The organism is Crenobacter oryzisoli (assembly GCF_030385785.1).
Lineage (GTDB): Bacteria > Pseudomonadota > Gammaproteobacteria > Burkholderiales > Chromobacteriaceae > Crenobacter_A > Crenobacter_A oryzisoli.
On record NZ_JAUEDK010000030.1, the window covers coordinates 1 to 57500 of the forward strand.

44 protein-coding genes and 6 pseudogenes (1 of these 50 running past the window's edge) are annotated in these 57500 nt (G+C 60.0%); 33 read left to right on the top strand and 17 right to left on the bottom strand.

Features of this window, described 5'->3' with window-relative positions; all coding sequences use genetic code 11:
• Positions 1-728: pseudogene (locus QU481_RS15495) on the bottom strand (IS6 family transposase); the annotation flags it as partial.
• 676 nt (positions 729-1404) lie between these two features.
• Between QU481_RS15495 and QU481_RS15500 the strand changes: the two are divergent.
• The 24 genes and pseudogenes from QU481_RS15500 (at position 1405) to QU481_RS15615 (ending at position 30417) form a co-directional block, all read left to right on the top strand.
• Complete coding sequence (locus tag QU481_RS15500; RefSeq protein ID WP_289829695.1) at positions 1405-1797, top strand: hypothetical protein; 393 nt, start codon at positions 1405-1407, stop codon at positions 1795-1797.
• A gap of 26 nt (positions 1798-1823) precedes the next feature.
• A complete protein-coding gene (locus QU481_RS15505; protein ID WP_289829694.1) occupies positions 1824-3380 on the top strand; it encodes a phage tail sheath family protein in 1557 nt (518 codons plus the stop codon).
• 12 nt (positions 3381-3392) lie between these two features.
• Entirely contained in the window at positions 3393-3917 is a 525-nt protein-coding gene (locus QU481_RS15510) for a phage tail protein (protein ID WP_289829693.1), read from the top strand.
• A gap of 141 nt (positions 3918-4058) precedes the next feature.
• On the top strand, positions 4059-4685 hold the full coding sequence (locus tag QU481_RS15515; RefSeq protein ID WP_289829692.1) for a hypothetical protein: 627 nt from the start codon (positions 4059-4061) through the stop codon (positions 4683-4685).
• Between the two features lie 620 nt (positions 4686-5305).
• Entirely contained in the window at positions 5306-5452 is a 147-nt protein-coding gene (locus tag QU481_RS15520) for a hypothetical protein (RefSeq protein ID WP_289829691.1), read from the top strand.
• Complete coding sequence (locus tag QU481_RS15525) at positions 5449-6759, top strand: Pvc16 family protein (RefSeq protein WP_289829690.1); 1311 nt, start codon at positions 5449-5451, stop codon at positions 6757-6759. Before QU481_RS15520 ends, QU481_RS15525 begins: the two co-directional genes overlap by 4 nt.
• On the top strand, positions 6756-8744 hold the full coding sequence (locus tag QU481_RS15530) for an ATP-binding protein (RefSeq protein WP_289829689.1): 1989 nt from the start codon (positions 6756-6758) through the stop codon (positions 8742-8744). Before QU481_RS15525 ends, QU481_RS15530 begins: the two co-directional genes overlap by 4 nt.
• The gene (locus tag QU481_RS15535; RefSeq protein WP_289829688.1) at positions 8741-8995 is read left to right on the top strand and encodes a hypothetical protein; all 255 of its coding nucleotides are present in this window, start codon (positions 8741-8743) and stop codon (positions 8993-8995) included. The genes QU481_RS15530 and QU481_RS15535 overlap by 4 nt, the downstream gene beginning before the upstream one ends.
• Positions 8992-10680 carry an eCIS core domain-containing protein gene (locus QU481_RS15540; protein ID WP_289829687.1) on the top strand — a complete coding sequence of 563 codons (1689 nt, stop codon included), beginning with the start codon at positions 8992-8994 and terminating at the stop codon, positions 10678-10680. Before QU481_RS15535 ends, QU481_RS15540 begins: the two co-directional genes overlap by 4 nt.
• A gap of 192 nt (positions 10681-10872) precedes the next feature.
• Positions 10873-13659 (top strand): eCIS core domain-containing protein, encoded by a 2787-nt coding sequence (locus QU481_RS15545; RefSeq protein ID WP_289829686.1) that lies wholly within the window; start codon positions 10873-10875, stop codon positions 13657-13659.
• A gap of 214 nt (positions 13660-13873) precedes the next feature.
• Entirely contained in the window at positions 13874-14632 is a 759-nt protein-coding gene (locus QU481_RS15550; RefSeq protein ID WP_289829685.1) for a CHAP domain-containing protein, read from the top strand.
• Between the two features lie 19 nt (positions 14633-14651).
• Positions 14652-15311, top strand: coding sequence for a hypothetical protein (locus QU481_RS15555; RefSeq protein ID WP_289829684.1), 660 nt, complete (start codon positions 14652-14654; stop codon positions 15309-15311).
• Positions 15308-15670, top strand: coding sequence for a LysM peptidoglycan-binding domain-containing protein (locus QU481_RS15560; protein ID WP_289829683.1), 363 nt, complete (start codon positions 15308-15310; stop codon positions 15668-15670). The genes QU481_RS15555 and QU481_RS15560 overlap by 4 nt, the downstream gene beginning before the upstream one ends.
• Positions 15663-16802, top strand: a complete 1140-nt coding sequence (locus QU481_RS15565; RefSeq protein ID WP_289829682.1) for a hypothetical protein — start codon at positions 15663-15665, stop codon at positions 16800-16802. The genes QU481_RS15560 and QU481_RS15565 overlap by 8 nt, the downstream gene beginning before the upstream one ends.
• Positions 16799-17314, top strand: coding sequence for a phage baseplate assembly protein V (locus tag QU481_RS15570; RefSeq protein ID WP_289829681.1), 516 nt, complete (start codon positions 16799-16801; stop codon positions 17312-17314). The genes QU481_RS15565 and QU481_RS15570 overlap by 4 nt, the downstream gene beginning before the upstream one ends.
• A 14-nt stretch (positions 17315-17328) precedes the next feature.
• On the top strand, positions 17329-17649 hold the full coding sequence (locus tag QU481_RS15575; RefSeq protein WP_289829680.1) for a hypothetical protein: 321 nt from the start codon (positions 17329-17331) through the stop codon (positions 17647-17649).
• 7 nt (positions 17650-17656) lie between these two features.
• The gene (locus QU481_RS15580; protein ID WP_289829679.1) at positions 17657-18022 is read left to right on the top strand and encodes a GPW/gp25 family protein; all 366 of its coding nucleotides are present in this window, start codon (positions 17657-17659) and stop codon (positions 18020-18022) included.
• Entirely contained in the window at positions 18019-20664 is a 2646-nt protein-coding gene (locus tag QU481_RS15585; RefSeq protein ID WP_289829678.1) for a putative baseplate assembly protein, read from the top strand. The genes QU481_RS15580 and QU481_RS15585 overlap by 4 nt, the downstream gene beginning before the upstream one ends.
• A 15-nt stretch (positions 20665-20679) precedes the next feature.
• On the top strand, positions 20680-23457 hold the full coding sequence (locus tag QU481_RS15590; protein ID WP_289829677.1) for a putative baseplate assembly protein: 2778 nt from the start codon (positions 20680-20682) through the stop codon (positions 23455-23457).
• A complete protein-coding gene (locus QU481_RS15595; RefSeq protein ID WP_289829676.1) occupies positions 23454-25502 on the top strand; it encodes a PDZ domain-containing protein in 2049 nt (682 codons plus the stop codon). The genes QU481_RS15590 and QU481_RS15595 overlap by 4 nt, the downstream gene beginning before the upstream one ends.
• Before the next feature lie 13 nt (positions 25503-25515).
• The gene (locus tag QU481_RS15600; protein ID WP_289829675.1) at positions 25516-28785 is read left to right on the top strand and encodes a DUF6519 domain-containing protein; all 3270 of its coding nucleotides are present in this window, start codon (positions 25516-25518) and stop codon (positions 28783-28785) included.
• Positions 28786-28801: 16 nt separating this feature from the next.
• Positions 28802-29305 (top strand): hypothetical protein, encoded by a 504-nt coding sequence (locus QU481_RS15605; protein ID WP_289829674.1) that lies wholly within the window; start codon positions 28802-28804, stop codon positions 29303-29305.
• Between the two features lie 174 nt (positions 29306-29479).
• A pseudogene (locus tag QU481_RS15610) lies at positions 29480-29662 on the top strand (hypothetical protein); the annotation flags it as partial.
• 63 nt (positions 29663-29725) lie between these two features.
• A protein-coding gene (locus QU481_RS15615) for an IS6 family transposase (protein ID WP_289830989.1) occupies positions 29726-30417 on the top strand; the annotation gives its coding sequence in 2 pieces (ribosomal slippage) (positions 29726-29813 and positions 29813-30417; 693 coding nt in all).
• 245 nt (positions 30418-30662) lie between these two features.
• On the opposite strand, the gene QU481_RS15620 is transcribed toward QU481_RS15615, so the two are convergent.
• Positions 30663-32150: a basic amino acid/polyamine antiporter gene (locus tag QU481_RS15620; RefSeq protein ID WP_289830970.1), complete on the bottom strand. Its 1488-nt coding sequence runs from the start codon at positions 32148-32150 to the stop codon at positions 30663-30665.
• A gap of 39 nt (positions 32151-32189) precedes the next feature.
• Positions 32190-32384 (bottom strand): hypothetical protein, encoded by a 195-nt coding sequence (locus QU481_RS15625; protein ID WP_346432445.1) that lies wholly within the window; start codon positions 32382-32384, stop codon positions 32190-32192.
• 326 nt (positions 32385-32710) lie between these two features.
• Here QU481_RS15625 and QU481_RS15630 point away from each other — a divergent pair, with 326 nt between their 5' ends.
• Positions 32711-33022 carry a hypothetical protein gene (locus QU481_RS15630; protein ID WP_289830971.1) on the top strand — a complete coding sequence of 104 codons (312 nt, stop codon included), beginning with the start codon at positions 32711-32713 and terminating at the stop codon, positions 33020-33022.
• 382 nt (positions 33023-33404) lie between these two features.
• Positions 33405-34835: a Fic family protein gene (locus QU481_RS15635; protein ID WP_289830972.1), complete on the top strand. Its 1431-nt coding sequence runs from the start codon at positions 33405-33407 to the stop codon at positions 34833-34835.
• A gap of 101 nt (positions 34836-34936) precedes the next feature.
• Here the strand turns inward: QU481_RS15635 and QU481_RS15640 are convergent.
• Both QU481_RS15640 and QU481_RS15645 read right to left on the bottom strand, forming a co-directional pair.
• Positions 34937-35113, bottom strand: a pseudogene (locus QU481_RS15640) (transposase); the annotation flags it as partial.
• Between the two features lie 189 nt (positions 35114-35302).
• On the bottom strand, positions 35303-35548 hold the full coding sequence (locus QU481_RS15645; RefSeq protein WP_435382740.1) for a transposase: 246 nt from the start codon (positions 35546-35548) through the stop codon (positions 35303-35305).
• Between the two features lie 239 nt (positions 35549-35787).
• On the opposite strand from QU481_RS15645, the gene QU481_RS15650 reads away from it, so the two are divergent.
• The gene (locus QU481_RS15650) at positions 35788-36912 is read left to right on the top strand and encodes a Fic family protein (protein WP_289830973.1); all 1125 of its coding nucleotides are present in this window, start codon (positions 35788-35790) and stop codon (positions 36910-36912) included.
• Between the two features lie 205 nt (positions 36913-37117).
• Here QU481_RS15650 and QU481_RS15655 read toward each other — a convergent pair whose 3' ends face one another.
• From QU481_RS15655 to QU481_RS15670, 4 genes are all read right to left on the bottom strand, one after another.
• Complete coding sequence (locus QU481_RS15655) at positions 37118-38149, bottom strand: patatin-like phospholipase family protein (protein ID WP_289830974.1); 1032 nt, start codon at positions 38147-38149, stop codon at positions 37118-37120.
• A 102-nt stretch (positions 38150-38251) separates the two neighbouring features.
• Positions 38252-38857, bottom strand: a complete 606-nt coding sequence (locus QU481_RS15660) for an HD domain-containing protein (RefSeq protein ID WP_289830975.1) — start codon at positions 38855-38857, stop codon at positions 38252-38254.
• Between the two features lie 177 nt (positions 38858-39034).
• Positions 39035-42436, bottom strand: coding sequence for an adenylate/guanylate cyclase domain-containing protein (locus QU481_RS15665; protein ID WP_289830976.1), 3402 nt, complete (start codon positions 42434-42436; stop codon positions 39035-39037).
• A gap of 288 nt (positions 42437-42724) precedes the next feature.
• A complete protein-coding gene (locus QU481_RS15670) occupies positions 42725-43774 on the bottom strand; it encodes a patatin-like phospholipase family protein (RefSeq protein ID WP_289830977.1) in 1050 nt (349 codons plus the stop codon).
• Between the two features lie 284 nt (positions 43775-44058).
• Here QU481_RS15670 and QU481_RS15675 point away from each other — a divergent pair.
• The 5 genes and pseudogenes from QU481_RS15675 to QU481_RS15695 form a co-directional block, all read left to right on the top strand.
• Positions 44059-44756, top strand: a pseudogene (locus tag QU481_RS15675) (IS3 family transposase); the annotation flags it as partial.
• 512 nt (positions 44757-45268) lie between these two features.
• The gene (ltrA, locus tag QU481_RS15680) at positions 45269-46510 is read left to right on the top strand and encodes a group II intron reverse transcriptase/maturase (protein WP_289830978.1); all 1242 of its coding nucleotides are present in this window, start codon (positions 45269-45271) and stop codon (positions 46508-46510) included.
• 79 nt (positions 46511-46589) lie between these two features.
• Positions 46590-46854, top strand: a pseudogene (locus QU481_RS15685) (DDE-type integrase/transposase/recombinase); the annotation flags it as partial.
• Positions 46855-47068: 214 nt separating this feature from the next.
• A complete protein-coding gene (locus QU481_RS15690) occupies positions 47069-47980 on the top strand; it encodes an IS110 family RNA-guided transposase (protein WP_289830979.1) in 912 nt (303 codons plus the stop codon).
• Between the two features lie 150 nt (positions 47981-48130).
• Positions 48131-48337 (top strand): annotated as a pseudogene (locus QU481_RS15695) (IS3 family transposase); the annotation flags it as partial.
• 500 nt (positions 48338-48837) lie between these two features.
• Here the strand turns inward: QU481_RS15695 and QU481_RS15705 are convergent.
• From QU481_RS15705 to speB, 8 genes are all read right to left on the bottom strand, one after another.
• Positions 48838-50256: an APC family permease gene (locus tag QU481_RS15705; protein ID WP_289830980.1), complete on the bottom strand. Its 1419-nt coding sequence runs from the start codon at positions 50254-50256 to the stop codon at positions 48838-48840.
• 125 nt (positions 50257-50381) lie between these two features.
• Positions 50382-51284: a polysaccharide deacetylase family protein gene (locus QU481_RS15710; RefSeq protein WP_289830981.1), complete on the bottom strand. Its 903-nt coding sequence runs from the start codon at positions 51282-51284 to the stop codon at positions 50382-50384.
• Between the two features lie 56 nt (positions 51285-51340).
• Positions 51341-52153 carry an SDR family NAD(P)-dependent oxidoreductase gene (locus QU481_RS15715; RefSeq protein WP_289830982.1) on the bottom strand — a complete coding sequence of 271 codons (813 nt, stop codon included), beginning with the start codon at positions 52151-52153 and terminating at the stop codon, positions 51341-51343.
• Between the two features lie 231 nt (positions 52154-52384).
• Positions 52385-53281, bottom strand: coding sequence for an NAD-dependent epimerase/dehydratase family protein (locus QU481_RS15720; RefSeq protein WP_289830983.1), 897 nt, complete (start codon positions 53279-53281; stop codon positions 52385-52387).
• Between the two features lie 344 nt (positions 53282-53625).
• Positions 53626-54402, bottom strand: a complete 777-nt coding sequence (locus tag QU481_RS15725) for a hypothetical protein (protein WP_289830984.1) — start codon at positions 54400-54402, stop codon at positions 53626-53628.
• Positions 54403-55164 (bottom strand): creatininase, encoded by a 762-nt coding sequence (locus QU481_RS15730; RefSeq protein WP_289830985.1) that lies wholly within the window; start codon positions 55162-55164, stop codon positions 54403-54405.
• A 120-nt stretch (positions 55165-55284) separates the two neighbouring features.
• A complete protein-coding gene (locus QU481_RS15735) occupies positions 55285-55482 on the bottom strand; it encodes an NAD-dependent epimerase/dehydratase family protein (protein ID WP_289830986.1) in 198 nt (65 codons plus the stop codon).
• 518 nt (positions 55483-56000) lie between these two features.
• Positions 56001-56978, bottom strand: coding sequence for an agmatinase (gene speB, locus QU481_RS15740; protein ID WP_289830987.1), 978 nt, complete (start codon positions 56976-56978; stop codon positions 56001-56003).
• Between the two features lie 162 nt (positions 56979-57140).
• Between speB and QU481_RS15745 the strand changes: the two genes are divergently transcribed.
• On the top strand, positions 57141-57500 hold the 5' end (the start) of the coding sequence (locus tag QU481_RS15745; protein WP_289830988.1) for a LysR family transcriptional regulator. Its footprint extends 549 nt past the window's final position; only the first 360 of its 909 coding nucleotides appear in the window; it begins with the start codon at positions 57141-57143; the stop codon falls past the right edge of the window.

Genomic DNA, 57500 nt, shown 5'->3' on the forward strand with positions numbered 1-57500 from the left:
GGGCGCATGAAGCCCTTACCCAAGCCAGTATGGCTTGGGTGTAAGTCTGTCGTCGGCACGAAGCCTCGCGATGGTAACGGCATCCCATGAATAGGTTCGAAACCTGCCCGTGCACCGAGGCGAAGCGCTGCAGCTGGCGCGCAGACTTGAAGCGGCGCATGACCTTCCCTCGCACTCGCGTGGGCTGATAGCGGTTCTCTGCCAGGTTACTCAGTCCCTTGTGCTGTCGGTGCTCCACCTTCAAGCCCAACTCGTCGTTGGCCGCCGCGTAACTGCGCAGCTTGTCGGTGACGATCACGCGCGGACGCCCATGGCGTTTGAGCAGCTTGCGCATCAGTCGTTTGGCCGCTGCCTTGTCACGCCGGCTCTGCACCAGCACATCGAGCGCGGCGCCGTGCCGATCCACCGCGCGCCACAGCCAGCGCTTCTTGTCGTTGATCGTTACCACGACTTCATCGAGGTGCCACTTGTCGTCCAGGCTCAGCGTCGTGTTGCGAATGCGTTTGGCAATCGCCAGGCCAAAGGTTACCGACCAGCGCCTCACGGTTTCATACGTCGCCTCGCTGCCGCGGGCGGGCCAGCATTTCCTCGACCATGCGCAGGCGCAGCGGAAAGCGGTAATACAGCCACACCGCGTAGCTGATCGCCTCCGCTGGAAAACGGTAGCCCTTGTATGAGATCGGGTTGGCGGTTTCAGGCCAGCAGCAACGGGAAGTTTTCTTCTTCATCTCTCCTCTTACGCCACCAACCCTGCTGCCAACGTGACAGTACCCTGGGTCAGAGGGGACATTCAATAATGTTGCATCAGGCTGGCTCTGGATGCTTTCACGTTCTTGCCGGGTAACAACGGTGCAGTAACGCCAAACTATCAACCCATGCAAAATCCACTAAAACCATGTCACAAATAATGCCATATGAGTAATAAGGTCCTGCGCCAGTAGTGAATTGCCTCTGCTTTACTAGGCATACATGGACGCCCCCGGCACACGCCGAAAACTAATGCTGAACCCTGTCTAGAAAGTCAAAGCAGATCAACAGCACACCGTATTGACTATTGAAGCGTACTAAAACGACCAAGCCACCAACTGGTTACGAGCCAGATCTGGCTTGAGCATGAGACCGAATAGTATCTGGTCAAAATTCGATACTGTCAGGTGATCATATTAAGGCGCTGTTTAACAATAGGAATGGCTATCTTTTTTTAACGTTATGTTAAAGGTTGATTAATAAAACCATCTAAGGTTACATGAGGTGCAAAATGCATTTCATAAAATTGACGTAGATCAAACCTTGCAATAACGCTGGCTATCTACTTAGATTCGTAGGGCAGACATTTGTTTGCTCATTTCTAGTGCATAAACACTCGTTACTATTAGAAATAATTATCAATATGGGAGCCTGCCCATGGCACTCGTGAACTGGTCTTTGTCGATTCAGGTGACTGGCGGGCCAACCGTATCGGTTACGACCAATCCAAACGAAGTACAAGCGACGGATCGTATCGAGGTGACAATCAAGGCCGGCGACAAGGACAAGATCGTCATGCTGCAGCCCGAGCCGGCCAGCGGTATTCATCTTTTACTGATTAAGTCCAGTTACTACGGTGCCGATCTGACCTTCAAGGTGAGCGATGGGCAAAAGGATGGGAATACCCAAGTCAAGCTGCTTGGTCCGCAGTTCTTTTCCGGTGGCGCGGTTGGCCTGTTCGATGTGAGCCCGAACCAGTTGAAAATCACCAATAACAGCGCCAAGGATAGCCTGATCGAAATTTTCATCGCTCGTGACGCGACCCCCTGATCGTCTTTGCAACGGGAGAATATTAGATGCCATCAGCATTGAGTTATCCTGGGGTCTATATCGAAGAAATATCGAGCGGTGTGCGCACCATCACTGGTGTGGCAACTTCCATCACCGCTTTCATTGGAGCGACGCTGCGTGGTCCCTTGGACACGCCGGTGCGCGTGCAGAGTTTTGCCGAGTTCGAACGCAACTTCGGCAGCCTTTGGCGCAACAGTCCGCTCTCGTATGCGGTTAACCAATTCTTTCAGAATGGGGGCTCCGACGCGCTGATCGTACGTGTGGCCAACGGTGGAAAACCAGCAACGGGGGCCGCCGACACATTGCAGCTGGTGGCCGCGTCACTCGGCGAATGGGGCGCGAAGCTCAGGGTGCGGGTGGATCTCAACACTCGGCCCGAGGTCCCGAAAGACTCAGAGCAACTCTTCAACCTGACGGTGCGTGATGCTGATACCGGAGCGGTCGAACGCTTTCTCAATGTATCGGTGTTGCCCGCACATCCCCGCTTTGTCGGCCAAGTGCTGGAGCAGGAGTCGAACCTCGTTCGCCTAGTTGCACCGGCACCCGCGGCGCGGCCCGCCGCCACATCCGATGCGACGAAAGATGACCCGCTAATCCCCGGTTTCTTTGCATTCAATTCCGACGGAGACAATGGCGCGACCATCACGGATGCGCAGGTGTCTGCCCCCGCCCTGACGTTGGCCAAGTCTGGTATCTGGGCGCTGGAAAAGGTCGATCTGTTCAATCTGTTGTGTATCCCGCCGTTCTCGTTCGATACGGACATCGGCGCCCAGACCCGTACTGCGGCAGCCGAGTATTGCGGTACCCGCCGCGCACTCTATATCGCTGACCCGCTGCTTGCTTGGAATGCGCCCTCAGATATCACTGACCAGAGTAAAGGTCCCGACGGCCTGTCGTGGGGGCTGGATCGCAACAAGAATGTGGCGCTCTATTTTCCGCGCCTGCGCTGCCCCGATCCATTGCAGGAGGGGCGCTTGGCCGAATTTGCGCCTTGCGGTGCGGTGGCCGGCCTCTATGCGCGCACCGACAGTCAGCGCGGTGTCTGGAAAGCGCCCGCCGGCATCGAGGCCACGCTCAGCGGTGTATCCGAATTGACGGTCAAGCTGACCGACGGCGAAAACGGTCAGCTCAACCCCCTGGGCGTGAACTGTCTGCGCGCTTTCTCGGTAATCGGTCGTGTCGTGTGGGGGGCGCGCACGCTACGCGGCGCGGATTCCCTGCAGGACGAATGGAAGTATGTGCCGGTCCGGCGGCTGGCCCTGTTCATTGAGGAAAGCCTGTTCCGCGGCACACAATGGGTGGTGTTCGAGCCCAACGACGAGCCGCTGTGGGCGCAAATCCGCCTCAACCTCGGTGCGTTCATGCAGAACTTGTTCCGCCAGGGAGCATTTCAGGGGAGGTCGCCACGCGAAGCCTATTTCGTGAAGTGCGACCGCGAGACCACGACGCAAAACGACATTAACCAGGGCATCGTCAATATTGTCGTCGGCTTCGCCCCACTCAAACCCGCCGAATTCGTGGTCATCAAGTTACAGCAGATGGCGGGACAAATCGAAGTTTAAGGAGCGTTCATCATGGCCATGTTCAGCGTCAATGCAACGCGTTTCGACCCATACAAGAATTTCAAGTTTCGAGTCAAATGGGATGGCCGCTACGTCGCTGGCATCAGCAAGGTGGGGGCGCTCAAGCGAACGACCGAACCGGTCGAGCATCGTGAAGGTGGCGATCCGTCCACTTCGCGCAAGTCACCTGGCCGTACCAAGTTCGAGGCCATCACGCTAGAGCGTGGAGTCACACACGACATCGAGTTCGAGCGCTGGGCCAACAAGGTATGGAACTACGGCGCCGGTCTCGGTGCGGAAGTTTCGCTGAAGGACTTTCGCAAGGACATCATCATCGAAATCTACAACGAGGCGGGGCAGCTTGTGTTGGCCTACAAGGTCTATCGGTGCTGGGTGTCCGAGTACCAAGCACTGCCCGACCTCGATGCCAATGCCAACGCAGTGGCCATTCAGCACATCAAGCTCGAAAACGAGGGCTGGGAGCGTGACTACGCTGTCACCGAACCCAGCGAACCGAGCTTTAATGAGCCGGCCTGAACTTCTCAGTCATTGCTAGAACTGCAATAAGGCTGACGTGTTGCTCAAGGAATAACCGGGGGCACCATGACACACTTGTCACGGCAACAATTGCTTGAGTTGTGGGAACGGGCTGCGAAGCGGCACCCCCTTGATCGCGCCTTGCTGTTGATGGCTGCCGCGCGGCCCGGTGAAACATTGCAACAACTGGCGGAACTGCCGATCGGCGCACGAGACCAAGCCTTGCTTGCTCTGCGTTGCGAGAACTTCGGTCCCGGCTTGCCGGCCTATGTCGATTGTCCGGCATGCTCGACCCGGCTGGAGTTCGCCTTGGACGGCGAGGCTTTGCGTTGTGAGCACACGCCCGCCTGCATCGAAGCGGATGGCATCCGGGTGCGTCCCCCTAACAGTCGGGATCTCGCGCTGGCCCTGAAGCAGCACGATCTAGAATCCGCCGTGCGTTGCCTCGCGCGACGCTGCGTGATGAGTGATCACGACCAGCCGGAACGAGACCTAACTCCAGAAGAGATTGGCCAGATGGAAGCAGTGCTGGCGGAAGCCGACAGTGCAGCCGACATCGTGCTGAATTTCTCCTGCGAGCAATGTGGCCATGAATGGCCGGGCGCGTTCGATATCGCCGGCTACCTATGGCAGGAAATCGATGCCCACGCGTGCCGACTGCTGAACGACATCCACCTACTGGCACGCGCTTACGGCTGGACCGAGCGCGATGTGCTTGCACTCAGCGACGAACGCCGGGCCGCCTACATTAATAGGGTGACGGCATGAACGGCTACTTCACGCGACTATTGACGCGAGCGCAGGCAAAAGGACCCGCTCCACGTCCTCAGGCGAGTCTGCCTTTCAACGCAGCGGCTTTCAGCGATTTGCCGCCTCCGAGGGATGAGGCTTTATTCAACGAAGCCGAAACGCCTCACCCAACAGTACCAACATTATCGGCACCACCGGAACCCCTGGCGCAAAGGCTGGCGCCAAGTGAGCACGATTCGGGGTCAAGGGTCGCGTCTGCTCACACGCCCACATCATCTCCGAAGCAAGAGCTTGCAACGGGTGAAGCCGATGATGAGCCATCCAACGGCCATCTCTCCCAATCCACGACCGTGCGGGAATGGCCGAGCCACACCCAAGAAGACTTCGCCCTCGAAGGTATCCGCTCCGAGCCGGTGGAACGGGCGCTTCCCGCTTCCATGGCCACTGCAAGCGATCCGCTCAGAGGGATCCAAGGGCACGCATTTGACGATGATTTTCGCTTGATGCACGACGCTGAGCCCACAGCGTCAGATCGGGCGTCGTTACGAACCCCTGTGGTATACGCCGATGGGGCGATGAGTCCCGCGGAGTCGGCCATCCGCAACGGCCCGCCGCAGTCGGCTCAGCAAGGCGATTCCATGCCGACCGAAGTCCACGTGACCATCGGCCGCATCGAGGTCAGCGCAGTGCCGGCAACCGCGCCAGAGAAGCGAGCACCGACGGAACGACGCCAACCGATGTCGCTGGACGAATACCTCGCACGTCGCCAGCGGGGTGGGCCATGAGTACCGCGCTCGCGATCGCAGGTGTGACCGCCGTTCTGCGTGACCTGCTCAACGATGGGATCATCAATCACAACGTCAGCGGCGTGGTGGGCAACACCGTGACCGTGAGCGCCCTGCCGCCCGATCGTGTGATTCCGACCAACGGCGTGGAAGGTACGCAAATCAATCTGTTCCTGCACCAGGTCACGCCCAATGCCGCCTGGCGCAACGAGGGTCTCCCCTCGCGCGACGCCTCGGGTGCGCAGCGGCTCTCCAACCCGCCGCTGGCACTCGATCTGCACTACCTCATCAGCGCCTACGGGGCCGAAGATCTGCACGCCGAAATCCTCCTCGGCTACGCCATGCAATTGCTGCACGAAACCCCCGTGCTTGCTCGAGATGCCATCCGCACCGCATTGTCGCCGTCCCCTGCAGTAGGCGCGACGCTGCCGCCGGCCCTGCGTGCGCTGGCCGATTGCGGGCTGGCTGACCAGTTCGAACAGATCCGCATCACGCCGGCGACGATGGGTTCCGAGGAGATGTCGCGGCTTTGGACGGCGCTGCAGACGCATTACCGACCGACCGCGGCCTACCAGGTGTCAGTCGTGCTCATCCAGTCGGTGCTCCCGACACGGATGGTGTTGCCGGTACTCTCGCGCGGCGCCGTCGACCCAGCGTCAGGACGTGAGCGTGGTGTGGTCGTTCAGCCGAACCTGCTGCCACCGTTCCCCATCATCCAGACCGTGTCCGCCTTGGGGGGGGAGCCGATGGCGCGGCTGGATGACGTTGTGTCGCTCAATGGTTTTCACCTCGATGGCAGCGCGCGGGAAGTGTTGCTGGAAAACGATCGCCTCGGCATCACACAGGTGTTGCCGGCTTCGAACAATAGCGCGGCGGGGCTGCTGCAATTCGCGGTGCCGATGGCGCGCTCGGCGGATTTCCCCGCCGGCTTGTATCGAGTTTCCGCGCGGTTAGTGCGGTCTGGTGAGGCGGACCCTAGGCAGACCAATAGGCTGGCGCTGGTGCTGGTACCGCAGATCACCGGACTACCCGTCGACGTGGCACGCGACGGCGCAGGGACCGCAAGGTTCACGCTCAAATTCACACCGCATCTACGCCCTGGGCAGACCGTTTCGCTCATTCTCGATCAGCGTGAAGTGATGCCGGAAACCTTCGTCGCGCCGACCAACTCGCTTGATTTTGTGGTTGCGGACGCGCCGGTGGGCAAACACTTGGCGCGTCTGCGTATCGATGGCCTCGACAGCCCCATCATCGACCGGTCGAAGTCGCCGCCCGTGTTCTACAACCAGCGCATCAACATCACATGAACGGCCCGCACCCCTCCCTCGCCTGGACCGATGCCAATCAGCAGCTGCTGGTGGCCGAGTTTGAACGGCTCAAACAGCGGCTTGGTACCGAGGGTGATGCACAGCCTTCCGAGTTTGCCCGGCTCAAACAACGATTCGGTTTAGTGGGCAATGCACTGCGCCCCGCATCGGCCCTGGAAACTGCCCGTGCAGCGATGCCGGCACCGGCTGCGATCGATCAGCTGTCGGATTGCTTCGGTCTCAGCGCCTTCGAGCGTGACGTGCTGCTGCTATGCGCAGGTGTGGAGATGGATGCGCAACTGGCCGCGCAATGTACGGTGGTCTCAGGCGACTTTCGCCGGCCGGGCCCGACCTTCGGGCTGGCGCTGGCCGCTCTGGACGAACCGCACTGGAGTGCGCTCGCCCCCGTCCGTCCGCTACGGCGCTGGCGCTTGGTGGAAGTCGAGCAGGTGGCGGGCGTGGCACAAGGCCGCCTGCGCATCGACGAGCGCATCCTGCATTACCTGGCCGGGGTGAATTATCTCGACGTCCGCTTGGGTAGCCTGCTGCGCCCGTTGACGCCGCCCACTGTGATGGCCGACGCGCATCGTGCCATCTGCGATGCCGTGCACAACGCGCTTGAAATGACGACCGGGAACGGGGTGCCAGCGGTATGGCTGACCGGCGACGATGCACTGGGGCAGAGCGATGTGGCCGCGGCGGTCGCAGCGGCACTGGGCCTGGAACTGCACGCCCTGCGCGCGGAGGACGTGCCGGCCGACCACGCAGAGCTGGAGGCGTTCGCTACGCTCTGGGAGCGCGAAGCCGTACTGCTCGGCGGTGCCCTGCTGGTGGGTGGCGGCGCCGATGTCTTGCCGCACGCGGCCTATCGTTTAGTCGACGCGTTACGCGGCCTGGTTTTCGTCAGCACGAGCCAGCCGCAACCGCTCGAGCGGCCCGCCCTGCGCTTCACCATCAATAAGCCCGACGCGGTCGAGCAGAAGCAGCTGTGGCAACAGGCGCTCGGCGATGGCGCCACTCGACTCAACAACGCCCTCGATGGTGTTGCCAGTCAGTTCAGACTCAGCGCCCGCACGATCCAGATGCAGGGGGCACAACTGGCGCCTACGCTGGCGGCCGACGACGACGCTGACACGGCGATTTGGGCAGCCTGCCGTACGATGGGCCATGCGAAGCTCGGCGAGTTGGCCCAGCACATCGAGGTGGCCGCCGGCTGGGATGACCTGATCCTGCCTGAGGCGCAAAAAGCCACGCTGCGGCAAATCGGCACCCAGGTGAAGAACCGCCTCACGGTGTACCTCGAATGGGGTTTCGCCGACCAGGGGACGCGCGGGCTCGGCATCAGCGCCTTGTTCGCCGGCGAGAGCGGCACCGGCAAGACCATGGCCGCCGAAGTGCTGGCCAATAAACTGCAACTCGATCTCTACCGTATCGATCTGTCGTCGGTGGTCAGCAAATACATCGGCGAAACGGAGAAGAACCTGCGCCGCGTGTTCGACGCCGCGGAAGAGGGCGGGGCGATCCTGCTGTTCGATGAGGCCGACGCGCTGTTCGGCAAGCGCAGCGAAGTCAAAGACAGCCACGACCGCTACGCCAATATCGAGGTCAGCTACCTGCTGCAGCGCATGGAAGCGTACCGCGGACTGGCCATCCTCACCTCCAACTTGAAAACGGCGCTGGATCCGGCGTTCCAGCGCCGCCTGCGTTTTGTCGTGCAGTTTCCGTTTCCCGACCAGACCCTGCGCGAAGCGATCTGGCGCAGGATCTTTCCCGCGCGCACGCCGCTGAATGGGCTCGATTACCAGAAACTGGCACGGCTTAGCGTGGCGGGCGGCAACATCCGCAGCATCGCGCTCAACGCGGCCTTCCTGGCGGCGGAGATGGGTGAGCCCGTTAGCATGGCCCATCTGCTGCAAGCGGCCCATCACGAAGCGGGCAAGCGCGATCGTCCGTTGTCCGACACGGAAACGCGGGGGTGGATATGAAGCGCGTCATCGTGCACATCGATAGCCTGGTGCTCAAGGGTTTTCACCATGAAGACCGGCATGCGATTGCAGAGGGCTTGCAGCGGGAGCTGGCCCAGCTTTTCGCCGACCCGCAGGCCACGCGACAATTGATGGCTGTGGGAAATAGGTCGCGGATGCGGGTGAGCAGTATTCAAATCGATCCGGGCTCGAGGCCACAGGGTGTCGGGACGGAAGTGGCACGCGGTATCGGCAAGGAGATCAAGCCATGAGCACCGCCGCACCGCTGCAGACTAAAGCCGCCAAGTCAGCGCCTTTGAGCAATTCGCCCGATGCTGGATGGCTGCTGCAACGCAAATGCGCCTGTGGTTCGCCGACATCGTCGCTGAGCGGCGAATGCGAGCAATGCAAGAGCAAGCAGCGCGTCCAGGCCAAACTGACCATAGGCGCGAGCAACGACCCGCTGGAGCAGGAAGCCGCCCGGATCGCCGACCAGGTATTGGCCGCGCCGGCCCATGCGGCCGTCAGCGGCGCAGCACCGCACATCCAGCGTTTTGCGGGACCAGCGAGCGGGCAGGCGGAGTTGGCGCCGCCCAGCGTAGACCGCGTTCTGGCTAGCCCCGGCAGGCCGCTCGAGACAGCGCTCCGACAAAACATGGAACAGCGCTTCGGCTACGACTTCAGCCACGTGCGAGTACACACAGATACACGGGCGGCGAAATCGGCGCAGGCGTTGAATGCATTGGCGTATACAGTGGGGCGGAATGTGGTGTTTGGAGCTGGACGGTTTTCACCAGACACCGAAGCCGGTGACGGGCTGCTGGCCCACGAGCTGACCCACGTCGTCCAGCAGCGACAAGGTCGCGCAACCGGCTTGCAGCGGCGCCCGCCATGGATCAACGACTCAGACCCGCTGGAGCGCGAGGCCGACGAAGCCGGTTTGCGACGTCGCGGTACCCTGTCCTACCGCGAGGCGATGGAGAGCATCATCCCGCCGCGTGAGCGGCCGCCGGCCGCCAACCTGCCCGACGCCCGGACCCGGGTTCTTGGGGCCGAGCAGGCCATGTTTGACGATCTGCGGACCTACATGACCGGCTTGCCTGCCCGGTTGCGGGCGCTGGTCGCTTCCGGTAGCGGGGGAGAGGCGTGGCTCGTCGCCGACAATGTTTACGTCCAGAGCGCTTTGAGAGTTCTCGATCAACTCGTCACCGACCTCGCAGCTCCCAACTTCGTCGTACGTTTCGACCAGCCCGTTACCGGCGTTGAGGCGGCTGCCTACGACTACGCCAACAACCAGATGCACCTGCGGCCCTTCGCGTCGCATGAGGAACGCACCGTGCTGGCCAGTGACCTGCTGCATGAATATGCACACCTCCTCCAGGACCGCGAGGCGGAACAGGTGTTCGCCCGCCAGAAAGCCCCACATGTGGCCACCCGAGAGGAAGACCTGAAAAGCGAGATTGAAGCGCGCCGCGAGCACGTGTATTTCAGCGAGATGCTGCGCGTGCTGGGCGAGCCCGTCCCCACCGGGGCGATCTTCGGCTCGCGCCTGTCCGACATGGTGTTCCGAAACAGATTCGAGGCCGAACGCACGGGCAAGACTAAGAAGGAACGCACCGCTGCGACCAAGGACATCCGCGCCACGATCGAAAAAGCTTACGCGACGCAGATTGCGGCCAACGCCTCCATCAAGACCTACACCATCGAGCTCGACAGTCGCAACCATGCTCTCTTGCACTGGGACATCGCCGGACAGCCGACACCGCGCGACCTGGGCGAGGTCCCGAAGGATCTCGCCAACCGAGAACAGCTGCAATCCCGACTCTCCACCATGGTCCGTGGACTGCCGGAGTTCAGCTCATTGTTCGCCGCGCCGGGCGGGAAGCGTTTCGCCACGCTGATGTTCGAGGTGCAGTACGACGGCGGGCCCATCACCGGCTTTGCCTTGGAACCGTGAGTGACGCCAGAAAATGAGACAAGGTCGTGAGGCTAGACCTCTCGGCGCACCGGACCGAGATGCCTCACGATATCTGGTCACTAAAGGGGATTTACCACGACCCAAAGTCGGCACGGGCCGTATGAATTCGCAGGTAAGGCCATTCCAAGGTGGGGCACAAGCCGCGCGTGGCATCGCCTAGGAGAGCAGATCATGAGTGTTGCCGCACCACTGCAGACCCAAGCCGCCAAGACGGCGTCATTGAGCAATTCGACCCGCGCGGGATGGCTGCTGCAACGCAAATGCGCTTGTGGTTCGCCGACATCGTCACTGAGCGGCGAATGCGAGCAATGCAAGAGCAAGCAGCGCGTGCAGGCCAAACTGACCATAGGAGCGAGCAATGACCCGCTGGAGCAGGAAGCCGACCGGGTCGCCGATCAGGTATTGGCCGCGCCGGCCCATGCCGCCGTCCGCGGCGCTGCACCGCGCATCCAGCGTTTTGCGGGACCAGCAAGCGGGCAGGCGGATACGACCCCCGCCAGCGTCGACCGCGTTCTGGCTAGCCCCGGCAGGCCACTTGAACCAGCGCTACGACAGGACATGGAACAGCGTTTCGGCCACGATTTCTCGCGAGTGCGGGTGCATTCCGGGCCGGCAGCCGAACAATCGGCAAGGGAAGCAAACGCGAATGCGTATACGGTAGGTCACAGCGTCGTGTTCGGTGCGGGTCGGTATTCACCGGGGACGTTTGAGGGAAGAAGGTTGATAGCCCACGAGTTGACGCATGTAGTGCAGCAGTCAGGCTCGGTTGGGCTTCGTGATGGTCAGGGCCGTGAAAAACTTAGTCTGTCGCCTGTTGTAGGAATTATGCAGCGTCAGGCACTGAGAGGCTCCGCGGGTGGGTGCGGTATATGTATGAACGAACGCGTGGCCGGAGCCATCGCCCATGCGGAAATCCAGGAAGCCATGGCGGCGAGTAACCCAAATATCGTTGGGGAGCACCAAATTCGAGTTGTGGAAGAGGAAAAGAGAGCACCTTTTATACCAGAAGTCGATCTCTCATATGAGACCGTTAAAAACAATTACAAAATTATGCACATCGGCGAAATAAAGCCAATGGACGACGCTGGCCTTCAAGTAGGGATAGCCAGGAAACAACTGCAGGATTATGCACGTGAATTTTTGGCCAACCCTGAACTTGAGTACGACGAAGTATTTCGGATGAGAGATGCCCCACCGGCAGCTCCGTTACCCTTCTTCAACCCTAACCGCCCACCGGGATGTCCGCCGCAGCTGATACATGTAAAGCTAACCGAGTCAGGGATATATCAATATTTTTGTGAACCTCCGTGGTCGACGCTCGTTAGAGATCCACAGTGTCGCTGTAGAAAAAAAGACGAACAAGAAAAGAAGAAGGATTTAGCGAAGCCGGTGGCTAAGCCAGAGCAGAACCAAGAAAACGAGAAAAAGACTACACCTCAACAGAAACCCGAGGCTCAGGGAGTCGAAAAAGATGATAGCAGTGTACTCCCTGAAGTAGCCATTGGAGTAAGTGGAGTCGCTACTGCTGCAGCTATCGCCTACCTTCGTCAACAAGCTATCAAAGAAGCCGAGCGTCGTGCCGCTCAACTCGCTTGGCGCAAAATGGTTGAGGCTGCGGCTGCACGTCGTGCCGCTCAAGCTGCAGGCAAAAGTGCTGCGGGCAAGATGTTAGGCAAGGCGGCAGTCTACGTTGAAGTTGCCGCTGCTGCTGCGGTAATCATTTTCTATTCCGACCGTGTTGAGGCCAAACCAGGTCATGGTAAATCGCCGATTGAGCTGCTCTACAAAGCCATGACCACTAACGGCACACCACCATCAGCCGAAATGAAGAAGTTGATCGAGAGCGATCCGCTACTCAAACAACTGGCCGAGGATGCCGCGGGCACTGGCGATGGGTCAAAACTCCAAGAGGAGATGACTCGGCGTACCTTGGAGCTGGTCCGCGATAATCCCGATGTTTTTACACCTGAAGATCTTGAGTTTTTGACGGAATACTCCAAGACAGCCAAGGCTACCGGCCAGCCATCCCAGACTGTCGACCAACTGCGCAAAGCGATAGATGCTGCCAAGTCCGGTAAGACTGGAGGCACTGGCACCAGCGATATGTCGTCAGGCGCTGGTCTCGATAAGGCCGCAGAAACAAAAGAGAACGATACGCTGAAGACAGAAGGTGCTACTGGCGGCAAACTAAAAGACACGGGCGCCATGGATGCGACCCCTCAGCTCAGCCAGCCGACGCGCGACAAACTGGCCAAAGCGCCAATGCCGGTGCGCGATCTATTCAACGGCCTGCTCGGCAGCGGGCCGAAGACTAAGAAGTTGACTGATGCCCAGGTCCAGCGCTTCCTCAGCATGATGCCGCCGGGCCTTACCGCCGATCAGGTCACGAAGCTGCTCGAAAAAAGGAAGGCAGTGGAGGACGAAACTGCGGACCAGATACTTGATTCGCTGCAAGCAGTTCTGGCGGAACTAAGTAAGCCTGCAGCGCCGAAGCCCGATGCCGGCGTGACTGCAACGCCCGCCGACAAGCCAGGCCCTAGCGTTACGCCCGCTCCGACACCGGTCCCACCGCCCAATGTGACAATTACCACAGGACCCACCGTCAGCGGCAGCAAGAAGACGGCTCCCGAAGACCTGATCAAGGAGCTGGCGGCTAAGGTTAAAAAGTCCTCTTTCACCGACCTCCCCCCTGCGACGTATCGGGTAACGTGGAAACCTGAAAAGAAGGGCAAACCAACGGTTGGTTCCTTTATCAGCGGCGAGCTTCGCGGCAAGTTCAAGGATGGCTCTACGTATATGGGGCGTGTCGAGGCCGAAGTGACGGTGGTCAATGGCAGCAATCTTAAGATCAAATTTGTTACCGCGACGCCAATGGTGAGTGCTGATGGGAAAGTGGTGCTGCAGCCTGACCACTACGTAGGTCGTGAAGACAGCGTTGTATTGGACGCACCTAAATAAGGCACAACCCAAGCGACATGTTCTGCGTAAATAGGGGACGGACCGGAACGGACCACCGTTTTACATTGGTAGAAGGGATGTTTAACGAATAGCGTTGGCGCAATCACTGCCTTTGACCGGAATGGAGCTGTCTCGAACTGCGTAAGGACATGTTCAATTTTTTACCGAACACTATCTGAAATAGCAGTGGAATCAGGGAGAACTTGTGATGACAGTGCTTAAGAAGGGCGATCAAGGAAAACAGATCACTGACTTACAGAAGTTGCTCGTCCAAAGCGGCTGTCCCACCGACATCAACGGTGTATTCGACACGCGCACATACCAGGCGGTGCGCGCCTTCCAAGCGCAGAACCTGGATCAGCATGGCCAGCCGCTGGTGGTCGACGGCAAGGTTGGCCCGCTCACCTGGTGGAGCCTGAATCATCCGAAGCCGGACATCGCGACACTGAACGCTATCGATTTTCTACAACTGCCCTCGGCGGACAAAGGGGGCAGTGCTGTCGGGCGTGCCGCGCTGGCAGCGGCCATCGGCGAACTCAAGGCGGGGGCGGGCGAAGTGGGCGGCAATAACTGCGGGCCCTGGGTAAAAAAGTATCTCGCGCCGGCCGGGCTCAATGAGGGAAATTCGTGGTGTGCCTCTTTCGTCAGTTGGTGCTTTCTGCAGGCCAGCGGCGGCAATAAGACGGCGATGCCGTTTCCCTACGACCCGGGCGCAAGAGATTTGCTGCAGGAATTCAAGGATCGCAACTGGGCGCAGGCGCCGCAGAGTGGCTACCAACCGCAACCGGGCGACATCGTCGTGTGGTGGCGCGTGCAGCTGACCGGCTGGCTGGGCCATGTCGGCCTGGTTCATCAGCTGCAGGACGGCATGCTCTATACCATCGAAGGGAACCGTAGCCCGAAGGTGCAGGGTTTTTCCTACGTGCTGAGCCGCATGGACAAGCTGCTGGGCTTTGGTCATGTGCCGGATTGAATGACGGGAGCCTGCAACGATGAGCGGTTATTCGAACTCCCCCAAAGTCCTCAAAGGCGGTCTCGTGCTGATCGACCCGACGTCGGCCCAGGTGCAGCGCATCATTGCGCTGCAGTACAACCCGGATTCGCTGACGCGCAGCTTCCAGGTGCAGAGCGTGGGCGGCGAGGGGAGCAATCGCTCCGACGTGATGCGCCTGAAAGGGCCGGCGGTCGAATCATACAAGCTCGACGCGGAGATCGATGCGGCCGATCAGCTCGAATTTCCGGACCAGAACCGTGCCACCGTCGAGCATGGCATCCAGCCGCAACTGGCGGCGCTGGAATTGCTGCTGTACCCGACCAGCAGTCAGCTCAATACGAACAACAATCTGGCCAACGCCGGCACGCTCGAGATCGTGCCGATGGAGACGCCGCTGGCGCTCTTCGTCTGGAGCAAGACCCGCATCGTGCCGGTGCGCGTGACGGATTTCAGCATCACCGAAGAGGCGTTCGATCCCGCACTGAACCCGCTGCGCGCCAAGGTGAGCCTCGGTCTGCGCGTGCTGAGCGTCGATGACCTCGGCTTCGCCCACAAGGGCGGCAGCCTGTTCATGAACTATCTGCAGACCAAGGAACAGCTGGCCGGCATGGCGGCCGCCGGCCAGTTCTCCATGCTCGGCATCGGGGGTATTCCATGATCGATCCCGTACAGGCATTCCTCGAAGCGAACTCGCTGCAGACGCCGGTCTTTCCAGCGTCAAGCCGTTATCACGGGCTCGGTACATCGGTACTGACGACACCGGATGGCTGCAACGTCGCGTATCTCAAGCGCCGTTTCGTGCCGCCGCCGGAGCGCTTCGCGCTGTTGCAGGAACATGCGGTGGTGGAAGGCGACCGGCTCGACAACCTCGCGCAGCGCTATCTCGGCGACCCCGAGCAGTACTGGCGGCTGTGCGACGCCAACGGCGCGCTGCGCCCCGATGAACTCGTCGAGACTATCGGGCGGCGGTTGCGCATCACGCTGCCCGAGGGGATTCCGGGTGTGAGCAATGATTAGCGGCATCCAGCTCACCTTGCTGATGGGGCCAGTGGTGCCGCTGCCGGCACCACGCATCGTGATCGATGCGTTGGAGAGCGTGGAGGTTACCACCTCAGCAGGTTCGGCCAGCGGGTTCCAGCTGAAGCTGCAGATCGACAGCCGCTCGCAGCTGAACACTATTTTTCTCGTCGCGGCAGGGGGCAATATCAGCCCCACTACGCCGGCGCTGCGCGTGATGCTGGTGGTGACGATGAACGGCACGCCGGGCGTGCTGTTCGACGGCGTGATGACCAATGTGGAGGTGCAGACCGGACAGAACGGCGCCCCGGGCAGCATCACCGTCACCGGGGAGGACCTGACCAAGGTGATGGACATGTCCGACTTCAGCGGGCTGCCCTATCCGGCCATGCCGGTGCCGGCACGCGTGGCGCTGATCTGCGCCAAGTACGCCGCCTTCGGCATTATCCCCCTGCCGATTCCGCCGATCTTCCTGGATGTGCCGGTTCCGATCGAGCGCATCCCGAGTCACCAGGGTACCGATCTGCACTATCTGCAGCAGTTGGCGCAGGAGGCCGGCTATGTGTTTTACATCGAACCCGGTCCGGCACCCGGCACCAACATTGCCTATTTCGGACCGGAAATCAAGGCGGGCGTGCCGCAGCCGGCACTCAACATCGACATGGATGCGCATACCAATGTGGAGTCGCTGAACTTCAGTTTCGACCCCACCAAGGGGGTGTTGCCCGTCGTGTATATCCAGAACCCGGCGACGCGGGTGCCAATCCCGATCCCGATTCCGAATCTCAACCCGTTGCAGCCGCCGCTGGGCGTGCTGTCGACCCCGCTGGCCAATGTCAAGCTGATGAAGGACACGGCCAAGCTCAACCCGGTCCAGGCCATCGGCCAAGGGGTCGCGGAGGCGGCACGCTCGCAGGACTCGGTCAGCGCCAGCGGCAGCCTCGACGTGCTGCGCTATGGCCGGCTGCTCAAGGCGCGCCAGCTAGTCGGGGTGCGTGGCGCGGGCCAGGCCTATGACGGCTTGTACTACGTGAAGAGCGTGACCAGTACGCTCAAGCGCGGCGAATTCAAACAGCGCTTCAACCTTACCCGCAACGGCCTGATCTCTATTGTTCCGAGGGTGGTGCCATGAACGAGTCAGGAAAATTCTTCGGCAAGTACCGCGGCTCGGTGCTCAACAACCTCGACCCGATGCAGATGGGGCGCTTGCAGGTGCAGGTGCCGGACGTGAGTTCGCTTGCGCCCGGTTCCTGGGCGATGCCCTGCGTGCCGATCGCCGGGATACAGAACGGCATGGTGGCGCTGCCCCTCATCGGCTCCGGCGTGTGGGTGGAGTTCGAGCAAGGCGACCCCGATTATCCGATCTGGGTCGGCTGCTTCTGGGGCACGGCGGCAGAGCTACCCGCTCTGTCGCAACAGACGCCGCCGCCGCTGTCGGCCATCACCTTCCAGACGCCGTTGCAGAACGGCCTGACGGTTTCCGATCTGGCCGGGCCGACCGGCGGGATCATGCTGAAAAGCACCACCGGTGCCTCGATCATCGTCAATGACACCGGCATTTACATCCAGAACGGCAAGGGCGCCAGCATCGTGATGGTCGGGCCGAATGTCACGGTGAACGACGGCGCCCTGGTTGTCGTGTAGAGGAGGGACAGAGCATGCCAGGGCCTCTGTTGCATGTCGGCGCCACCGTCCTGTGCGCGCATGGTGGTAGCGCGATGCCGACTGCGCCCAATCCGCGGGTGATGGTGAGCGGGCAGCCCACCGTCACGATGGCCGCGCCTTACACGGTGGCGGGCTGCGCCTTCAACGTCAGCGGCGCACCGTCGCCCTGCGTCACCGGGCAATGGATCGTGGCGGCGAGCCGGGTCACCTCCAACGGCCAGCCCTTGGTGCTGATGGACAGCCAGGCCATCTGCGCGCCGAACGGCACGCCGTTGTTGCCGGTGGCAGCGCAGACACGGGTTATCGCCAGCTGAGGACATCATGAACCTAAGCTACCCCTACAGCATCGACGGACGCGGACGCACCGCAGAGTGTTCAGAGGAAGTCTGGGTGCGCGGCCTGATCGAACAGGTGCTTTTCACCTCGCCGGGTGAGCGGGTAATGCGGCCGGATTTCGGCAGCGGCGTGATGCAGCTCGTGTTCGCTCCCAACAGTCCCGAGCTGGCCGCCGCCACCCAGATGCTGGTGCAGGGGGCGCTGCAGCAATGGCTGGGCGACATCGTCGTCGTCGAAGATGTGGCTGTGGAAGCCGTGGATTCCACGCTGCGCGTGACCGTGCAATACCTCATCCGCCGCAGCCAGGTGAGGCAGCAGCAGACCTTCGAGCGAGGAGGAATCGGCTCATGACGCGCTATACCTGCTGCGACGAACTGCGGCGCAATGCGGTCGATGAACACCCGACGCTCAACGGCATCGATTACCTCGAAGTACTCGACGGCGATGCGCCGGCTGGCAGCCCTCGCCAGCGCACCTTGCTATTGCGCTGTCTGAAGCCGGCGCCTGCCCTGACCTTGGACAATGTCCGGTTGACCGGTGGCGAGCGGGTACGCGACGTGCACATCGAATGGATCGCCGTTGCCGCCAGCCCGCCGGTGGCCCCTTTCACCACGGCCGCCGAGCAGACCTTCTTCAAGGGTTTGCCCTCGGCGGATCACGTGCTGTTGGTGCGTACCGATTCGAATGGCGACTACTCGCCGTATCAATTGGGTCTGCAACGTTCGAAGACCGATACCCGAGCCCCGTCCGGATTCGATCCGCGGCTGGCGGGGGTAACGTTTTCGTTCAAGGTCGAATGTCCGAGCGACTTCGATTGCCGGCCCTGCCATACCTGCATGGAATCTGCCATCCCGGTGCCGGATATCAACTATCTGGCCAAGGACTACGCCAGTTTTCGTCGCCTGATGTTGGACCGCATGACCCAGCTGCTGCCGGCTTGGCGGGCTGGTACGCCGGCCGATCTCGGTGTCACGCTGGTGGAATTGCTGGCCTACGCTGGCGATCAGCTTAGCTATTGGCAGGACGCCGTCGCCACCGAGGCCTATTTGGAGACGGCGCGGCGGCGCACCTCCTTGCGCCGTCATGCCTTGCTGGTCGACTACGCACTGCATGAAGGCAGCAACGCCCGAACCTGGGTGCAGCTGGTGCTGGAGGAAGGTGTTCCGAATGCCACCGTCCAGCTTACTGGACTGAGCTTCCTGTCGCGCGTGCCACGGCTGCCCGCGCGCATCGCTGCCGACCCGCTCTCGCGCGATAATCGTGACGCTTTCGCCGCCCAGCCGACGGTGTTCGAGCCGCTGCATCCGCAGGGCGAGTTGCAACTCGATGCCTCGACCACGGTGACGCTCTATGCCACTCACCACGAGATGCATTTCTACACCTGGGGCGACCGTCGCTGCTGCCTGCCCAAGGGCGCGATGTCGGCCACATTGAGAGGGCACCTCGATACGCTGCAGGTGGGGGATGTGCTGATCTTCGAAGAAGTGAAGGGGCCGTTTACCGGCGTGGCCAGCGATGCCGACCCCGCGCATCGTCATGCGGTGCGGCTGACGGCCATTCGTCTTATGGATGACGCCAATCCACTGGTCGACCCCCTCAATGACGCGCCGATCACCGAGATCGAGTGGGCCAGCGCCGACGCGCTGCCCTTCGCGTTGTGCATCTCCGCACGAACCGATGACGAACATGGCGCGCGCTTCATCGACGACGTCAGCGTGGTGCGCGGCAACATCATACTGGCCGACCACGGCCTGACCGTACTCGGTGAGTCGCTCGGCGCTGTGCCCGGCGCACGCCTGCGGTTCCCGGTCGTGCAAAGCGCCGATCACTGCCTGCCGCCCACGGCCGAGCCCCTGCCGGTGCGTTACCGCCCGGGGCTGGCAAAGTATCCGTTGACCCATGCCGCGACCATTCAAAAGTTCCTCGTCGTCCCCGGCCGCAGGATGCGCATACGTCAGGTCTTTGACCCCAACGCGCCGGCGACGCAGGCCTTCAAATGGGATAACGCCGACGTGCTACCGGTCGTTCGGCTCACCAGTACCAGCGAGTTCGGCGGCAAACCTGTACAGGAATCGTGGGGGGCGCAGCGAGATCTTCTCAATAGCACGGAGGAGGACCTCCACTTCGTGGTGGAAAGCGAGCACGACGGCTCTGCCTCTCTGCGCTTCGGTGATGGCCAACACGGCCGCCGGCCCGAAAGCGGTATGAGTTTCGTTGTCGACTACCGGATCGGGCAGGGGGTGGCCGGCAATATCGGCGCCGACGCGCTCGCGCATGTGGTGACCGATGACGTACGGCTTGCCGCAGTGCGCAACCCCCTTCCCGCGCGCGGTGGCAGCGAGGCGGAGGGCGCGGAGCGGATTCGTCGCCGGGCGCCGCAGGCTTTCCGCATCCAGGAACGCGCCGTGACGCCAGACGACTACGCTGCCGTCACCGAACGCTTCGACGATGTGCAGCGTGCAGCCGCCACCCAGCGCTGGACCGGCAGTTGGCACACCCTATTCATCACGATCGACCGCGAAGGCGGCGAAGCGATGGACGATCACTACCGCGCAGAGCTCGATGACTTCGTCGAGCCCTATCGCATGGCCGGCCACGACGTCGCCTTCAACGACCCGATCTATGTGCCGCTGGAGCTAGAAATGACGGTATGCGTGACATCGGATCATTTCCGTAGCGACGTCCAAGAGGCATTGCTGCAGGTATTGGGCAAACGGGATTTGCCTGACGGCCGGCGCGGCTTGTTCCATCCGGATGAGCTCACCTTCGGCCAAGCGGTGTACCTGAGCACGATCTATGCCGCTGCGCGTAGCGTGCCGGGGGTGGAGACGGTCGAGATCACCCGTTTTGGGCGGCAGGGTCAAACCGACGACCTGCGCGCGCTGCACGAGGGCGTGATGAGGTTGGGGCGACTGGAAATAGCCCGGCTCGACAATGACGTCAATTTCCCGGAGCGGGGCGTGTTGCGGCTCCATCTCCACGGCGGCAAGTAATCCACAGGTGACGGCATGGACGAGAACGACGATTGCGGCTGTTGTGCCGGCCTGGAAGCGGAGACGCCGAAGCGACTCGACAACCGGCCCGGTCTGCCCTCGATTGCCTATCGCGTCGGGCGCCACGGCGATTTCCGCGCCTCCCTGCTGGCGCGGCTGTCCTCGACCGACTTCCCGGCGCTCGCGCGGCTCACCGCCCGTGCTGACGATGACTTCACGATCGCGCTGTGCGATGCCGCGGCCACCTTACTGGACGTGCTGAGCTTCTACCAGGAGCGTATCGCCAACGAAAACTTCCTGCGCACCGCGAGCGAGCGCCGCTCGATTCTCGAACTGGCGCGCTTGGTCGGCTACCAGCTCGCACCCGGGGTGGCCGCCTCGACCTGGCTGGCGTTTTCCTTGCAGGAGGCGCCCGGCCTGCCGGGGCAAGCGCTGGCTCCCGTGCCGGTGCCGACGGGCACGCGGGTGCAGAGCGTACCTGGGCCCAATGAACAACCCCAGACCTTCGAAACGGTGGAGACGATTGAGGCGCGTGCGACCTGGAACGCCATGCCGATGCAAACCACCATCGCCTGGCAGCCGCAACGCGACGACACCGACCTCTATCTTTCCGGCGTGTCGACCGGCCTAGTGCCGGGCGACGCGCTGCTCATCGTCGGGCAGGAGCGCGCGGTGGCCCTTCGCTCCGAACGATGGGATGTCCGGATCGTGGCGAAGGTCGAGCCCGACATCGCGCAAGGCATCACCCGCGTCAGCTGGCACGAAGGCCTCGGCAGCACTTCGACCCTCCCGGCACAGGACTCGCCGCGGGTCTACGTGCTGCGCCAACGCGCAGCGGTGTTCGGCTACAACGCCCCCGATCCGCGCCTGATGGGGCGTAGAGGAACCGCGCTGTCCACCTTGGTGAACGACATCAATGCCGGCGCAGGTATGAAATGGAAGAATTACAAAATCGGCGGGAAATCAATTGATCTTGATGCCGCCTACCCCAAGATCACGGCCAACAGCTGGGTGGTGCTGGTATCGCACGGGGCAGACGGCAGCACTTCACTGCCTGGTGACGTGGAACTCTTTCGCGTTAACGCGGTATCGGTGCTGTCGCGAACTGACTTCGGGCTCAGCGGAAAGGTTACCCGTATCACACTGGACGGCGACATCCCGACGAGCGGCACCATTCAGGGCACTTTGGTGTTGGCGCAGGGCGAAGAGCTGGCCGTCGCGGCACGTCCACTGAAGTATCCGGTGTTCGGCCAGCAGCTCACCTTCGGAAGCCTGCAAAAGGCACTGGCTCCTGAACAAGCGCTGGCGCTGAGCGGCAAGTTGCAACGCATCGGCATTGCCGCCCAGGGACTGACCTTGACGCTGGATGGCGGCGGTTCCCCTGTGCCCCTAATGCCGTATGACTCGCTGCAAATGATTGCGGTACCGCTCAAGCGGGATGGCCTTACGACCGTTCAACTGTCACCGGAGGAACTCGGTGCGTCAGTCGGAAAGGCTGAACTGCTCCGCCTGAGCTTGCGTGATCGTGACGGTGCGATCGGCATACTTGATGTGACGGGTGACCAAATCTTCCTGCAGCCGGCGTTGGAGAAGGACAAGACCCTGGCGGAAATCGTCTTCATCGACGAGAAGGTCGGTGCGGTCGAGCACGGCCGCGATGGCACCACGCTGCATCTGAAAACCGCCACGCAGCATGTTTATGATCGCCAGAGCGTGCGGGTCAACGCCAATGTAGCTCCGGCGACCCATGGTGAGACGGTCAACGAAATCCTCGGTAGTAGCACAGCCGGCAAGCCGGACCAGCAATTCATGTTGCGGCAGTCACCCGTCACTCATGTGAGCGCCAGTACAGCTAGCGGACGCCTGTCGTCGCTGGCTCTTCGCGTCAACGACTTGCTATGGCAAGAGGTACCCTCACTGTATGAGCAGGGGCCAAACGATCGCGTCTTCACCACGGCGATCGACGACAATGGCCATACCACGGTGACCTTCGGCGACGGCATAGAAGGCGCCCGTCCGCCCAGTGGGCAGGACAATATCCGCGCCCGTTACCGCAAAGGCATCGGCGCCGGCGGCAACGTCTCCGCCGGCAAGCTGGGCAATCTGCTCACGCGCCCGCTCGGCATCAGCGGCGTGACCAACCCGGAACCTGCCCGCGGCGGTCAGGATGCGGAAACCATGGACACCGCGCGTGCGAACGCGCCGCTCACGGTTCTCACGCTGGATCGTGCTGTTTCCGTGCAGGACTACGAGGATTTCTCCCGAAGCTTCGCCGGCATCGCCAAGGCACATGCCACCTGGATCGCGGCTGGGCCGGGACGCGGCGTGTTCGTGACGGTGGCGGGTACGGCGGGTGAGGCGGTCGATGAGTCCAGTGCCGGCAATCTGCTGGCAGCGCTGAGACGCTATGGCGACGCCTTGCTCCCCCTGCGTCTGGCCAATTATCGGCAAGCGACGTTCCGCCTGCGTGCCGCCGTCAAAGTGGCTCCCGACGCCGAAACCGACATGGTGCTGAAGCGTGCCGAGGAGGCGTTGCGCAGCGCCTTTGGCTTCGCCGCGCGGCATTTCGGGCAACAGGTGTCGGTCGATGAAGTGGTGGCCGTCCTGCACGGCGTGGCCAGCGTGCAGGCCGTGAATGTGATTGAACTGTATCGGCCCGATCAGGGCGTCACGCCCCGTCTGGATCCGCGTCTGTTCGCACGGCTGCCTGAAACCTCTCTCACCGCACTGCCGCAGGCCGCGGAACTGCTGACGCTCGACGCCGGCCCACTCATCCTGGAGGTCATGCCGTGAGCTTCGATGCCGAGACGCTCTATCGCCTGCTACCCGCGATTCATCGGATCCGCGATGAGGAGCTGGGTGGACCGTTGCGTGCGCTGATCGCCGTCATTGCCGAACAATTGGCGGTGATGGAAGAGAACATCGAACAGTTGTATGACGATCAGTTCATCGAAACCTGCGCCGACTGGGTCGTGCCCTACATCGGCGATCTCATTGGCTACCGGCCCCTTTACGGCGAGGTGCTGGGGGTTGGCAGCCCGCGGGCAGAAGTGGCCCATACCATCGCGCTGCGTCGGCGCAAGGGCACTGCCGCCGTGCTGGAGCAGCTGGCGCGTGATGTGACCGGTTGGAACGCCCGCGCCGTGGAGTTCTTCCAAACGCTCGCCACTACGCAATACATGAACCATGTCCGGCCACGCAATCACTACGCTCCTGACTTGCGCCAGTGGGAGCCGCTGGAGCGCATCGGCAGCGCTTTCGACACTGTGGCGCATACCGTGGATGTGCGCCGGATAAGCAGCAGACGGGGGCGCCATAACATTCCCAACGTCGGACTCTTCCTCTGGCCGGTCGATGCGTATCCATCCACTCGTTCGCCAGCCGTGCAGGCGGATCCGGTGGATGCCAGGCGTTGGCGCGTGAGCCCGCTCAACCATGACATGCCGCTCTATAACCGCCCCGAGTCCGAGGAGCGGATTACCCACATTGCCGAGCCGTTCAATGTGCCGATGCCCTTGTCACGGAGAGTGCTGGACCAAGACATAGACACCAAACTCCCCGCTCTGCCGACCTACTACGGCCAGGACCTCAGTCTCGCGGTGTACATCAACGGTGACCCCACACCGGTGCCGGTTACCGGCGTGTGTGTGTGCAATCTGGGCGACGACGGCGCAACCTGGGCACATCTGCCCGATAGCAAGATTGCCATCGACCCGGTGTTGGGCCGCATTGCGTTGCCGGCCGCACCCGCAGCGCCGATCACACGGCTGGAAGTGTCATATCACTATGGCTTCAGCGCACAGATGGGCGGAGGAGAGTACGAGCGCACGGCGAGCTTTGGAGCAAAGCCCAATCAGACGGTCCTGCACGTGCCCGACGACCACGCCACCATTCAGGCGGCACTCGACCAGTTGAACGGCGACGGTGTGGTGGTTGTGACGGACAACGGCCGTTATGAGGAGACGCTGACCGTTCATGTCAAGGCGGGCGGTTACATCGAGCTGCGCAGCGAAAACGAGCGACGGGCGTCACTGGTATTGACCGGCGGATTCACCGTCAAGGGGGATGTCGATAGCGAATTCGCGCTCAACGGACTACTCGTTAGCGGCCACAATCTGCACGTACCAGCGACGACTGATAACCACTTGGCACGCTTGAGCATCGTCCATACGACACTGGTGCCCGGCTGGTCGCTGAATCCGAACGGCGAACCTGCGCATCCAGGTGAACCAAGCGTGATCGTGGACATTGCGGACACGCACTTGACGCTTACGCGCTCCATAGTCGGCGGTTTGCGCACGCATCCGGACGGCAATGTATCGGCCTTTGATTCCGTCATCGACGCGACAGTCATCAACGGGGTGGCATTCGCCGCGCCGGATGGCAGGTCGGCGGGGGCCCGCCTTTCTCTGATGGGCTGCACGGCCATCGGCAAACTGCATGCCGTCTCCATGCCGTTGATCTCAAACAGCCTGGTGTTGGCCGAGCTCGAAGCGGGCGATGGGTGGACCGCGCCGGTTCTCGCAGAACAGAAGCAGACCGGATGCGTGCGCTTCTCCTGGCTTCCTACCGGTTCACGCGTGCCACAATGCTACCACTGCCTGCCGCAGAACAACGGCTACCCTGCGCCACGCATGATGTCATTGCGCTACGGGACCCCCATCTATTGCCGACTGTCGGAAGCGACCGACGCAACCATTCGGCGTGGCGCCGAGGACGAGGACGAGATGGGCGCATTTCATCATCTTCACGCAACCGCACGAGAAACCAATGTGCGCCTGCGCCTGGCCGAGTATTTGCGTGCGGGGCTGGAATCCGGCGTTTTCTTCGAGATCTGACAAGGGGCGCACCATGAGTTTCGATTGCAGTCGATTTACCTTCAACTCCTGGAATGACTTTCTGGGTGTCGTCATGCAGCAGGGGCGGGTGCAGTTGGATGCCGACTGGAACGAGTTCGTCTCCCAACTGATCCGCCGCATCCAGGCCGGCACTCTGGACACCTTCGAGCAGACCGTGGTGCCCCGCGTCACGCCCGATGGTTTTCGCATCGATTTCAATGATGGAGAGCTCACCATTGGTGTGGGGCGCATCTATGTTGATGGCATTCTTGCCGAGAACCATGGTGCAGCCCCCAAGAAGTGGGACCCGCGGCTTGCCGAGCAGACGGGCCGTGACGCAATCAACTACACGCAGCAACCTTACTACTACCCTAAGCCCCTGTCCCTGCCTGAAGGTGAGCCGTTCCTCGTATATCTGGACGTCTGGCAACGCGAGGTCACCTATCTGCAGCACCCCGAGCTGGTCGAAAAGGCGGTCGGCGTCGACACCACCGCACGGCTTCAGACGGTGTGGCAGGTCAAGGTGCTGTCCAAAATTGGATCCGCGCTATGCGATACGCCGGATAAGGATGTGCCTCGCTGGAGCGATGTGATTCGTCCGTCCGCGGCCCGCTTGACCACTTCTACTGGCAGTGTCGCGGCCTCGCCGAACCCCTGCCTGATTCCCCCCAGCGGTGGTTACAAAGGTTTGGAAAATCAGCTTTACCGGGTCGAGATTCATGATGACGGTGTAATGGGTAAGGCCACCTTCAAGTGGTCGCGCGATAACGGCACGGTGCAGAGCCTGATCAGCCAGATCAACGCGGCACGCAACCGAATCGTCGTCGACACCGTCGGCCGCGATGCGCTATTGCGCTTCTCGGATGGCGATTGGGTGGAGATCACCGATGATGTGCGCGAGCTGCATGGCGAGCCCGGCGAGATGCGGCGGATCAAGCTCGGTGGTGGCGTCGATGATGCTACACGCACAATTGTGCTTGATACGGCGCTACCGCTTGGCGCCTTTCCGACCGGAGCGCAGGACGAAACGAACCCCGCACGTCACACGCGTATCCGCCGCTGGGATCAGTCAGGCCAGGTACTGCGCGCCGACGGCACGGTGTTCTGTGACCTCGACGCTGCCGGGAGCACCGGCCTCATCCCGGTTCCGCCAATGGGCACCACGCTGTGCCTCGAAGACGGCATCCAGGTGCAGTTTGACCTCGTCGGCGACCCCGACGATAGCGGTGGCAGTTTCCACGTCGGCGACCGCTGGTCCTTCGCGGCGCGCACGGCGGATGCTTGGATCGAACCGCTCGACCACGCGCCGCCGCTGGGTACGCATCATCACTACGCTCGTTTGGCGGTGGTGAACTCTCCCGAGTCAGTGAGTGACTGCCGGGTATTTTGGCCACCCGAGCCCACCGCAGGCGAAGGCTGCTCCTGCGATGTCTGTGTCACGGTAGGGGGGCACAACGATGACACGACCACCATTCAGGACGCCATCGGCAAGCTCGCCGGGAAGGGCGGAGTGATCTGCCTTGGTGCCGGCATCTATCGCCTCAGCGGACCATTGCGCATCAATGGTGCTGGCTCCCTGCGCATTCGTGGCAAGGGATGGCGCACGGTGCTTGTCTCCACCGGTCCGGTTATAGCTATACAGGACAGCTTGGGCGTGGTTCTCGAAGACTTTGCGGTCGTGGGTGCGGGAGCGGCCACCGGTGGTGAGACTTCCGTTGCCGGCGGCGCGAATCAGGATCTGGTTACCGCCAGCAACACGGTGGGGCTTGAACTGGATCATCTTTATCTCCTGGCACTCTCCTCAGGAGTCGGCCGTGCCGCTGTCAAGCTCGACGGCTACGCGCTGGACACGCGGGTGCATGAATGTGCCATCGTAGCCGACGTCGGCATCACGGGGGGCATGGCTAACCCAGAGGTCTCGAGCAAAGAGGGACTACTCACCGCGAGCCTGTCCATCTCCGACAACCTGCTAGTGTGCAACCGTGTAGGGCTGCAAATGGGCAAGGGGTCTTTTCATTACGGAGATAACACCCTCTCCCGCAACCTTGTCTTGGGATCACGAGAATCAGGCTTCGTCGCGCAGGGTGGGGCATTGCTGGGTTCGTCTTTCCGCATTGATGCCAACAGCCTGTACGTCGCCGGCAATGGCATCGTCGCCGGGGTCGACGGTTTGCGCATTACCGACAATGAGATACGCAGTAGCAGGGCGCGCGAAATCAGTAATGGCATCGGGAGCAGTAACGGCATAGTGCTGGCGGCCGGACTAGATCCATCTGGTATTGAGCATGTCTGGATTACCAGCAATCGACTTGCCGAGTTTCCGGGCAACGGCATTGAGGTGCAGGTACCAGTTGGCTCGGCCATCATCAAACAAAATGTCGTGGAGCACACATATGGCGGCATCGTGTTCGTCAAGGCTGGCGCGAGCAGCCACTTATCCATCGAAAACAACCAGCTGCTGAACATCGCCGAGGGCTACGATCCCCAGGGCGGATCGGTGGTTGGCATCCAGGTCCTGGCCGCGCGCGAGGTGGACATCGTTGGCAATATCGTGAACAACTTTGCCGGAGATGCGTGGGTGGCGAGCGACCGTGTCGCCATTCGGGTGGCCGCTAGCGGCGATGTCCGCATTTCGGGTAACCGCCTGAGCGAACTGGGGCCGAGGAAGCCGAGACAAGAGCACCTAGGATATGTCGCAGGCATTGAACTTCAACCGCCGTACACCCGTGCGGTGCTCAGCGAGAACTTCATCTCCCGTAGCACAGCGGACAACCTGGTGCCATCGCAATGGCATGCGATCCGGATCATGCCACCCTCCCGGGAGAACTTCCTGTTCGCGGCTGGCGCGACTATATTCCCCATGGACAATGGGTTCTACTTGTTAACAGGCTCGCGGCTGCAAACGCTGTCCGCTGCACCGCCGGAGAGCCTTTCCATTCGTGGCAATCAAGGTACAGCCCGCGAGATAACATTGCCGCTCGTGGTCGCAATGGGTGTCGCAAGCTGTATCTTTTCCGACAATTATTTCGAAGCCACAACCGCCGAAAAAGATTTAGATGGAAATGCTGTCGCAATGGTGATGCTGAGCGCCGCTACCGTCATCGCATCGAATAACCAGCTGCTCTGGAGAAACAGCGAGCGAGGAGGGGCCCTCAATATCTTTGAGAGTAATTTCTACACCGTTGTCGGCAACATCACTATGGGTAATATCTTTATTATTCTTAACAAGAAGAGCCAACTACTGGACGGCCCCTGGAAGTTACTCAACGTTATCGTATCATGAATTGGGAGCTTCTTATATGCCTATTACCGTCATAAGCAACGAAAAGACCGTCAAAGAAGTGATCACCAAACTATACGGCGAGCTATCAGCCACGCAGCTGGACTCAATCATGGCCGCTACGTTGGCGGCCAATCCTCATCTGAGCGAATCGGCTACGTTGACGCCCGGCATGGTGGTCATCGTGCCGTCGCAAGCGGCCGTCGCTACGCCTGCGGGGGCTGGCAACATCGTGTCGGGCGACGCGGTGGGGGCAATCTGCGCTGCGCTGTCTGACTATGGCAAGAAACTGAGCCAAAAAATTGTGAACCGCCAGAGAGAACTTAACGACACCGCCAATATTCTCAATAACGCCGACTTTCAAAAAGTGGTTGGTCCAAAATTGCCAGAAGGTTTCATAGAAGGTGTCATAAATGCAACAGAGTCTGAACAAGCCAAATTCAAGCAGATGAGCCATTTCATTGAAAGTGATCTCAAAACTCTCAACAGCGACCTAGAGAAATTGTCTGGCAAACTGTTTTAATAATCGCTCATTCACTTCTCAGAGGCGAAGCAAAGTTCTGCAACAACGTCTCTTGAAAGTAGTAATTTTTCATTGTCCTGCTTTAATCGTTAGTAACGATGTAATTGCTTTTGTGGGTTCTGTCGCAGTAAGGGCTGCGGTAAGATGACAGCCCAACCAACACACTCAAATGGCATGAAGAAGACGCCCGTACCGGCATGGCGAAAAGCACTCAAGCGCCTGCATTTCCCGATCGATGTCATCTTGCTATGCGTGCGTTGGTATCTGGCTTACTCCCTCAGTCTGCGTAACCTGGAAGAAATGATGGCTGAACGTGGGGTTGCCGTTGATCACGCTACCGTACACCGCTGGGTGAGGTTCTGTCGCAGTAAGCCTCCAGTAGAATGGACCGGTGTCGAACACAATGTGTGGGCAACGGTCATGAACCCGGAAGTGGCAAAGGTCTTGAAGCGTTTGCATTACCCGTTGGAGGTGATGCTGACCTGCGTGCGCTGGTACGTTGCCTATCCCTGAGCCTGCGTCATTTGGAAGAGATGATGGCCGAGCGAGGTATCTCGGTTGACCACTCCACCGTGTATCGCTGGGTGATCAAGTTGTTGCCGCTCTTCGAGAAGGCGTTTCGCCAACACCGGCGTCCGGTGGGCAACAGCTGGCGTATGGACGAGACGTCCATCCTGGTTAAGAGCCAGTGGAAGTATCTCTATCGGACAGTAGACAAGGACGACAAGACCATTGATTTTCTGCTGCGCGCGCACCGCGATACCCCCGCGGCGCGACGCTTTTTCGAGAAAGCCATCGCTGGCTGTGGGGCTCCGAAGACCGCCACAGTGGACAAGAGCGGGGCGAACCTGGCTGCCCTGCAGGCCATCAATGCCCATCGGGAGACGGCCATTGAGATCCGCCAGAACAAGTACCTGAACAACCTCGTCGAGCAGGACCATAGGGCGATCAAACGCCGGGTCAGGTTGATGCAGGGATTCCAGAACTTTCGTTGCGCCCGCATCATCCTGGGGGGCATTGAGACCATGCACATGATCCGCAAAGGGCAGATGCTTACCCACAAGGGGAGCAGTCCGTCCGCTGCTGAGCAATTCTATTCCCTGATCGCATAACCGCCGTCTCTTGTCGCACCACGCTTACCCAGCCCTCCTTATCGCGACAGAACCCTTCGAAGACCTTTTTCTTCCCCGGATCTGAGTCAGCCGCGAGATCCTTGAACTGGCCTCGGCGTGAAGGTCGTCGGGAGTGCCCATGGTTCTAGGAACAGTCCATGTTGGGGCGGGCTATCCAGGTTTATCCTTGTGTTTTCTGTTCTGTTGAGGTTAACCGTATTTTGCGATTGCTTAGAGCGCCAAGGTCAGCTGATCTTGACTAAGCCACGGGCAAACAACACGACGGCAACGACGGCAGTCAGCACGAGGACACCCGCCAGAATGGCTTCTACGCGGGTAAAGACCGCTTGATCGGGGGCGTGTTCGTGGCGAGCCCACCAGAAAACCGGGAATCCCAGAGCGAAGAGAATGGTCGACATCAAGAGGAATTGAGGGCCTGCCGCATAGAGCAGCCACAAGGAGTAGACCGTGCCAAGCATGCCCGTCCAGACCGACTCATGAGCCGTTTCACCTGTGCTTGCTGCATAAGTTGATTGCTTCGCATAGCGCCATAAGAAAACGGTACTGGCAAGATAAGGGGGCAGAATCATGACGCCGGTGATCGAGATCAGCCATATCCAGGCATTCTGCGCAAACAACACCACGAAAATGGCTAGTTGCATGGTCGCGCTGGAAACCCAGAGTGATGGAGCCGCCGCGTGGTGCTGGTTCTCATGAGCAAGAAACTTAGGGAATACCCCGCCTTTTGCGCCTTCGAAGGGTAGTTCGGCGACTAGAATGGTCCAGGCCAGCCAACAGCTTAGCAAGGAAATGATCAGCGCTACGACGATGAACACCGCGCCCCACTCACCGACCGCGGCCTTTAAAACGTACGCCGCCGAAGGCGAAGCGAGGCCTGCGAGCTGCGCTTGATGCATCAGGCCGAACGGTAGTGCAGACAGCAAGAAATAAAGCACAGTGCACACGATCAGACCGAGAAAAGTGGCAACACCGACTTGCGAGGTCTTGTTGGCACGGTCGGAGACCACCACAGCACCCTCTATGCCGATGAAGACCCATAGCGTGACTAGCATCGTGCCCTTGACCTGACCAAGTACGCTTCCCAAATGCGCTTGGGTGCCCCAAAAGTCAAAGGAGAACATCCCCGCTTTTATCGCGACAGCCATGGCGCACAAAGCGACCGTTATCGTGCCGATGTTCAACGCACTCGAGATTACATTCAGGATTGCTGCGCGCTTCACCCCGGATAGCACCACAAAGTTCATCGCCCAGATCAGCAATGAGGCCCCGATGATCGATGGCCAGTTGCGGCCACTGGCAAAGACGGGAAAGAAATAGCCGATCGTCTGCATAATCAGGACCGCGAACGCGACATTGCCAAATGCCGCGGACAGCCAGTACCCCCACGCCATCTCGAAGCCGGCGAGCGAGCCGAATCCTTCCTTCGCGTATGAGTAGATACCTGCCTTCAAGTCCGGTCGTTTATCTGCCAAGGTACGAAAGGTGTTCGACAAGAAGAACATGCCTACCAGTGTAATAACCCAGGCAATGATGACCGCGCCCAGCCCCGCGCCGTGTGCCATGTTTTGCGGCAGATTGAACGCGCCCCCACCGATCATCGAGGCGATAACAACGCCGGTGAGAAGTGGCAACCCCAACTTTCGTGTTTTGGGTTGCGTTGCAGTGAGGGATCGGTCTTCGTGGCTCCCCGAGAGGCTGTCTATAGGGTTCATGAGAAACACCTCCTGACAACATCATGTGTAACGGTAGCTTCATTGCGACGCCGGGCTGGAGACCCGGATTGTCGCACCCCGCACCCGTAATAGTTGGCCAACTTTCAATTCAGGGAAGTCTCCAGTCCGCCGCCCCTCAGCCGATGGCTCAAAAATGCGCACCCAAGTGCCTCCGTCCCCGATGCCGGTTACCAGGGCATCAAAGCGTTGCCCGATTCGTGAATGCAGCAGCAGAGCCGCCTCAGACTTGCGAAGCTGTCACTCCACCTTTCGTGCGGCGTCCTCTTGCATGGTGCAGTGCAAGGCCAGTTCGTCCAGTTCATCATTGGAGTATGGCGACACGATACCGGACCTTGCCATGCTCATCCACGCCGTGAACCTAGAACACGTTCTTAGCCAGATCCAGCCCGATCGTCCTAATGTTCATGGTGACGCTCCCTTCGGTCAGTGAGTTGGTTGCAAATTCAGGCCGCTACGCCCACTGCCACCGGCTTAACGTGCTTTAAATTCCGTTTTCTGAGACGACCCCTACAGGCGCGTCACGAACAGGAACAGGGCCAGTGGCAGCAACGCGAGCAGGCGGCGCAGCGCGAGCTGCTGCAGCAGAAGGTGGCGAGTCAGGCGCAGGCGCTGGCGCAGGCGAGCAACGCGGCCTCGGCCTGCAGGAACAAGTGGACATCTTGCAGCAGCAGCGGGACGCGGCCCAGCAGCAGGCCGAGCTGCAGCAGCAAGGCGCGGCGGCGGCGCAGGCGGCACTGGGCAGCGTGCAGGCCGAGCTGGAGCGTGCCGCGGCGGAGCGCGACGAGGCGCGCCGCCTGCTGGACGCCCTGCTGCAGCGGCTGCCGCCGCCGGCCAGCGCCGCCACGCCGTGACCGGTCAATTTTTAGGCAGGGCCAACGGACGGCGCGTCACGGCGGGGTGTGCCGTTCGAGCGGGGGCGGTTATCCCCCGGCTTATCCACCGCGGCGGGGGATAACGGGGCTGTGGTCGCTCGGCCGTCGCTGCAAAACGTAGATGTATTTCCGAAATTAATGCGGAAAATAGACGGCAACATGGACAAAGTAGTTGCTTTTTGCTAAAAAACCTCATTTATAGATGTTTCTGAAAATCCGTAGACGCCGCTGTATTGCTCCAGGCCTTTTGTAGATGACTGCTACCCCCTCCCGAATCTTCCTTGGCTATGAAGCGCTAATTCGCCATTACCAGCTTCAAGTGCCCCCCCTGCGTTGCGTGTATGTGGCCACGGAGCGGGCGATGGAGTCCCGCTCCATCAATGCAGAGGGGGAGGAGCGAATTGAGCTGCCCTTGCAGCGGATCTCCGATACTGATTCGCTTGTAGGCCAACTTACCTTTGCCTTCAAGCGGGAGCACTTGAACCTCACGGTGCTGGGCGCGCTCTTCGAAATTCCCGAGGTGCTTGAAGCTATTCAGGCCTGGCTGCATGACAAGCCCAGCTCGAAGTATTCGCGCCTAGCAGGCCATTTGGCTACTTGGCTGACCGGTCACGAGTTTGATTACCGCTTGCCGGCAGGCAGTCCTCGGATTCCTGTCCTCGACCCTGCGCACTATGTCGTAGGGCCGGCCATCTCGGACTCCAAGTTTGGCATCGTGAACAACCTGCTGGGTGACAAGTGGTTCAGCCCGCTCGTTCGACGCACAGACAAGCTGCAACAATTTCTTGCCGAGGGGCTGGCGAACAAGGTAGGTGAGGCGTTTCAGACTATTGAACCTGAGATGCTCTCAAGGGCGATGGACTACCTTTACCTTTCCGAGACGCGCTCGACTTACAACATCGAGGACGAGATTCCAGACAACAACCGCGCAGCTAAATTCAGGCATCTCCTGGAGCGCGCGGGCGAGCCCGGGCTGCTTACCGAAGAGCAACTGTGCGAGTGGCAGGCGCAGATTGTGAATGCCCGTATGGCCGAGTACGAGTTCCGCAACATTCAGAACTGGCTTTCGCGCCCAGGCCGACTACGCAACATCGCGGACTTCATTCCTGCTCCGCCCGAGCTGGTGCCCCGAATGATGGAGACAATTGCCCAGGTGGCACAGTATGCCTCGACAGGTGGCTTGGACCCGGTTCTTGCTGCGGCTTGTGCGTCATTCGGCTTCGTATTCGTACACCCATTTCTCGACGGTAACGGACGACTTCACCGTTTCTTGCTGCACCACATCCTGCGGCAGGCTGGTTTTACGCCGCCCGGGGTAGTGCTGCCCCTTTCTGCACGGATGCTCAAGCAGTTGGACCGCTACTCGGCCTTACTGAAGCGCTATTCGCGCCCGCGCACCGAACTTCTCGACTATACGTTGGATGGCGATAGTGCCAACATTCATGTGGGCTCGAGACAGCCTTTGTGGCTCTACGCCTACTTCGATGCAACGGATATATGTGAATTCATCCTTGAATGCTGCAAGGCCTGTGTCGAGGAGGACCTGCAGGCAGAGGTGGTCTATTTGCGCGCGCATGATGCCACGGTGCGCGACCTTGAGACTTGGCTCAATATGCGGCAAGCCACGCTCAACATTCTCATTGATGTCATCGTGCAGGGTAACGGGGCACTCTCCAAGCGCAAACAAAAACTAGTCGAAGGCTTATCCGAAGCAGAAGTGGCCCGGATCGAAGCGACCGTTTGCGAGCACTTCGCGGCCTACATCGACCAGCGAGCTGGTTTAGGGGGGTAGTAGCGAGTTTTTGGAAAATTGACCAGTTTGTAGGCGTTTTTCCTAATCGCTAGATGTGCAACTGCCAAACCCTGCCCAGGGTAGATGTTCTTAGAGCCTGTTTACGATCTCCTGAGTAACAGGGCCAGGAAGGTGAGGTGGATGAACTGCAAGCTGGTATTGAGCAGTCGCTCGCAGTTCTTCCACAGCCGCCTGTTCTTTTCCAGCCAAGCAAAGCTGCGCTCGACCACCCAGCGCTTGGGAATCACCGCGAAACGATGCAGTTCGCTCCGCTTGGCACGCTACGTTGCTCAAGGGAGGCTGACGGTAGGCACTACGTATAGGTGGCAGATTGATCGAAACAGCTTGGACGCGTACGTGCGGACTCTAGGCTAAGTCGCGCCGACGCTCAGATGAGGTATGAACTGTTGGCGTTGATGGTCGATGTTTCTCCAGATGCTGTGGGTGTAGCCGCTCGTTACTTTGGATCAACGTGAGTCATCACGTCCAGCACCAGGTAGGCAGCCATGACGCGCTTGCGTGCCTCCTCTGCGATGTCGTGGCCTTAGCGCACGGTAAGCTTGGCATTCAGCTCTAGGTGCACGTCGACCAGGATCATGTCGCCCATGCGGATGCTTCAGCCGTTTGAAGGCTTCCTCGATGCGCCATCGTTGGTGGTAGAGAGCACCAAAATCGGCAGCCGGAAATGCTTGTGCGTCCAGCAAGTTGGTCATCAACACGTGAGTGGTTCCATCCGGGGCAACGCTGCGCACGAGACGAACCTCCGTTTACACAAAAATTCGGACACGCCCATTTCCGAAACCGGAATCGAACCCGCGTCCGTAGCCCAGACCAAAAGTACACCCATTCCGGGGTAATGGCATCCCGCCGTGCAGGGAATGGTGCCCTCTATCACCGCACTATGTGCGGAGAATAACTTGCGCATGCGGAGAATGTGGCCCACAATCTCCGCATGAATAGCGGCGATTACAAATACATCTGGCAGGCCAGTGACTGGCCGAATTGGCGCTTCGACCTGGCGGCACTGGCTGGACCCATGGCTGAGGTCAGTCGCGCCCAAGGGCTCTTGATGGGGCGCTTGGCCGACGTGGGAATGGCCCTGCGCGATCAGGCGAGTCTTGCGGCGCTCACCGAGGACGTGGTCAAGACCAGCGAGATAGAGGGTGAGCAGCTCAATGTCGAGTCGGTGCGCTCTTCCATCGCTCGCAGGTTGGGCGTGGACATCGGCGCCTTGGCCCCGGTCGATCGTCACGTCGAAGGCGTGGTCGAGATGGTGCTCGATGCCACCGCCAACTGCGCAGTCCTGGTCACGCGGGAGCGGCTGTTCGGCTGGCACGCCGCGCTGTTTCCCACCGGCTACTCGGGGCTTGCCAAGATCAAGGTCGGCTGCTGGCGCGACGATGCCAGTGGCCCGATGCAGGTGGTGTCGGGCCCCATCAGTCGCCAGCGTGTGCATTTCGAGGCACCGCCTGCTGGCCGTCTGGAAGTCGAGACCAGCCGATTTCTCGACTGGGTGAATGGCGCACCGAACGAGCCGCCTTTGCTCAAGGCCGGCCTGGGCCATCTGTGGTTCGTAACGTTGCACCCGTTCGACGACGGCAACGGTCGTATTGCCCGGGCCATCGGCGATCTGCTGCTGGCGCGTGCCGACGGCAGTCCGCAACGCTTCTACAGCTTGTCGGCACAGATCCAGCGCGAGCGTAAGGCCTATTACGACATCCTGGAGCGAACCCAGAAGGAGTCGATGGACGTCACCGAGTGGCTCGCCTGGTTCCTCGATACCCTCCATCGCGCCGTCGATCAGGCGCAGCACACGCTCGATGCCGTGTTGCGCAAAGCGCGGTTCTGGCAGCACTGGGCGGCTATATCCTTGAACGAGCGACAGGTGAAGCTGCTCAATCAGCTGCTCGACGGGTTCGAAGGCAAGCTCACCAGCAGCAAGTGGGCGGCGATCGCCAAGTGCTCTCCGGACACGGCCCTGCGCGACATCAACGATCTGCTGGCGCGGGGCGTCCTGCGGAAATCGAATGCGGGCGGACGCAGTACCAGCTACGAGCTGAACGATTTGCCGCAGTAGCTGCGTTTCATGGAGTTGACCCGGTGCGCGACAAGCCTTGGCCTTCAGGCTGGGGAGGATGTCAAAGTACCGGCCTGGAGCTGGCTGATAGAGGACTACGACCGGATCAGAAACCTGATCACCCCCGGGACCTCCTGGGAGGCGGGGGCAGCTCTGGCAGATCGCTCGGTTGTGGCGGCATTCGGCATGGCGTCCTCGTTCTCGCTCACAGGAAGGTGTCGGCGATGTCTATCGACGAGCGTTGCCCCAGCGCGTCGAAGTTTGCGGTCAACCAGGCATCGGCGCGCTCGCGTCCCAGTGCGAAGACTTCGCGCAGGAAGCCCCAGTCGGCGTTGAACTTGCTTGATACCCCCAGCTGGGCCATCTCAGCTTCGGCATCGATGCTGTGGATCAGCATGCGCCGGTAGCTAGCCGGATCGAGCGCGCCTTTGTCGATCAGTCGGGTGATGAAATCGACCGCGCGCATCTCGCGCATTAATGACGAGTTGAAGCTCAGCGTGTTGATGCGGTCGAGGATCTGGCGCGCCGTGGTCGGCACCTCGGGGATGCGGATCGGGTTGATACGGATGATCAGCACATCGCTGCTGTCGGTGTCATAGATCAGCGGGTAGATCGGCGGATTGCCCATGTAGCCGCCGTCCCAGTAATACTCGTTGTCGATTTCTACCGCTTGGAACAAGAACGGCAGGCAACTCGAGGCCAGTACCGCCTGCACGCAGATCTCGCTGGTGGTGAACACGCGGATGCGCCCGCTCAGCACATTGGTGGCGCACAGGAACAGCTTGACGCTCCGGCAGTTCTGCAGCACTTCGAAATCGACCACTGCGAGCAGCACATCGCGCAGCGGGTTCAGGTTGCACGGGTTCAGCTGGTAGGGCGAGAAGAAGCGGGTGAGATGGTCGAACATTAGCCAGGCCGGCGACAGGTCCATATTGCCACAGCCCATCATCCGGTCCAGCCAGGAGGGTTGCAGCGGGCTTAGCCGCGCCGCATCGGATATCTGGCGCCAGAGCGTTTCAAGCGCGCGGCGCGCTCCTTCGCCCCCGCCGCTGGCAAGACCGTAGGCGAGCACCGTGGCATTGATCGCGCCGGCGCTGGTGCCGCAGATGCCGTCTACCTCGATCCGGCCGTCTTCGAGCAGGCGGTCGAGCACCCCCCAACTGAAGGCCCCGTGGGAGCCGCCCCCCTGCAGCGCTATATTGATGCGGCGAATCGCGGGCGATGGCTTCGCTTGCATGGTGGGCCTCCTCTGTGTGCAGTCTAGCCGACGCGCACCGCCTGGCCAGTGCGCCGGGCGCTGCGCGCTGATGCGATGGGGGACCGTGGCTCATGGGGCAAGTCAGCGCAATGCTGGCTGGGCGAGCCGCCACGCCAGATTGGCGCGGGCGCGGGCTTCGCAGCGGGTATGGAAGAAATCCGTATGGTAGATAGCGGGGCGAGCCAGCAGGGCGCCCAGGAAGGCCCGTTCTCTGGCGTCGTAAGCGACATCGCCCTGGTCGGGACGCTCGGCTCGCAGGAGCGCTTCATCGCGGCGAAAGCGGGCGCGGTCATCCCCTAGATTCACCAGGTCGATGTCGGCGGTAAAGCGGGCATCGAGATCGGCCGGTACAACGTCATGTGTCGTCGCCAGGATCATTTCGGCGATGCGTGCGGCTGCGGCGATGCGTCCCTCGGCGCAGCGCTCGAACCACTCGGCGCTGAGCCGCTCATTGTCTTCCGCACCGGGAATGTAGATCACATCATGAAACCACAATGCCAGTTCCACGGCATCAGGATCGTGGCTCGCTGCGCGCGCGCAATCCAGACCGCTCAGGCAGCGACGGATGTGGTCCAGGGTATGATAACGGCGCATCGGCTCGGCGTAATGTCGCGCCAGGTCGGCATAGACGATTTCGCCCTGCACGCCGCCGCAGCGCGACCACAGCGCCAAAAAGCGTGTTTCCATCCGCTTCATCCCGATTCCTCTGTCTCAGAGAACGCGTGCCGGACGTTCGGAGGAACGAGGCGCGCGCTTCAGGGGCCCGGTAGACAGCGTAAGCCTGGCGCGCTGCTTCAGCGTTGGCGTTCGGCCATCCAGAACCACCGGTTCATAGCCCAATCCGATCCGCCCATTGCGCATGCTTCAGCTAAGCGCGGCGAGCAACGCCCCGGCCTCCTGCAGGTCCGCGGTGTCGAAACCTTCGGTGAACCAGTCATAGGTTTCGGCCAAAATACGGCGGGCGTCGCCCGGCTTGCCCTGCTGTCGCCACAGCCGGCTCAGGCCCATCACCGCGCGCAGCTCCAGCGAGCGGGCTCCCTGTCGGCGAGCGATCGCGATCGCCTTCAGGAAGCAGGCTTCGGCTTCATCCCAGCCGCCGGCCTCCTCCCCCTCGCGGCTCGGCTGTTGCAGCATCAGTTCCCCCTTGAGTCGATACAGCTCCGCCTCGTACACGCGCTCCTGCTTCTGGTCCACGACGGCCAGCGCCTCGGTCAGCGTCTCAAGCCCTGCCTCGGTCTGTCCTGCTCTTCCGTAGGCTTCGGCCAGCAGCGCCAAGTAATGCGTCTGCCAATGCTCCGCCCCAGTGGCCCGATAGGCGGCCAAGCCCTGTTGCATCCTTTCGACTCCCTCTGCGGCGCATCCCTGCTCGGCCAGCACCCAGCCCGAGAGGATGGTTCCGTAAGCCAAAAAGTACGGGAAGCCATGCTCGGTCGCGAGGGCGATGGCTGCCTCCGTCAGCTCGCGCGTCGGCTGTGCCTCGCGCCGGTGCAGATGAAGCTCGGCGGCGAAGATCAAGGCATTGGCCGAGTCAGGAGGTTGGGACCGGATCTGAGCCAGAGCGAGCATCTCCTGGCTGCGCGCCAGGGCCTGATCCGGATAGCCGAGCAGCCACAGGTCCAAGGCGAAGTAGGCCAGCCCCAGCACGCCGGGCTCCAGTCCATAGAAGAAGGCAGCCGAGGGGTCATAGAGGGCCAGGGCCTGCTCCAACTGCGCGCGGGCAGGGTCCAACTCGCCGAGACCGAGTAAGCTGGTCCCCAGCGCTCGATGGGCTTGTGCGAGCAACGCAGGGTCTTGTGCCTTCCGGGCCAGCGTAAGGAGTTGCTCCCCCAGTTCGCGTGAGGTCAGCAGTTCCCCACGGACTAGATAAAATGTGCGCAGCCCCAACAGCGCGGGGAAGAGCTGGATCGTTTCGCCGAGCTGTCGGCACAGCGTCAGTGCCCGCGTATAGGTCGCTTCGACTTCCGGGGCAGCGTGCCCCTTGGTGGCCATCCAGGCCGGACCTAGAGTGATCAGAAGCTCGAGTTCTTGTCGTGTGCGCTCGGGAGCATCGGGCAGCGTTGCGAGCAGGGCCAGCGCCGTGGTCAGGTGGGCGACCGCTTCGGCATCGGCCGAGCGCTGCAGCGCCTGGCGCCCGGCGCAGTGCAGGTATTCCACCGCCTTCGGCGCGTTGCCGCTGCGGCTGAAATGATGCGCCAACTCGCTGCTGTGCTCCTCGAGCCGGGCGCCGAACAAAGCCTCGATGGCCTGGCCCGTCCGCTCATGTAGTGCACGGCGCTGATCGCTTAACAGCGAGCCGTAGGCTACCTCCTGGGTCAGCGCATGCTTGAAGCTGTACTCGACCTCCGGAAACGCCGGCTGCTCATAGATGAATTCACCGGCTTGCAGCCGCGTCAGCAGGCTCTTCATGGTGTCTTCGGACTGATCGACCACGCGCGCGAGCAGGCTCCAGGTAAATACCTTGCCAATCACCGCCAGGGTTTGCAGCAGCGCCTTCTCGGCCGGCTGCAGTCGGTCGATGCGGGAGGCGAGCACCCCCTGCACGGTGGCCGGGATCTGGAGCCTGCCTGGGAGCTGCTCGAGACGGTAATGACCGCGCTCGCCCTGCAGCACGTGCCCCTCAGCCAGCGCCTGCACCACTTCCTCGATGAAGAAGGGGTTGCCTTCCGTAAGCTCCAGGATCAGGCGCTCGAGCGGGGCCAGGCCGGGGGCATCGCCCAGCAGCGCGTGCAGGAGCTCCCGGGCTTCCGCTTCGCCCAGAGGATCCAGCCGCAACTGGGTGTAGTAGCTCTTGCGGCCCCAGTCATGCCGGTACTCGGGCCGGTAATTGACCAGTAGCAGGATACGGGCGTTGCCCACGCTCTCGCCGAGAAAGCCAAGGAAGGCCTCGGTTTCGCTGTCGAGCCACTGCAAATCCTCGACGATCAGTTCCAGTGGCTGGGTCAGGCTCTCGCGCACCAACAGCCGCTTGATCGCCTCGAAAGTCCGCTGCCGGCGGATCTGCGGGTCCATCATCGCCAGCGCCGAGTTCGGCTCGGCTGCCCCGAGCAGGTGGAACAGATAGGGCAGCGTGTCTTCCAGTGCGCGGTCCAGGGTCAGCACCTTGCCGGTGATCCGCTCGCGCCGGCGACGCTCGTCGTCCTGCGCCGTGAGCTGGCAGTAGTTCCGCAGCAGCTCGATCAGCGGCAGATACGGATAGGCTTTGCCGTGCGACACCGAGAAGGTTTCCAGTACCAGGCAATCGCGCGGCGCGAGCAGCTTGAACTCGTGGTATAGCCGAGACTTGCCCACCCCAGGGTCGCCAACCATACCAACGATCTGGCCATGGCCGGCTTGCGCCCCCGCCCGAGCTGCGCGTAGCTGCCCGAGCTCGCGCGAACGACCGACAAAGCGCGCCAGCCCGCGGCTGGCCGACACCTGCAGCCGGGTCCGCAGCGGACCGAGACCGAGCACTTCAAAGACCGCGAGCGGCTCGGGCAGCCCCTTGATCGGCGTCGCGCCGAGCGCCTTGAACGCAAAATAGCCTTCGGTCAGGTGGCGCGTGTGTTCGCTCGCGACGATCGAGCCGGGCACGGCGATGCCCTCCATGCGCGAAGCAATGTGGATCGAGTTGCCCACCGGATCGTAGTCGGTGTGCAAATCATGGATGCGGATCGTACGCACGACCACTTCGCCGGAGTTGATGCCGACGCGGATCTGCAACGCGATTCCCTGAGCGAGACGCACGCCGTCGGCGTACCGGTGCATGGCTTCCTGCATGCGCAGCGCCGCCAGCAAGGCCCGCTGCGGGTGATCCTCGTTGGCGATCGGCGCGCCGAACAGCGCCAGGATGCCATCGCCCATCGACTTGGCCACATAGCCTTCGTAGTGATGCACGGCCTCCATCATCAGCGCCAGCACCGGGTCGATCAGCCGGCGGGCATCTTCGGGATCGAGGTCGTGGATCAGCGCGGTCGAACCGGCCATGTCGGCGAACAGCGCGGTAACAGTCTTGCGCTCGCCGTCTGCCACGCCGCGGGCTTCCATGGCCGCCTGTGCCGCCCGGATGCGTTCTGCCAGGTAGGGGGGCGTGTAGTCGATGGGCGCCGTGGTCGCAAGCGCCGCGCTCGGGGGCGGCCCGTTCAACGGCGCGCCGCATTCGCTGCAGAACTTGGCGCTCGCGCTCGCCTCGTGCCCGCAGGCAGGGCAGGCGCGCACCACCTTGGCGCCGCATTCCTCGCAGAACTTGGCGCCGGTCGGATTCTCGAATCCGCAGCTTGCACAACGCATAGGGCTTACCCCCGCCTCCGGCGGTTTTCAAGGTGCAACCGTTTAATCGGGGCTGGCAGCTCGCCGGGCTAGCCGCCCGGGCCGCGCGACCCCGATTTTTCTGCACATCGTCCGTTACGGCCGAATGCCGACAATAGCAAACGCGATAAAGCCTGTCGGCTGGCACCGTTTTGGGCATGGCCGCCCCGTAACCATAGTCTGTCGGGGGCTTGTGCGATAAGCCTGTTCAGACGGTTCTCGCCATATCGTGGCTATTTCGAGGGGGGCGAGAAGAGGGCGAGCGCCTTATCAAAGGAACTCTTTGCCGATGTCGATGCTCGAGCGCTGCCCGATGTTTTGATAGTTTTCCTTGAGCCACGCCTCGGCTTCGGTCCGTCCCTTGTCCCGCAGAAAGCAGAGGAAGTCCCAGTCGGCGTTGTACTTGCTCGACACGCTGAGTGCGGCCATCGTCTGGTCGGACCGGATTGAGTGGATCAGCATTTCCTTCATTTCGCCGCGACCGACCTTGCCTTGTTGGATCAGCGAGGAAACGAAGGCGATCGCGCGCATCTCACGCATCAGCGACGAATTGAAGCTCACTTCATTGATGCGGTTGAGAATTTCGGCCGCAGTGGTCGGCACGCCGGGGCGGACGATCGGATTGATATGCACAACCACTACATCGCGCGTGCTGCAGTGGTAGATCAGCGGGAATATCGCCGGGTTACCAACGTAGCCGCCGTCCCAGTAATATTCGCCATTGATCTCCACCGCCTGAAACAGGGTTGGAATGCAGGCCGAAGCGAGCACCGCTTTCACGCATATGTCATCGCCGGAAAAGAGGCGGATCTTGCCGGTCTCGACATTGGTCGCACAGAGATAGAGGCGGATCGGGCAATGCCCGCGCAACGCGGTGAAATCGACATGTTGCTCCAGCAACTCGCGTAGCGGGTTCGCGTTGAATGGATTGAATTGGTACGGCGAGAGGACGCGCAGTGTGATGTCCATCAGCAGGTACAAGGGCGAGTGTTCCAGCCCGAAGCTGTGGGACCCTTTCAGCCATGGCAACAAGCGGAAGGGGTTATGCCGCTGCGCCGATTGCGCGATAGCGTGCCAGAAGTCGTGCAGCGCCTGACGCGCGCCCTCGGAACCACCCTGTAGCAGCCCGTAGGCCAGCACTGCAGCGTTCATCGCACCTGCGCTGGTCGCGCTGACGCCTTCTAGTACAAGCCGCCCGTCCTCGAGCAGTCGGTCGAGCACGCCCCAGGTGAACGCTCCGTGCATCCCGCCGCCCTGCAAGGCTAGCGCGATCGGCTTCTGTTCGCCGTTGTTCGGCCGAGTTCCACTCGTTGCAGCCATCGTAAACCTCCCAGGGTCCGATCCCAGCCACGTCGTCGCTTACGCCAACCCCCGGCGTTTGCGTGTCGACGGGGTCATAATACAAGGCGGGCCTCATCCAGACGCTATATTGCTCCGGCTGGACTGGAAGCGGATATCCGGCTCGGCCATCCCCCTTCGCCTCGATGAAGCCGTACTCCTTAAACACGAACGGTTACCGAGGCAGCATTGCGTCGCATCCATGAGCTTGGGCGTGGATTTCGGATACCAAGCGTAGTCAGATAAACTGACATGCAGAGGTTCCGATGTACAAGATTCCACGACAAAGCTACACCCCAGAATTCAAGCAAGAAGCCATCCGGCAGATCGAGGCCGAGGGCAAGTCTCCAGCCCAGGTCGCTCGTGACCTGGGCATCTCCGAACAAACGCTCAGCAACTGGCGCAAAGCACACAAGGCCGGCAAGCTGGCCTCCGGTTCTGGTAAACCGGTCACGCCAGAGCAGATGGAACTCTCCCGCCTGCGGGCCGAGAATGCCCGCCTCAAGATGGAGCTCGAGATCCTGGAAAAAGCCACGGCGTACTTCGCCAAGAAGTCGCAGTGAAGTACGCCTGGCTCGATGGAATGCGCGCTCACTACCCCCTGCAATCCTTGTGCCGTGTGCTGTCGGTCAGCACCAGTGGTTTTGCCGACTGGAAGGCCGGCGGCGGCCCGGCGCAATGGTTGTCGGATGCCCAGCTATTGGTGCTGATTCGAAGCGTCCATGCCGAATTCAACGGTGCCTATGGCTCGCCCAGGATTTACCAAGAACTCAAGTTTCGTGGGCTCCCAGTGAGCAAGGCACGGATTCGGCGCCTGATGCAGCGGCACGGCATTCGTGCCCGGCACAAGCGACGCTACAAGGTCACCACCGACAGCAAGCATGCGCTGCCCGTGGCCCCCAACCTGCTGAATCGACAATTTCACACCGCCGCGCCGGATCAAGTCTGGACGACGGACATCAGTGTGCCGCAGCAAGCGGCGTAGGAGATGAGGGTATGGCCCCTCGCCATCGGCTTGCAGGAGCAGGTGGCAAACCACCATGAGCGGCTTGGGTCAAAAGCCCCGGTCGTGAGCGTCATGGAAAAGGCGTCAGAAGACGTCAGGTGTGGATCAGGAAGACGAACAACCGTGAACTGCCGTTCAAGTGTCGAAACCGTTCAGACGACATCAAAACCGGGGAGTGATGTTGCCCCGCGATCAGCCGGGACGATACCTGCTTACGGTCCCGGCGGTGTCCGGCATAGAGGCAGCGTCAGCCTGATTCGGGCTCTTACGTTGAACTGCGGGAACCTTCGATGGCGATGCCAAGCGAAAGGCACAAGCCCGAAAGGCAAGGCCGAGAGTAGCGATGCGCCATCAAGGGGCGGAGCGGCTCGTAGTAGTGTTGAAGCCGCTGTAATGGCGGTGGAGCGAAGGGGCTGCGTCATCCCGGTCAGGAGCCGTGCCAACTGCGCAAGCAGGAGGAGTATGGCTCAATGACCAAACCGTACGACATTCCCAAGGCGCTAATCTGGAAAGCATTTCAATGTGTCAAAGCAAACGGCGGCGCCGCAGGCGTCGACCGTGAATCGATCGAGCAATTCGAGAGCCGCTTAGGCGACAACCTGTACAAGCTTTGGAATCGACTCTGTTCCGGCAGCTATTTCCCGCCGCCGGTCAAAGGGGTTCCGATTCCGAAGAAGTCGGGTGGTGTGCGCATGCTGGGCATACCCACGGTTGCCGACCGGGTGGCGCAGACGGCGGTCAAGCTCCTGCTGGAGCCACAGATCGACCCGATGTTCCACCCCAACTCCTATGGCTATCGGCCAGGGCGCTCCGCCCACGATGCGATTGCCATGGTGAGGCGGCGCTGCTGGGACTACGACTGGGTCGTGGAATTCGATATCAAGGGTCTCTTCGACAATATCGACCACGGCCTGCTCATGCGTGCGCTCAGGAAGCACTGCCAGACTCCCTGGGTTCTCCTGTACGTGGAACGCTGGCTGAAAGCGCCAATGCAGACCGCCGACGGAGAACTCCTGGAACGGACGCGCGGCACGCCGCAAGGCGGCGTCGTGAGCCCGTTGCTGGCCAACCTGTTCCTGCACTACGCCTTTGATTCCTGGGTTACCCGCAATCTCAAAAGCGTGCGGTTCTGCCGCTACGCCGATGACGGTGTGGTTCACTGCAAGAGCTTGGCGCAGGCTAAGCTGGCGTTAGACAGGATCGGCGTGCGCTTCCGCGAGTGTGGGCTCGAATTGCATCCGGGCAAGACACGGATCGTCTACTGCCAGGACGTCAATCGACGGGAAACATATCCTGATGTGCAGTTCACCTTCCTGGGATACACCTTCCGACCGCGCAAAACGGTGGACAAGTATCAGCGGGTCTACGTGAACTTCTCGCCGGCGGTCAGTCGCGATGCCCTCAAGGCAATGCGGCAGACCATCCGGGGCTGGCATCTGCAACTGATGTGCGACCGGGAATTGTGCGACCTGGCGGCGATGTTCAACCCGGTCCTACGGGGGTGGCAGCAGTACTACGGCCGCTTCTACGGATCGGCAATGTCGGTGATCTGGAAACACATGAATGACTACTTGATGCGCTGGATGAGGCGCAAGTACAAGGCTCTTGCCCGCCATAAAACGCGGGCGAGCCACACCCTCGGGCGACTTGCGCGTCGCTTCCCGACTGCCTTTGTGCATTGGGAAATGGGATGTCTCCCATCGGTTGGATGATGGGAGCCGGATGAGTCGAGAGGCTCACGTCCGGTTCTGCGAGGGGCTGGGGGTGCAACTCCCCCGGCCTACTTACCCCTACATTCCGACCCGTGAAGGTTGGCTGTACCTGGCGGTGGTAATGGACTTGTATACGCGCGCCATTGTGGGCTGGGCGATGGATGGCCGGATGACCCGCGAGTTGGTCATGGGGCCTTGCGGATGGCGCGTTTCCGCCGCCGGCCTTCACCAGGCCTGCTGCACCATTCGGATCGAGGCAGCCAGTATTGCAGTCAGATTACCAAGCTTTGCTGGCCGAATACGGCATGCAGGCCTCGATGAGCCGCAAAGGCAACTGCTGGGATACTCAGTCCACAATGTGCTTTGAACGTCGGACCGGTCTGACCCGTGCTGGGATTGGCCGTGCTGCCTTTGCATTGACCTGTCGATCGGGTTCCGGCGTTCCCCGAGCATTGCCGGGCTCAGCGTTTGTGACCTGATAGGAGCTTTGTCCTGCACCATGAGTGTCCTGTCCAAGCGAGTGAGGTTGGCGATGTGCCCACTACGACGGAAACACGCATGGAACAAAACGAAGTCATTCTGGGTGTCGACACGCATTTGGATGCACATGTCGGAGCTGTGATCAGTGAGACGGGTAAGCTCCTAGGAACTCTCTCGGTAACAGCCAACACGGCAGGCTATCTGAAATTGCTGGCCTGGGCACATTCATTCGGCCATCTGCGCCGCGCAGGAGTAGAAGGAACCGGAACTTATGGCGCGGGATTGGCCCGCGTGCTACGTGACCATGAGATCGAGGTTCTGGAAGTCAACCGCCCTGACCGGGCAGCACGCCGATCCCGGGGAAAGTCTGATCCAACCGATGCGGAAAATGCCGCGCGAGCGGTCCTCTCTGGGAAGGCAACGGCTATCCCCAATGAGCAGTCCGGAGCTGCCGAAGCGATGCGCGCGGTCTCAGTTGCCCGGCGCAGCGCTGTTAAAGCCAAGACACAGGCAATCAATCAGTTGAAAGCCTTGCTAGTCAGTGCACCACAGGACGTCCGAGATCGCCTTCTGAAGACTAATTCCGCAGAGTGTATTGCCAACTGCGCGCGTCTTCGCACGTTGGGCCGTACCCCCATGCTGCAAACGCTGACGTCCACACTGCGTCTACTGGCTAAGCGATGCTTGGTCCTGGCAGAGGAAATCAAGAAGCTTGATGCAATGCTCGAGTGTCTGACGAGCCAGCATGCCAAGCGGCTTCGGGAAAGGTTCGGTGTAGGTCCTCAAACGGCGGCCGTGCTCGTTGCCGTGGCGGGCGATAATCCCGAACGCCTGAAAAGCGAGGCGGCGCTGGCGGCGCTCTGTGGCGCCAGCCCTTTGCAAGCGTCGTCCGGTAAAACGGTTCGGCATCGTTTGAACAGGGGTGGCGATCGAGCGGCAAACAACGCTCTGTGGACCATCGCCATGGTACGAATGCGCAGTGATCCTTGAACGCGGGCGTATGTTGAGCGCCGGACCAAGGAAGGCATGTCGAACAAGGAGATTCATCGTTGCCAGAAGCGCTACATCGTCAGGGAATTATACCCACTCATCCTAGCCGATCTAGCCGATTCGACGCGCTCAACTTGACATAGGAGCGTCAATGCACCGATGGAGAGTTTCTTCAACAGCTTGAAGAATGAGCGCGTCTTCCATGAAGACTACGCGACTCGGGCGGAGGCCAGGCAAGACCTCTTTGAATACATTGAGGTGTTTTACAATCGAAAACGCCGCCATTCCTCCCTTGGATACCGAACCCCAGCGCAGCAGCATGCAGCTTGGTTCGAGCAGGAGGGTAAGGCAGCTTAGGTGCTACGTTGGTATCCGGGAATCACACCCAAGCTCACTTCCGCTGTGGTCGTCACCACATGTCTCGTAGGGACTACCGGGTTGCCCGTGCTCACGCCTTTCAGGTGTGGTATGAAATCTCTGGCACCCAAGTTGCGTTCTGAAATCGAAGACAGCACTCCGCGCAGCAAAAAATGTGAATCACAAATTCCCCATTAGCATTTTTGCCAGTTAAGTTGTCAATACCCTTGAGCGCATTCTTTGTTGGGTAACCCAACTGACGAATGGTCGCCGCAGTGCGTTTCCCGAGCTTTATGTAGAGCCTAACCGCGCGGATGCGATCTTCATACAAGTACATGAACTACCTCCCAGTAGTCCAAGTTTTTGTCCCCCCCCCCCTTGGTCAAAACTCAACGCGCACCAACAGCCATGCGGCCAACCCCGGGTAAGGTTGGCCACATGGTGTGCTCACGCTATAAATAGCGACTCGCGCTCAGCTTGCGAAGCCTGTCTTGCCCCACTTACGACATCTCGGTATGCAGCTTCACCGCCTGATGACTTCTGGACAGCGAAATAAGCAGCCCGGAGATGATGACCGCGCCGCCGATATACCAGGCGTTATACAAATCGGACGGGTCGACCGGGGTGGCGCCAGCGGTATAGGCGATATACAGGAGCACAGCAATTGCCAGCACTGCCGGGCACATGAGGATACAGGCAACTTTGCGGCTACGGATCTTGAATATCAGCCGTACGAAGGAAGCGAGTGCCGCAATATAGGAGAACACCAGGGTGATGGTGACCACATCGTAGTACCAGGTAATCTTGGACAGCGGCTTATACCAGACCAGCAGCACACCCACCGCAGTAAGGGTAACAGTGGAAAGCCACGGCACCTTGCGGGCATTTACCTTGCTGAAGATTGCCGGCAGATGCCCTTCACAACTCATGCGATACAGCGTGCGGGCGCCGGAGTTCATCGAAATCTGCAAGCCGGCAATGGCAGAAGTGACTACCACAAAGATGGCCAGCCATAACATGGAGCTTGGCAGGTAGACTTTGGCTACTGCTGCAATCGGACCACCATCACCGCTTTCCACGATCTTGGCCAGGGTATCGACAGGAATGGCGTACTGCCAGCCAATGGCGGCCAGGGTGTAGATAACGAAAGCAGAGGTCAATACCAGCAGCATGGAGCGCTGGACCGTTCTTACCGGCACACGGGCTTCTTCGATGTAATTGATCGAGGAATCGAAATTTGCCAGCATCCACACCCCGAACAGCACGCCGGGACCAATCCCCGCCACGCCGCCGGCTTCTTTCAGGGAGTACATATCGGCAATCGACAGGTTGTGTACTTGCGGGTTGATTATTCCCAGAATGCCAAGGCCGGCAACCACGGCAATTTCAAAGGTCAGGAAAATACCGGCCACTTTTGCCGTCAGTTCCACCCCGCGACACGACACGATACAGAACACCACCAACATTACCGTGCCGATGATTTCCGCCATCACTTCGCCATGCAGGCCGGGGATCAGTACCTGCAGATACTGTGCCCCGATTACCGCCGTCATCGGGGCAACCGCAGCGCAAGCCAGTGTGTAGGTCCAGCCAAGAATGGTGCCGACACGGGAATGCAGAAAGCGTTCGGTAAACGTGAAGATACCGGCGGCGGAAGGGGCTTCCCTGGTCAAGAGAATAAGCCCCAGCGCCAGCATTAGCATGGGGAAGAAATAGGCAATCAGAATCGCCAGCGGTGCGGCGTGGCCAGAGATCGAATACAGAATCGACATCGACGACGCCGTTACCCAGGCCGGGGCATTGAAGCCCAGCGCCGCCAGGGTAATTTCTTTGGTGGTCAAGGTGCCCTTGTTGAGGGTGGTAGGAATCTCCTTTACCACGCCATGCCTGTCGTAACCAAATAGCTCCAGAAATCTCATCTGTCTCTCCTGATGTTTTTCAACCTGATATGATTTTGCCACCATATTCCGCAATGGCTTTTTTTCGTGCAGGGGGGATATTCCCTGCCTGCGCCAAGTCATGGGCAAATCAAGAAAATCACTGGCTATTTATGTGTTGGTACAAATGAAGCGTCGTATTGCGGTATATCTTCAATGCGCGGCTGGTAGGTTCCGTTTTTGCGGCAGGCTTGAATATGCTGCGCAATCTCCTCCATGCTGGCAAACCAGACCTGGCCACGATCAATCATTTTCTCGATCATGTTGGCTACCGCTTCGCAGCGTGCCAGACGGCCAGATGCAAACGGGTGCCACACGCCAATAAGCATGCCCTGGTGGCGCCACATGGATTCGAATTCGGCCATGAATACCTGCATCGCCTCTGCCGGCGAGCGGATAGGCATCACATAATCCAGTTCCATGGCGTGCACATATTGCGGCCAGTCATCCATTGCCCAGTGGGATGGCAGTTCCAGCAATTCGCCGGCATCACACTTCAGCAGATAGGGGACGTCGTCGCCCATCAGCGAGGCATCGTAAAGAAAGCCTTCCTTTATCAGTAATTCAGTGGAATGGCCGCTGTAGTTATACAAGGGAGCGCGCGCGCCTCGTGGGCGCGAGCCCGTCATCTTTTCAAACACGGCAATGGATTTCTGTAGCCAGTATTTTTCATCCTCATAGGACTGCTCATTAGGATGCTCATGCAAATAACCGTGATAGGCAATTTCGTGTCCGGACCGCTGAATGCAGTCAACCAGCTCGGGATAGTGCTCCATGCACCAGGCCGGAAAGAAAAACGTCTGGCGAATCTTGTAATAATTGAACATGTCCACCAGCCGGCGTACTGCAATCCGGTCGTAGCGCAGCCAGGACTGCGCGGCAACCATATGCTCTGCTTTTGAGGCATGCCCAATCTGCAACAGGCTGTCGGAGTCAATATCAAAGCTCAGACAAACGGCAACCCGGGCGCCATTTGGCCATGGAACGGGGTTTTCAATCATTTTCAGCATCATTTATCCTTTGGGTATTCGCGAGCAGTGTTTTTAAAGAAACCAGCGGCTGGAGCTTATTGCTGGCTTCCTTCGCGCTGAATGCTGCCAACCGGGAAGCAGCCGGTGCGCCCGCCATCCACCAGTAATTGCGTGCCGGTAACATAAGACGCCTGGTCCGAGAGCAGAAAGGCGACCGCCGCTGCAATTTCTTCGGGCCGGCCGAAGCGGCCCATCACGATTGAGCGTTCATTTTCCTTGCGTTCGGCAACCGGGTCGGCGGCCAAATCATATTCGGCGGCCAGCAGCGGGGTATCAACTGCTCCGGGGCAGATGGCGTTTACACGTATGCTGTAACTTGCCAGTTCCGCTGCCAGGGCCCGGCTCATCGCCAAAATGCCGCCCTTGGTTGCCGTATAGCCGACATACCCCGCCTGGCCGAGAATGGAAAGCTCGGAAGCGGTATTCACAATGGCGCCTCTTTTATGCGGAATCATGCGGCGTGCGGCTTCGCGCGCCACAAAGAAATTGCCGGAAAGATTGGTGTTAAGTTGCCGCGCCCATTGTTCATCGGTCATTTCCGTAACGGGAATCACCATGGAAACGCCGGCATTGTTGAATACCGCATCTACCGGGCCGAAGGCTTGCTCGGTTTTGTCAAAGGCAGCGATGACTTGCCTGGAATCACCAACATCCGCAGCAATGGCAATCGCCTTGCCGCCACCAATGCGGCATTCTTCCAGCGCCTCTTCCAATGCCTTGCCCGGCAGGGCCAGCAATGCCACGCTGGCACCTTCGCTTGCCAGCTTGAGCGCGGTAGCACGGCCAATGCCCGAGCTTGCTCCGGTAACCACGGCTACTCGGCCATTCAGGAAACCACCTGCATTCATATTTGTTCTCCTCGGCTTGTTAAAGGCTGGTGAATCAGAATTGGTATTCAGGGCGCCTCGAAAAACTCCAGCTTTCGTTGCGATACTGCGTTGCTCACAAGAAATTCCTCCTTACATATCAAATATATGCTGCGTCGGAGTTTCCATTCTCGCCTTGTCTCACTTGGAAATCCGGGTTTTCGAGGTGCCCTTCAGTTGATTTGCGATGATAAATATTTTGACAAGCAAGTTTTAATATTCATTGTTGCGCAGCCATTCCACATATTCCTTGATGCCGTTTTCCAGCGTGTGCCTAGGCTTGTAGCCGAGCTGCCGCTCCGATTCGCTGGTATCCCAGGGGCCTTGTCGATCCAGGTGCCAGTTTCCATCGCCAAGCTGGATCTGGGCTTCGGGGATATATTTCTGCACAATCGCTGCCATTTCTCGCATGGTGCAATAGGTGCCACCATTGATGTTGAACACATGGCCAGTTACGCCATGTGCTTCTGCGGCACAAATGGCGGCATGGGCCACATCGTCAATATGGATGATCTGGAAATAATGGTCGCCACCATTCGGCAGGGCGAACACCTTGCCAGCAAGCACGGTCTTTATCATGTCGCGCAGGATTTGCGGCATCTTGTTGCCAGGACCATATACTTCGGCAATACGCAGCGATACCACTTCCAGGCCATACAGATCGTTGTAAACCTTGCCAAATAGCTCGGTGGCAACTTTGGTGACTCCATAAGGCGTGGTGGGGTTAAGAGGGGAGTCTGTGGTGACAGTGCCATCTATGTGGCCATAGACTGTTTCAGAGGAGAAATTGACCAAGCGTTTTATGCCGGCCATTCTCATGGCCTCGAGCAGATGAACGGTGCCGTCGATGTTGGCTGCTACCGTGGTCAGTGGCAGGTCAATTGACAGGTCCGGGTGTGACATGGCCGCGGTATGGATAATGGTGTCCACGCCGTACTTTTGCATGGTCGCCACTAGCCGTGGAATATCATACAGCTCGCCCTGAACTGCGGTTACGAACTCATTATTCAACTCAGAATAATCTCTGTTGAAATTGACGACGCGAATGCCACGGGCGCTGAGTTGCGCCACAATTTTGCGCCCGGTATAGCCAAGACCACCAGTTACCATTACTGCTCTCATTTCCACTTCCTTTCTTTGCTGTTCAAGCCACGATGGCTTGAAACAAGGCGCCAAAAACATGTTGTCCGGCATGGTGGCAATAGGGTTTTCGGTGTGCTCGTTTTAATTGCCTGAAATGACTGGGTTTTCAGCTCATGGCCTCAACTTTGTAGCAAAAATCCGCGGGGACGCCATAAACCCATATTGTGAGCAGTCGTCCATGCCCAATGCAGCGGCAGTTCGACAGCCTCACCCTATATTGTCGATGCTCATCATTGCCCTCTCCTTAATTAATCATGTGTGTCGACTACATTAACAACAAGGTTAGAATTAATGCCTCTTCCGTTATTGCTTTAAGCATAACTCCAATCAAGTACGCGCCAAGAATTAGACATTGGTCCAGCTTGAGTAACAATATCTAAGCATGGTTCAGATAAATCTCCTTGACACCAGATAGCCTCACCTTCCCGCCAAGGTAATGTAGACAAGGTAATGCGCCAGGTGTCATTTTCTCTACAACCAAATGACACTTCTAAATCTACCCATGCCTCATATTCTTCGCGTGATGCAGTGCCGGACTCAATTTTTCTCCTTATCCGGCATGCTGGCGCAGGTAAGAGTGTTCGATCTCTAAGCAAAATGAAGTATTCTCCAGCTACTAGCAGATAACGACGTGGATAGGTAGGGCCCTCGCAAGCATGGGTTAGCTGTTCCAAAGCAAACGTTGCACCGAGGCTTTTAGGGATTCGCTCCCACCGCTCGTAATAGTCTGATGCAATCCCAAACTCTTCTAGAACATCGCCTTGAAATTTCATCCGGCCGAAATCCGGGGTATCTCTAAACCGAAAATCGACCTGCCGATCCCAACCTACGATATCTCCTTTGCTCCAGGTGGTACCGACAAACCCCTCTTGCAAGCACAGCCATTGGAGTTGCTCCAAACTGCACTCAGCCACTGATTTAATACCGTGGAAGCTAGATCGGTCTGCTGGAATCCGAATATCACCGTGCCAATTACGAGTTTGCAACCAGAAAACCCTTGTATCAGTATCGCAATGCTCGGTTCCGCGCTGCAAAATGCGACGCTGCCATACCCCTTGGTAGTGGTTAGGCACCATAGGATCCATCATTTATATCCCGGGGAATTCGTCTTTGAGAGCTGTAGCAATTCGCTGCACATACTCATCAATAAGATTCTTTCCCTTGTCAGCAGACGCACCATGAGCCGGTGATAACACACCCGATGCCGGAGTCCAGGCAGGATTCAGCGGATAAACGTCATAAGGAGGAAAATCAGCCGGTGGATCATCGGGCAATTTTTCCAATCGGACCAAGTGTGGATGCAAGTAAAGACTCATTGATGTTTCCATCACGGCCGCATGCTCTAGTGCATAGCCTGGGAATCCATCCGGGAAAACCTTGGTCAGGGTTTCATTACTAGTAAAGTCCCAATATTCGATCCTGAGAATTTTCAGGTCATGGATGCCCTCATAGCGCAGTTCGCGCAAAGCGAGGTCAATCCCCTCGATCAGGAACATCATGTTCTCGTAATGGCCATCCATAACCGCAATACGCCGTACACCATGACGGGCAAACTCTTTAATCACATCTCGCAACATGATTGACAAGGTATGACCATCCAGACTAGTCGTACCACAGAAATGGTTCCCCCCTCCCATACGAGGCTGCGACTTGTAGCCATAGTTAAAAGGTGGGGCAACAATTGCCGCCACCTCTTCCGCAACGAGCCTGCTGATTGCGGTTGGAATCAGGTGATCGGTACCCATTGGCAAGTGAGGGCCATGTTGCTCAAGCGCACCCACAGGTATCAGCACGACTGGGGACTCTTCTTTAATGCGGTGCTGATACTCAGTCCACGTGATTTCTGCCATCAAATTACTTCTAGACATAAATACCCCTATCAATGCTCAACCTAAAAACCATGGAAATAGGACCTACCACCCCACAATCAGCATTTAATATTCATGCCCTCGCAACCATTCCACATACTCCTAAACTCCGCTTTCCAGCGTATGTGATGGCGTGTAACCGAGTTGCCGTTCTGACTCGCTGGTATCCCAAGGGCCTTGTCGATCCAAGTGCCAGCACCCATCACCAAGATGAATTTCCGCTTTCGGGATCAATTTCTGGATAATTCCTGCAGCCTCGCGCATGGTGCAGCGCGAAGCGCCATTAATATTCATCGCCATACCGTATTGCTTCCCTTTGCCAAGGCACTAGAAATGAAGCAACAAAAAACCTGATCTACCGCTTTGTAAGTGAGGCGAAATCGATGAACTGACTGACATACTGATGTCTCCAGATCGTCAACCTGCTTCACACATGCAGGGCATGCCGCCGCCCTCGCCGTGGCGAAATTCAGGGCAAAGCGGGGAACACCCGTCGTGATGTCCGGGCGCGGATCGCGCCGCGGCGATGGCGTGATTAGCGAAGCGAACGGAAACAGCCCGCCTTCTCGTGGCCTGGTGCGTTCGACGTGGTCGGCGCGGCTGGTTGGAACGATGTCTGGTGAAACTCTCGCACTGGTTTCATGGCTTTCTCCTTGCAGCGGGTGTGTCTGCGTAGCGGTTTTTTATGGGTCGCAGATCGTTTTTTATCGTGCTTGGCTGGCAATACCACCGTGTGCCGTTGAGGGCGGCGGACACGCGGGGGAGGGCAATGCTTGTGGCACGGGGACACATGGCTGGGCAAGCCCCCGCGCCGGCCGTCATTCGTTCAGCAGGCGCGTGACCTTGCGCTGATGCATCACGCGACCGATGGTATTGAGCAGCAGCTGGGCGGCCAGGATAGTGGTCGAGCCCGAGTGGTCGTAGTCCGGGGCGACTTCGACCAGGTCGATGCCAATGATGTCGCCCTGTTCGGCCAAGCCGGCGAACAGCTCCAGTCCCTCGTAATAGTTCAGACCGCCGTGGCTCGGCGTGCCGGTGCCCGGGGCGATCGACGGGTCGAAACCGTCGATATCAATGGTCAGGTAGTAGCGCACGCCCTTCGGAATGCGATCGAGCACGCCCTGGATGCCGAGCCGGCGCAGGTCGCGCACCGAGATGATGTCCGAGCCCATTTCGCGCGCCTGGGCATAGCCGTCGCGCGCCGTTGACGACACATTGCGGATGCCGATCTGGGTCATGCCGGTCACCACCTCTTTTTCGGCAGCGCGGCGCAGCGGGTTGCCATGGCCGTGACGCACGCCGTGACGCTCGTCGACGAAGTCGAGGTGGGCATCGATATGTACCACGTGGAATGGCTCCTGGCCGGCAAAGGCATTGATGCACGGGATATTGATCGAGTGATCGCCGCCCAGTACCACCGGCAGCGCGCCGGCCTCCAGAATCTTGCGTACGCCGTACTCGATGTTGGCGTGGCTCTGCTCGGTGTTGGTGTGCACCATGTCGGCGTCGCCGATGTCGACGATGCGCACCTCGTCGGTCGGCAGGTAGACCACGTCGTCCTCGAAGTCATAGGCACCACTGTGACCGAACGAGAACAGCGTCGAGGCCTCGCGGATGCCGCGCGGGCCGAAACGCGCGCCGGCGCGCCACTGAGTGCCCATGTCGAACGGCGCGCCCAGGATCGCCACGTCGGCGTCGATCGCATCCCAGTCCAGGCAGATCGGCGACTTGGCGAAGGTGCAGATGCCGACAAAGGGCAGGTTCAGCCGGCCCGAATCATAGGTGTTCTGTGGCATGGTGGAGTCCTCTATGTGAATGAATATGAGCGGCACGACCGCGACGCCATTCGACCCCGCCATGCCCGTACATCACGCCCTCATTCTTAGTGCTTTATGACGTCGGTAAAATTGGTATATTCAGAAGCAGACTTCGCTAATTTCCGAACAAAGAGCGCCGTGATGAAGATCCAGGATGCCGACCTCAAACTGCTGCGCATTTTCGAAACCATCGTTCAATGCGGGGGCTTCGCCGCGGCCCAGTCGACGCTGAACATCGGCGCATCGAGCATCAGCGAATACGTGGCGCAGCTGGAAACGCGGCTGGGAGTACGCCTGTGCGAGCGGGGCCGCGCGGGCTTTCGGCTGACCGAGGAAGGCGTGCAGCTGCACGCGGCGGCGCAGCGACTGCTGGGCGCGGTGGACATCTTTCAGATGGAATCGGCGTCGGTGCGCAATGAGCTGAGCGGGCAACTGCGCCTCGGTATGATCGAGGCGACGCTGACCGACCTGGCCTCGCCGCTGCTGCCGGCGGTGCGCCGC

What these genes read in the sequence shown, in the direction of transcription:
- QU481_RS15535 (WP_289829688.1), top strand. Translation starts at nt 8,741, where the DNA reads ATGAAGCGCGTCATCGTGCACATCGATAGCCTGGTGCTCAAGGGTTTT.
- QU481_RS15565 (WP_289829682.1), top strand. Translation starts at nt 15,663, where the DNA reads ATGATTAGCGGCATCCAGCTCACCTTGCTGATGGGGCCAGTGGTGCCG.
- QU481_RS15510 (WP_289829693.1), top strand. Translation starts at nt 3,393, where the DNA reads ATGGCCATGTTCAGCGTCAATGCAACGCGTTTCGACCCATACAAGAAT.
- QU481_RS15590 (WP_289829677.1), top strand. Translation starts at nt 20,680, where the DNA reads ATGGACGAGAACGACGATTGCGGCTGTTGTGCCGGCCTGGAAGCGGAG.
- QU481_RS15575 (WP_289829680.1), top strand. Translation starts at nt 17,329, where the DNA reads ATGCCAGGGCCTCTGTTGCATGTCGGCGCCACCGTCCTGTGCGCGCAT.
- QU481_RS15710 (WP_289830981.1), bottom strand. Translation starts at nt 51,284, where the DNA reads ATGCTGAAAATGATTGAAAACCCCGTTCCATGGCCAAATGGCGCCCGG.
- QU481_RS15730 (WP_289830985.1), bottom strand. Translation starts at nt 55,164, where the DNA reads ATGGCAGAAATCACGTGGACTGAGTATCAGCACCGCATTAAAGAAGAG.
- QU481_RS15580 (WP_289829679.1), top strand. Translation starts at nt 17,657, where the DNA reads ATGAACCTAAGCTACCCCTACAGCATCGACGGACGCGGACGCACCGCA.
- QU481_RS15665 (WP_289830976.1), bottom strand. Translation starts at nt 42,436, where the DNA reads ATGCGTTGTGCAAGCTGCGGATTCGAGAATCCGACCGGCGCCAAGTTC.
- QU481_RS15635 (WP_289830972.1), top strand. Translation starts at nt 33,405, where the DNA reads ATGGAGTCCCGCTCCATCAATGCAGAGGGGGAGGAGCGAATTGAGCTG.
- QU481_RS15645 (WP_435382740.1), bottom strand. Translation starts at nt 35,548, where the DNA reads ATGACCAACTTGCTGGACGCACAAGCATTTCCGGCTGCCGATTTTGGT.
- QU481_RS15530 (WP_289829689.1), top strand. Translation starts at nt 6,756, where the DNA reads ATGAACGGCCCGCACCCCTCCCTCGCCTGGACCGATGCCAATCAGCAG.
- QU481_RS15505 (WP_289829694.1), top strand. Translation starts at nt 1,824, where the DNA reads ATGCCATCAGCATTGAGTTATCCTGGGGTCTATATCGAAGAAATATCG.
- QU481_RS15735 (WP_289830986.1), bottom strand. Translation starts at nt 55,482, where the DNA reads ATGGCGATGAATATTAATGGCGCTTCGCGCTGCACCATGCGCGAGGCT.
- QU481_RS15500 (WP_289829695.1), top strand. Translation starts at nt 1,405, where the DNA reads ATGGCACTCGTGAACTGGTCTTTGTCGATTCAGGTGACTGGCGGGCCA.
- QU481_RS15600 (WP_289829675.1), top strand. Translation starts at nt 25,516, where the DNA reads ATGAGTTTCGATTGCAGTCGATTTACCTTCAACTCCTGGAATGACTTT.
- QU481_RS15605 (WP_289829674.1), top strand. Translation starts at nt 28,802, where the DNA reads ATGCCTATTACCGTCATAAGCAACGAAAAGACCGTCAAAGAAGTGATC.
- QU481_RS15545 (WP_289829686.1), top strand. Translation starts at nt 10,873, where the DNA reads ATGAGTGTTGCCGCACCACTGCAGACCCAAGCCGCCAAGACGGCGTCA.
- QU481_RS15690 (WP_289830979.1), top strand. Translation starts at nt 47,069, where the DNA reads ATGGAACAAAACGAAGTCATTCTGGGTGTCGACACGCATTTGGATGCA.
- QU481_RS15555 (WP_289829684.1), top strand. Translation starts at nt 14,652, where the DNA reads ATGAGCGGTTATTCGAACTCCCCCAAAGTCCTCAAAGGCGGTCTCGTG.
- QU481_RS15655 (WP_289830974.1), bottom strand. Translation starts at nt 38,149, where the DNA reads ATGCAAGCGAAGCCATCGCCCGCGATTCGCCGCATCAATATAGCGCTG.
- ltrA (WP_289830978.1), top strand. Translation starts at nt 45,269, where the DNA reads ATGACCAAACCGTACGACATTCCCAAGGCGCTAATCTGGAAAGCATTT.
- speB (WP_289830987.1), bottom strand. Translation starts at nt 56,978, where the DNA reads ATGCCACAGAACACCTATGATTCGGGCCGGCTGAACCTGCCCTTTGTC.
- QU481_RS15715 (WP_289830982.1), bottom strand. Translation starts at nt 52,153, where the DNA reads ATGAATGCAGGTGGTTTCCTGAATGGCCGAGTAGCCGTGGTTACCGGA.
- QU481_RS15525 (WP_289829690.1), top strand. Translation starts at nt 5,449, where the DNA reads ATGAGTACCGCGCTCGCGATCGCAGGTGTGACCGCCGTTCTGCGTGAC.
- QU481_RS15620 (WP_289830970.1), bottom strand. Translation starts at nt 32,150, where the DNA reads ATGAACCCTATAGACAGCCTCTCGGGGAGCCACGAAGACCGATCCCTC.
- QU481_RS15570 (WP_289829681.1), top strand. Translation starts at nt 16,799, where the DNA reads ATGAACGAGTCAGGAAAATTCTTCGGCAAGTACCGCGGCTCGGTGCTC.
- QU481_RS15650 (WP_289830973.1), top strand. Translation starts at nt 35,788, where the DNA reads ATGAATAGCGGCGATTACAAATACATCTGGCAGGCCAGTGACTGGCCG.
- QU481_RS15540 (WP_289829687.1), top strand. Translation starts at nt 8,992, where the DNA reads ATGAGCACCGCCGCACCGCTGCAGACTAAAGCCGCCAAGTCAGCGCCT.
- QU481_RS15670 (WP_289830977.1), bottom strand. Translation starts at nt 43,774, where the DNA reads ATGGCTGCAACGAGTGGAACTCGGCCGAACAACGGCGAACAGAAGCCG.
- QU481_RS15560 (WP_289829683.1), top strand. Translation starts at nt 15,308, where the DNA reads ATGATCGATCCCGTACAGGCATTCCTCGAAGCGAACTCGCTGCAGACG.
- QU481_RS15705 (WP_289830980.1), bottom strand. Translation starts at nt 50,256, where the DNA reads ATGAGATTTCTGGAGCTATTTGGTTACGACAGGCATGGCGTGGTAAAG.
- QU481_RS15520 (WP_289829691.1), top strand. Translation starts at nt 5,306, where the DNA reads ATGCCGACCGAAGTCCACGTGACCATCGGCCGCATCGAGGTCAGCGCA.
- QU481_RS15660 (WP_289830975.1), bottom strand. Translation starts at nt 38,857, where the DNA reads ATGGAAACACGCTTTTTGGCGCTGTGGTCGCGCTGCGGCGGCGTGCAG.
- QU481_RS15720 (WP_289830983.1), bottom strand. Translation starts at nt 53,281, where the DNA reads ATGGTAACTGGTGGTCTTGGCTATACCGGGCGCAAAATTGTGGCGCAA.
- QU481_RS15725 (WP_289830984.1), bottom strand. Translation starts at nt 54,402, where the DNA reads ATGATGGATCCTATGGTGCCTAACCACTACCAAGGGGTATGGCAGCGT.
- QU481_RS15585 (WP_289829678.1), top strand. Translation starts at nt 18,019, where the DNA reads ATGACGCGCTATACCTGCTGCGACGAACTGCGGCGCAATGCGGTCGAT.